The organism is Rhizobium sp. BK456 (assembly GCF_014194045.1).
GTDB lineage: Bacteria > Pseudomonadota > Alphaproteobacteria > Rhizobiales > Rhizobiaceae > Rhizobium > Rhizobium redzepovicii.
The window spans coordinates 340,590-398,260 of the sequence record NZ_JACIAO010000006.1; the positions used below are offsets into that span (position 1 = coordinate 340,590).

A 57,671-nucleotide genomic window follows, 5' to 3' on the forward strand; every position below is an offset into this window, starting at 1 on the left:
GCGCTTCTCGCCGAGCCGGCAGGAAGTCACCTATATGTCCTTTGCCAACCAGCAGCCGCGGGTCTATCTGCTGCAGCTCGAAACCGGGCAACGTGAAGTCGTCGGCAATTTTCCCGGCATGACCTTCTCGCCGCGCTTTTCGCCCGATGGTCAGAAGGTGATCATGAGCCTGCAGCAGGAAGGCAACTCCAACATCTATACGATGGATCTGCGCTCGCGCACGACGACGCGCCTGACCTCGACGGCTGCGATCGACACTTCGCCTTCCTATTCGCCCGACGGTGCCCGCGTCAGCTTCGAGAGCGACCGGGGCGGCAAGCCGCAGATTTACGTGATGAACGCCGACGGTTCGGGCCAGACCCGTATCTCCTTCGGCGACGGCTCCTATTCGACGCCAGTCTGGTCGCCGCGCGGTGATCTCATCGCCTTCACCAAGCAGGCCGGCGGCAAGTTCTCGATCGGCGTGATGAAACCGGATGGTTCTGGCGAACGCATCCTGACGACCGGCTTCCACAACGAGGGCCCGACCTGGGCGCCGAACGGCCGCGTGCTGATGTTCTTCCGCCAGGCGGCAGGCGCTGGCGGGCCGCAGCTCTATTCGATCGATCTGACCGGCTATAATGAACAACTCGTCAAAACGCCGAGCTACGGTTCCGACCCGGCTTGGTCGCCGCTTCTGGAGTAGCAGGCGCGGGAATGCCTTCATGTCGCCTCAGAATCATGGAAACCCGGCGACTACGGGACAAATCAATAAATTGTTAACCATAATCTTTGAAGGGCGGTTAACCGAGTGCGGTTACTGTCCGGAAACCCTGATGAACCCGCAAGGAGACCGGCCATGAGCCGAATTCATACCCCGGCAATGAGCCGCATGCAGAATTTCGCCCGCAACCCCGTCATGATCGCGCTTGTCGCCGGTCTCGCTCTTGCGAGCTGCGCCAAGAAGAACGGCGGCATGCCGAATAACGCTGGCGATATCGGCCTCGGCGCCGGTGCCGCAACGCCGGGCTCTGCCCAGGACTTCACGGTCAATGTCGGCGATCGCATCTTCTTCGACACCGACTCCTCGTCGATCCGCGCCGATGCTTCGCAGACGCTCGACCGCCAGGCCCAGTGGCTCGCCCGCTACCCGAATTATCAGATCACCGTCGAAGGCCATGCCGACGAACGCGGCACGCGTGAATACAACCTCGCGCTCGGCGCCCGCCGTGCGGCTGCCGCCAAGGATTATCTCGCTTCGCGCGGCGTTCCGGCGCAGCGCCTGAAGACGATTTCCTACGGCAAGGAACGTCCGGTTGCCGTCTGCGACGATATTTCCTGCTGGTCGCAGAACCGCCGCGCGGTCACGGTTCTCGGCGGCGCCGGCATGTAATCTGCCGATTTCGGTCACTTTCGGAAGGCGGTCCTCTCGGGGACCGCCTTTCTTTTTGACCACACTTTGGCCAGACTCCGTTGCTTTTTGACAGCAATTGGAAAAATCTCCTGTTCGTGCCATCGAGGTGCGAAGAATCACTGGGACAGGACGATACATATGAAGAAACTTGTCGTGGCAGGCATGCTGTGCCTCGCGGCTGTGACCGGAAGCGAACGGGCGGCCTATTCCGCCTCGTTCTTTGGGCTGCATCTCGGCGGCCGGTCCGCGGAAAACCAAGCGGCGCCGCCTGTTGTCAAGGTGCAGAGCGGCGATGCCGAGATGCGCGTGCAGCAGCTCGAAGAGCAGCTTCGGCAGCTGAATGGCCGGATCGAGGAGATGAGCTTCCAGCTGCTGCAGATGCAGGAAACGATCCGCAAGCAGCAGGAAGACAATGAATTCCGCTTCCAACAGTTGGAAAAGACGGGTGCCAGCGGCGGCGGTGCCAAAGCTCCTGTCAAAAAGAGCGAGACCGATACCGCTCCGGCAGCGTCCGGCAGCGATGACGTTGCCAGGGTGATCCAAGCACCGCAGGGAGCCGAGACGGCTCCCTCCACCAACGTGCCCAGCAATACTGGCCTCGGCCAGCCGCCGAAGGAGCTCGGCTCGATCGATTTCGATCAGAACGGCAATCCGGTCGGCGGAACCGTTGATGCAAATGCGGGCGTGGGCTCCGGCCCGATACCCGATGCCAATCCCGGAGCGCCGCAGCAGACTGCCTCGCTCGGCGGTGAGGCGGACCAGTACAAGGCGGCCTATGGACATGTCTTGTCCGGCGATTACAGCACCGCCGAACAGGAATTCACCCAATACATTACCCGCTACCCGAGCAGCGCGCGGGCGGCGGACGCTAATTTTTGGCTCGGCGAAGCGCTCTATTCGCAGGGCAAGTACAATGAGGCTGCCAAGACATTCCTCAATGCGCACCAGAAATACGGCACATCCGAAAAGGCGCCCGAGATGCTATTGAAACTCGGCATGTCGCTGGCCGCCCTCGACAATACCGAGACGGCCTGCGCGACGTTGCGCGAAGTCTCGAAGCGTTATCCGAAGGCTTCGCGTGCCGTCATAAGCAAGGTTGCGAGCGAACAGAAGCGCCTCGCCTGTTAAGGTCTTCCGGCATGTCTCCGGAAGCCCGATCGCCGCGAGAGGCGATCCTCCAGTTTCTCACGTCGCTTCAAAGCCCCGCACGTATTCTCGTCGCCATATCAGGCGGCAGCGATTCCACCGGCCTGCTTCTCCTTCTCGATGAAGCCGTGAAGGCCGCGCCCCATTTCAAAATTTCCCTATGCGCTGCGACCGTCGACCATGCGTTGCGCGCCGGCTCCGCAGACGAGGCGCGAGAAGTCGCAGCCCTCTGCGCGTCGCTAGGCATTGCCCACACCAGCATGACCTGGCAGGGCGACAAGCCGAAAACCGGCATCATGGCCGCGGCCCGCGAGGCGCGTTACGGCTTGCTCGCCGAAGCGGCGGAAGCGTTTGGCGCCGATCTCATCGTCACCGGACACACATTCGACGACCAGCGCGAAACACTTGCCATGCGCGGCGTGCGAACGGAGCAGGTTTCATCAGGCATTGCCGACGCGGTGCTCTTCGATCGGCGTTTCTGGATCTTGCGGCCGCTTCTCTTTTCCAGCCGGGCGGACATCCGCGCTTTCCTCAACGAGCGGGGCGTGAAGTGGATCGACGATCCGAGCAATGAAGATGTGAAGCACGAGCGTGTGCGGGTGCGCCGGCAGCTTTTGGCCGATGCCGGTGCCGAGGCGAATGTCAGTGCCGTCTGGGACGAGCGACTGGCTGTTTCGGCCAAGGGAGCCGAATGGCTGGATCACCATTTCAAGCTTCACGGCGGCCTGCTCGGGCAGGTGGTGCCTGACGGATTGCGGCAGGATCGCGCCGTTCTCGACTATGTGCTCGGTCGTCTCACGGCCATTTTCGGTGGGCAACCGTTTGCGCCGGGGAGGGCGCAGATTGAGCGCCTTCTCTCATTTGCCGCCGGCGGGGAGCCGGGGCGGATGACGGTCGGCCGGGTGGTCTTCGATCTCAGACGGGACGGGCTTTACCTCACGCGCGAAAGCCGCGGGATCTTGCCGCTGGTCTTGCAGCCCGGGGAGGCGGGCGTGTGGGATGGGAGGTTTGTGGCGCGCAATGGGTCGGCGGCTCCGATTATAATAGAAACCACCGCTACACACTCCCCCTCATTCCTGTGCTTGTCACAGGAAACCAGTGCGAACAAGTCCTTGGGCGCGAAAGACAGTTTGCACTTTATGGGGTCAATCACCGCGCGGACGCGCGGTGGCTGGATTCCTGTGACAAGCACAGGAATAAGGGAGTATCATATCGGGCACCTTCCCAAGGCCGCGTGGAAGCGTGCAATCGCCTCGGCGCCGGCCATATCGGCGCAAGAGGTCCCTCTATCTGCGGAAACCGCCGAAGCGATCCACCTCACGCCCTATTTCGCACCCTTCGACCGCTTTTTGACACGATTTGATTTCATCTTTGCCAACAGGCTTTCGGCGGTTTTCGCGACGGCGCCCTATGCGAGGCCGCCTTTAAGAAGTATTGACGGAAAAACCATCTGACCTGGGGTGTCGCCTTGGCAATCGCACGGCGCAACCCTATGTTAGAAACGAATAAGACGGTCGCCATGAGGCGGCTGTTCCAGTGCTGGGGAGTTCAATGAACCCTAACTTACGTAATTTCGCCTTGTGGGCGATCATAGCGCTTCTGCTGATCGCCCTATTCAGTATGTTCCAGACGGCGCCGGCGCAGACGGGCTCCCGCGAAATCCCTTATTCGCAGTTCCTGCGTGAGGTCGATGCGGGCCGCGTGAAGGACGTCGTGGTCACCGGCAACCGGCTGAGCGGAACATATCTGGAGAATAACAATAATTTCCAGACCTATTCGCCCGTTATCGACGACAGCTTGCTCGATCGCCTGCAGGCCAAAAACGTTGCTGTCACTGCGCGTCCGGAGACCGATGGTTCCTCCGGCTTTCTGAGCTACCTCGGAACGCTGCTGCCGATGCTGCTCATCCTCGGCGTATGGCTGTTCTTCATGCGGCAGATGCAGGGCGGCTCGCGTGGCGCGATGGGCTTCGGCAAGTCGAAGGCCAAGCTGCTGACAGAAGCACATGGCCGTGTCACCTTCGAAGACGTCGCCGGTGTCGACGAGGCCAAGCAGGATCTCGAAGAAATCGTCGAATTCCTGCGGGATCCGCAGAAGTTCCAGCGTCTCGGTGGCAAGATCCCGCGCGGCGTGCTGCTCGTCGGCCCTCCGGGCACCGGTAAGACGCTGCTCGCCCGCTCGGTCGCCGGCGAAGCCAACGTGCCCTTCTTTACCATTTCCGGTTCCGACTTCGTCGAAATGTTTGTCGGCGTCGGCGCTAGCCGTGTGCGCGATATGTTCGAGCAGGCGAAGAAGAATGCGCCCTGCATCATCTTCATCGACGAAATCGATGCCGTCGGCCGCCATCGCGGCGCCGGTCTCGGCGGCGGCAACGACGAACGCGAGCAGACGCTGAACCAGCTGTTGGTCGAGATGGATGGATTCGAGGCGAATGAAGGCGTGATCCTGATTGCCGCCACCAACCGCCCCGACGTGCTCGACCCGGCGCTTCTGCGTCCGGGCCGTTTCGACCGTCAGGTCGTGGTTCCGAACCCGGATATCGTCGGCCGCGAGCGCATCCTTAAGGTGCATGCCCGCAACGTTCCGCTGGCGCCGAATGTCGATCTCAAGGTTCTCGCCCGCGGCACGCCCGGTTTCTCCGGCGCCGATCTGATGAACCTCGTCAACGAAGCCGCCCTGATGGCGGCCCGCCGCAACAAGCGCGTCGTCACCATGCAGGAATTCGAAGACGCCAAGGACAAGATCATGATGGGCGCCGAGCGCCGATCCTCGGCCATGACCGAGGCGGAAAAGAAGCTCACTGCTTACCATGAGGCCGGCCACGCCATCACCGCGCTCAATGTCGCCGTCGCCGATCCTTTGCACAAGGCGACGATCATTCCGCGCGGCCGTGCGCTCGGCATGGTCATGCAGCTTCCCGAGGGCGACCGCTACTCGATGAGCTACAAGTGGATGGTGTCGCGCCTCTGCATCATGATGGGCGGCCGTGTCGCCGAAGAACTTACCTTCGGTAAGGAGAACATCACCTCGGGTGCCTCTTCCGACATCGAGCAGGCCACCAAGCTTGCCCGCGCCATGGTCACGCAATGGGGCTTCTCCGACCAGCTCGGTCAAGTCGCCTATGGCGAGAACCAGCAGGAGGTCTTCCTCGGCCACTCGGTTTCGCAGTCGAAGAATGTTTCGGAAGCAACCGCGCAGAAGATCGACAATGAAGTGCGCCGCCTGATCGACGAAGCCTATACGCAGGCCCGCACGATCCTGACGGACAAGCACGACGAATTCGTCGCTCTTGCCGAAGGTCTGCTCGAATACGAGACGCTGACCGGTGAAGAGATCAAGGCGCTGATTCGCGGCGAGAAGCCGTCGCGCGATCTCGGCGATGATTCACCGCCAAGCCGCGGCTCGGCGGTTCCAAAAGCCGGCGCACGGCCTGCCGCCAAGGGTGATGAGCCCGAAGCCGGCCTTGAACCGCAGCCGCATTGAGCGGCTTGCACGATTGTGAACAAGGCCGGATTTCCCCAGCGGGGAGATCCGGCCTTTTCTATTGGTAACGGGATATAATCATTTTTCTTGCTAATTTACGTGCCGATCGCCGCATTTTGTGGCATTCCGCTGAATTGAGGCAAGCGTGAATCACGCTCCTGGATTGACGACATTCCATGGAAGCCGGATTCGCTTGGAACGGTGCGCTGCCTTGAATGGCGCGCGGAAAGCGCAGGAGTGCAGATGAAGAGACGCTATTTCGGTACGGACGGTATTCGCGGCCAATCCAACGTCTTCCCGATGACGCCGGATCTCGCCATGCGGGTCGGCATTGCCGCAGGCACGATCTTCCGCCGCGGCAACCACCGCCACCGCGTCGTCATCGGCAAGGATACGCGCCTTTCCGGTTATATGCTTGAGAACGCCATGGTCGCTGGCTTTACGGCCGCCGGCCTCGACGCCTTCATTCTCGGGCCGATTCCGACGCCTGCCGTCGCCATGCTGACGCGCTCGCTGCGCTGCGATATCGGCGTGATGATCTCGGCGTCGCACAATCCTTACGAGGATAACGGCATCAAGCTCTTCGGCCCTGATGGTTACAAGCTTTCCGACGACCTCGAAGCCGTGATCGAGGATCTGCTCGAAAAGGACCTGAACGCCCAGCTTGCCAAATCCGACGATATCGGCCGCGCCAAACGCGTCGATGGCGTGCATGACCGCTATATCGAACATGCCAAGCGCACGCTGCCGCGCGACGTGACGCTGCAGGGTCTGAGGATCGCGATCGACTGCGCCAATGGTGCCGCCTACAAAGTGGCGCCTGCCGTGCTCTGGGAGCTCGGTGCCGAAGTCGTCACCATCGGCAACGAGCCGAACGGCACCAACATCAATTTGAATTGCGGCTCCACGAGCCCGGTTGCGCTGCAGAAGAAGGTCGACGAAGTGCGCGCCGATATCGGCATCGCGCTCGATGGCGATGCCGACCGCGTCATCATCGTCGATGAAAACGGCTCGATCGTCGACGGCGACCAGTTGATGGCCGTCATCGCCGAGAGCTGGGCCGAGAGCCAGCAGCTGCGCGGCAATGGCATCGTCGCCACTGTGATGTCCAATCTCGGCCTCGAGCGCTTCCTCGACGAGCGCGGGATGGCGCTTGCCCGCACGCGGGTCGGCGACCGTTACGTCGTCGAGCATATGCGCCAGCACAATTACAATGTCGGCGGCGAGCAGTCGGGCCACATCGTGCTCTCGGACTACGGCACGACTGGCGACGGTCTGGTCGCAGCGCTGCAGATCCTGGCCGCGGTCAAGCGGACCGGCCGGACCGTCAGCGAGGTCTGCCGCCGCTTCGAGCCGGTGCCGCAGCTCCTGCGCAACGTCCGTATCAGCGGCGGCAAGCCGCTGGAGGATATCCAGGTGCAGAAGGCGATCGCCGATGCCGAAGCCGAGCTCGCCAAAAACGGCCGCCTCGTCATCCGCCCCTCGGGCACCGAGCCGCTGATCCGCGTCATGGCCGAGGGCGACGACCGCGCCCAGATCGAGCGAATCGTCAACGAGCTGATCGGCATGATCTCGAACGTGCGGACTGCCGCCTGATTCTTTGGAGATACATGAGGGCTGGTCGGCGTGCTTGCTCGGGCAGCGTCGTTCGGCGCTACGCTCTACGGCAGAGATCTAGCGCAAGTATAAACCCATCTGCCCTCATTCCTGTGGCCTCAGGCTTCGCCCCAGGGATGTCACAGGAATCCAGCCGCGGCGCGTCGGCGCCGTGAATGACTCCCATACAAATTAAGGAAGTTTTCCGCGCCCAAGGACCTGGGCGCACTGGATTCCTGTGACGAGCACAGGAAAGAGGGTAGGTGGGGGTTAACGTTCTCGCCAACTTATCACCCGCCAGTGATGCTCATAGTCGTGCCACGGCAAGACAAAGATTGTGGGAGGTGTCGGCTCTTTTGTTAATTCCGTTAACCAGCCAAATCTCCTTCACAAGGGCGTCTCTTCAAAGATTTACCGCGGCAATTCATGTTTCCTCTACCGGAAGCTTCAGGATCTACGGTAAATAATCGTGGTTAAGCAGCTTTTAACGTTTCCCGTTCATTATCCATCCGAAGCGTATCAGTTTGGCAGCGACTTGAGCCTGCCGTCTCAACGAATTTTGGAGTGGGATCCATGAAAAGAAGCTTGTCCGGCATCTTCGCCGCATTGTTGATCGCGACAAACGCCTATTCCGCGGACCTCGCCCCTGCCGAACCGATCCCGGAGCAGCCGCCCGAAGTCACGGTCAGCGAAGCGACCGGCTGGTACCTGCGCGGCGATGTCGGTTATGCCTTCACCGATCTGCGCGGCGCCCGCTATTTCCAGGGCAGCAACGCTACCGAGGTCGATTTCGACGATGCTGACCTCGACGACGCATGGACGATCGGCGGCGGCGTTGGTTATCAGATCAATAGCTATCTGCGCACCGATCTGACCTTCGACTATCTGACGCAGGCTGATTTCAAGGGCTCGACTGTGGGGCAGTGCGGCTTCCCGCTGGTGGATTGCACGTCGACCGACCGCTCTTCGCTGACCGCCTACACGCTGCTTGCCAACGCCTATGTCGATCTCGGCACCTATGGCTATGTTACGCCTTATGTCGGCGCCGGTATCGGTGGTTCCTATGTGAAGTGGAAGAACCTGCGCAACGTCGCCTGCGCCGATGACGGCAGCTTCTGCGACGATCAGGTCACCCATGGCGGCAAGGGCAACTGGCGCTTTACTTACGCCCTCATGGCCGGCGCCTCGGTCGACGTGACCTGCAACTTCAAGGCCGATGTCGGCTACCGCTACCTGCATATCGATGGCGGCAACATGTTCGGCTATGCCGAAAATGGCGGTCCGGGCCGAGACAAGGGCCTCAGCGCCCATGAAGTCCGCGTCGGTGGCCGCTACCTCTTCGGCGGATGCGCCCAGGCGAGCTACGAACCGCCGCCGGAAATTCCGCTGCAGCCGGCGGTCTACAAGTAAGCTCAATTCGCGCCCATCAGAAAAGCCGCCCGCCCGGGCGGCTTTTGCTGCGTCAAGCGTGCCTGCGTCAAAATATCCTCTCTCTGCGACACTTCGATCTTGACTAAGACGCCTGCTATCCATACACACGGCGGCGGGACACCCTTCCCCAACGAAGGGCTTTCTATCTGAGAGGATAGCATCATGGCGAAGACCGCAAAGCCGGACATCCGTCCGAATAATACTCATTTTTCTTCTGGCCCCTGCTCGAAGCGTCCCGGTTGGTCGCTAGACGCTCTTTCCGACGCGGCCCTTGGCCGTTCGCACCGCGCGAAAGTCGGCAAGACCAAGCTGAAACAGGCCATCGACCTTACCCGTGAAATTCTCGACGTGCCGGCGGATTACCGCATCGGCATCGTTCCGGCGTCCGATACAGGCGCCGTCGAAATGGCGCTCTGGTCGCTGCTCGGCGAACGCGGCGTCGACATGCTTGCCTGGGAAAGCTTCGGCGCCGGCTGGGTGACCGATGTCGTCAAGCAGCTGAAGCTCAAGGACGTGCGCAAGCTCGAAGCCGGTTACGGCGAGCTTCCCGATCTTTCGACCGTCGATTTCGACCGCGACGTCGTCTTCACCTGGAACGGCACTACCTCGGGTGTACGCGTGCCGAACGCCGATTTCATCCCTGCCGACCGCAAGGGTCTGACGATCTGCGATGCCACCTCGGCCGCTTTCGCGCAGGAACTCGATTTCGCCAAGCTCGATGTCGTCACCTTCTCCTGGCAGAAGGTTCTGGGCGGCGAGGGCGCGCACGGCGTCATCATTCTTTCGCCGCGCGCCGTCGAGCGTCTCACCACCTATACGCCCGACTGGCCGCTGCCGAAGATCTTCCGCATGACCTCGGGCGGCAAGCTGACGGAAGGCATCTTCCAGGGTGAGACGATCAACACGCCGTCGATGCTCTGCGTCGAGGACTATATCGATGCGCTTGTCTGGGCAAAGGGCCTCGGCGGCCTCAAGGCGCTGATTGCGCGCGCCGATGCCAACGCCAAAGTCATCCATGATTTCGTCTTGTCAAACGACTGGATCGCCAATCTCGCCGTCAAGGCGGAAACGGCCTCCAACACCTCCGTCTGCCTGAAGATCGTCGACAAGGACATCGCGGCGCTCGACGAAGACGGCCAGGCGGCTTTCGCCAAGGGCCTGGTCGGCCTGCTGGAAAAGGAAGGCGTTGCCTATGACGTCGGCCATTACCGCGACGCGCCGTCCGGCCTGCGCATCTGGGCCGGCGCCACGATCGAGGCATCCGACATGCAGAAGCTGATGCCCTGGCTTTCCTGGGCCTTCGAAACCCAGAAGGCGCAGCTCGCTCAGGCGGCCGCCTGACGTGATCGCGTCCGACTCCGCCACAGGGCGGAGTGGATCAAAGAATAAGAGCATGATGTCGTCCGAAAACCGCATACACTTTTCGGCATCATGCTCTGGCATCCCTGATTTCATCCATCGCTGAACACTTTTGAAGGAGGCCACAATGGCACCTCGCGTTCTCGTATCCGACGAATTGTCGGAAACCGCCGTCCAGATCTTCCGCGACCGCGGCGTCGAAGTCGATTTCGAACCGCAGCTCGGCAAGGACAAGGACCGTCTGCTCGACGTCATCGGCAAGTATGACGGTCTCGCCATCCGCTCCGCCACCAAGGTGACGGAAAAGATCATCCAGGGAGCGACGAACCTCAAGGTCGTCGGCCGCGCCGGCATCGGCGTCGATAATGTCGATATTCCGGCCGCTTCGCGCCGCGGCATCATCGTCATGAACACGCCGTTCGGCAATTCGATCACCACGGCCGAACACGCGATCGCGCTGATGTTCGCCGTCGCCCGCCAGCTTCCGGCAGCCGATACCTCGACGCAGGCCGGCAAATGGGAGAAGTCGAAATTCATGGGCGTCGAGATCACCGGCAAGACGCTCGGCGTCATCGGCGCCGGCAATATCGGCTCGATCGTCTGCGCCCGCGCCATCGGTCTGAAGATGCATGTCGTTGCCTATGACCCGTTCCTCTCCAAGGAGCGCGCCGAGGAGATGGGCGTCACCAAGGTCGAGCTGGACGAGCTATTCGCTCGGGCCGATTTCATCACGCTGCACGTGCCGATGACCGACAAGACACGCGGCATCCTCAACAAGGAAGCGCTGGCGAAGACCAAGCCGGGTGTGCGCATCATCAACTGCGCCCGCGGCGGCCTGGTCGATGAAGCAGCGCTGGCCGAAGCCATCAAGTCCGGCCACGTCGCGGGTGCCGCCTTCGACGTGTTCGAAGTCGAGCCCGCCAAGGAAAGCCCGCTCTTCGGGCTGCCGAACGTCGTCTGCACGCCGCATCTCGGCGCCTCGACGACCGAGGCGCAGGAAAACGTCGCTCTCCAGGTGGCCGAGCAGATGGCCGATTACCTCGTCAAGGGCGCGGTCTCCAACGCCATCAACATGCCGTCGATCACGGCTGAAGAAGCGCCGATCCTGAAGCCCTTCATCCGCCTTGCTGATGTTCTCGGCGCCTTCGTCGGCCAGGTCACTGAAGAGCCGATCAAGGAAATCGAGATCCTCTATGACGGCATCACTGCCAACATGAACACCCGGGCGCTGACGAGCGCGGTGCTTGCCGGCCTCATCCGCCCGCAGGTCGCCGACGTCAACATGGTTTCGGCGCCGATCATGGTCAAGGAAAAGGGCGTCGTGCTTTCCGAGGTCAAGCGCGACAAGACGGGTGTCTTCGACGGCTATATCAAGCTAACGGTGACGACCGAGAGCATGACGCGTTCGGTCGCCGGCACGGTGTTTTCGGATGGCAAGCCGCGCTTCATCCAGATCAAGGGCATCAACCTCGATGCCGATGTCGGCTCGCATATGATCTACATCACCAACACCGACGTTCCCGGCATGATCGGCTTCATCGGCACGACGCTTGGCGCTGCCGGCGTCAACATCGCCAACTTCCAGCTCGGCCGCGACAAGCAGGGCGGCGACGCCATCGCGCTGCTCTATGTCGACGGCGAGGTGGATGACACCGTGCTTGGGCAGCTGACCGCCCACCAGGCGATCCGCCAGGCGAAGCTGCTCACCTTCAATATCGACTAATGCATCGCCGGGAAGTGCGCAGCGGTTCCCGGATAACGACATACATAAAACGAAGAGCTAAAAGCGCGTCGCATGCATCAAGTTAACTGCGACGCGCTTTAAGTTTCTTCCTCCCAAGGAAAACAGCAAAAACCCGGCGCTGGACGGCGCCGGGTTTTTGCTGCGTTAGGAATGGAATTCAGTGGTGCTTGCGTCGGCGGACGATCCGGCCGAGGCGGGCGGCATCGTCCTGTGCCTTGGTGCGATGTAGAAAAGCGAGCCGGCTGCCGTCAAAACCCTGGAAGAATTCGTCCCAGGAAATTTCTTCCATCGGCGCAGACGAGAAATCGATGCCGACGGTTTCGCTATCCCGGGCGTCCTTGATACGGGCGGGATGGCCGCCGCGTTCCTCAATCCAGTGTCTGATCCTGCTGTAATCCGCTGTCGTTCCGAACCTGGCCATGAAACCCTCCGCAGTAATTCGATTGCGACATTCACCACCTGCAACGCATGATCGAGCGAAACGTTCCACGGCGTGTAAATTATTCTATCGAATGATTTCCTGGCGAGCCGGCTCCCCGCTCAAGCATTCGTCATTTTGAGAATGGCGGCCGAACCGTCATAATTCACCTGGGCTGGAAAGGAGGATGTCTATGAAACGCTATTCATTCTCGATAATCGGACTGGCGCTCTTGACCGCCATCATCGCCAATCCGAGCGTCGCATTCGCCTGCAACAAGCTGATCGGTACCTGAGCCGCACCCCCGCTTCCAAGGCGTGGCCAGGCTGCGCCTTGCTTTGCCGGGAATTCCAAAAATTCTCTATCCGAGGCCGCCCCTTGCGTCCCGGTACAATCCTTTCTATATCGATTGCTCATCGAGAAATGGCGGCCGATCCCGCCTGATATCGGCAAATCCGCCGCAATTGCAGCGCAAGGGCGGATCGTGACCCACGCAGAATTTGGCACCACCGTTGAACACACTGGATTTTGACAAGCAGCCGGAAGAGACCCGTGTCGTCGTCGCCATGTCGGGCGGCGTCGATTCATCCGTCGTCGCCGGCCTTCTCAAACAGCAGGGTTACGACGTGCTCGGCATTACCCTGCAGCTTTACGACCACGGCGCCGCCGTTCACCGCGCCGGCTCGTGCTGCGCCGGCCAGGATATCGACGATGCCCGCCGCGTCTGCGAAACGCTCGGCATCCCGCATTACGTGCTCGATTACGAGAAGCGCTTTCGCGAGACGGTGATCAATCCCTTCGCCGAAAGTTATGTTGCCGGCGAAACGCCGATCCCCTGTGTCTCCTGCAATCAGACCGTCAAGTTCGCCGACCTGCTGGCGACCGCCAAGGAACTCGGCGCCGATGCGCTGGCGACCGGCCACTATATCCGTTCACGGCCGAACCCGTCGCCGGAGCATCCCGGCCGCCGCGCGCTGTACCGCCCGGCCGATGCCGACCGCGACCAGAGCTATTTCCTGTTCGCCACGACGCAGGAACAGATCGACTATCTGCGCTTTCCGCTCGGCGGCCTGCCGAAAGCCGAGACCCGCAGGCTCGCCGAACAGATGGGCCTCGTCGTCGCCAAGAAGGCCGACAGCCAGGACATCTGCTTCGTGCCGCAGGGCAAGTATTCCGACATCATCACCAAGCTGAAGCCGAATGCGGCGCTCGCCGGCGAAATCGTCCATCTCGATGGCCGGATCCTTGGAACCCATGAGGGCATCCTGCACTTCACCATCGGCCAGCGCCGCGGCATCGGCATCGCCACCGGCGAGCCGCTCTACGTCGTCTTTCTCGACGCCCGCTCGCGCCGCGTCATCGTCGGACCGAAGGAGGCGCTGGAAACCCATCGCGTCTACCTGCGCGACGTCAACTGGCTGGGCGACGAGACGCTTGTGCAAGCTGCCTCCGGCAACGGTTTTGCCTGCTACGCCAAGGTCCGCTCGACACGGGCGCCGGCGCCCGCCGTGCTGCATGTCGATGCCACGGGCACCTATGTCGACCTGACGGTCGGAGAGGCGGGCATAGCCCCCGGCCAGGCCTGCGCGCTTTATTCCGCGCCCGGCGACAATGCCCGGGTCTTCGGCGGCGGCTTCATCGACCGCTCCGAGCGCGAACCCTCGGCCGAGGCCTCGCTGAAGGCCCTGCTGGCCAGCCCCGTCGCCGCCTGAAACCAATAGGAGAGGGCGGGCGGAAAAGCCCAGCGTTTTTCTCCATCATGCGCTTGACACAAAGCCGAAGCGCACCTTATAAGCCGCTCATCCCACGAGCCCGCAGCGCTTCGCGAGCAGGTATCGTTTGACCAGTGGCGGAGTAGCTCAGTAGGTCAGAGCAGAGGAATCATAATCCTTGTGTCGGGGGTTCAAATCCCTCCTCCGCTACCAACTCTCATTGCAGAATTGGCGATTTTTGCGGCTTGCTTCGAGCCGGTGCCGGCAGCCGCGGCAGTGCATCGGCAGCAGCGCAAACAGGCCTGCGGCCGGCAAAGCCGGTCAGCTTCCGATCAGCAGGATTTCCGCTAAGGCGCATCGCGTCAAACTTGATTCATGCGACGGCTTTAGCTCTTAGTTTTCACGCATGTCGTTGCCGCAAAACCGCGGCACACTTTTGCGCGACATGCTTTAGCGCCGAAGACAGGACTATTGCGTCAGAAGCAATATTGGCAGCTTCATCGTCCAAAGGTTGGATGCGGCAGCGATAATAATAGCCCATACGGCAAGCGAGAACGTCACCGCCGCTAACTTGATCCCGACTGGCTGCATCATTTCCTCCGTCCCAGCACCCGTGTCCTCCTCGGACATTCTCATGCTAGCAAACACGCAGGTCCGTCCGCTATCGCAAGAAATTGGTACTAGGCAGGCGGCTACAGTGTGAGGATGCTTCCCGCGGGTAACGCTCGTGGTTATTCTTCACCATGGCAAACCGCTTCGGCCCCCTGACCTCTGGAACATCACCTCGTTTGCGATGCGGGTCGGAAGGCCGCACCATTTGTTCATCCGGCACGACACTCAAACGATGAAATGAAAGTTGTCGTATTGTGCGCCATAATAATCCGGGCCGCTCGTTTCGGTAATGACCGGCTCGGTGTCGAGCACGAGAGAGTCGATTTCGCCGTAGGCGCTGAGATCGATCACTTGCGGGTCATGAATGCTGTCGGCGGTCACGTTGACCGTGACCAGGAATACGGTATCGCCATTCAGCTTGCCTTCGATCGTTAAAACGTTGTCGTAGTCCGATGTGCCGTTTGCCACGCTGAATTGCTCGATCTGGAAGGTGCCGCCATCAGCGGCTTGGATGGGTGTCCAGAACACGCCCCCTGCGAGGTAATGGTTGCCGTCGGCTTCCTTATGTACCGTTGCATCATCACCATCGTGCCAAGCGCCCCAATCGAAGCCTTTGTAACCCGTGGGGAAGTCGTGTTTGCCGACATCCTCGAAATTGACGAAGACGTCGCCGCGTTCCGGCAAGTCGACCGCGATATTGAGCAAGCCGAAGTCGGTGGCGCCTTTGCCATCCGATATCTTGAAATTGAATTGGTCCACGAGTTGATCGCCCGGGCCGAGCGCTGCAACCACCGGGTTGGAGTGATCGAGTTCATAGGTGTAGTTGCCGTTGGAATAGACGGTCAGCGTGCCGTATTTTCCCTCGATTGTCGTCGTCGTGGCGGGTCCATCCGGATCGGCCGGCTGCGGAATTCGCTGTCCGTTCACGAAGTTGAGACGCACCCGATCTCCGTCGGCATCTGTGGAACTGGTGCTGTCCAGGATGTTGCCGTCGATCGGGTTGTCGATGTTGAAAATAGACTGGTATACGTCACCTGCGACCGGCTTGTGATTTGCCATTTCTACCTCCCGTGTGATTTTAAATTCGACTATGCAACCCTGTCGGGTGTATGGCAACCCAAATTGCTGGGAGGGTCAGAGCAGTTCCGGTCAATCCCATGAATTTTCGGCCGGCTGTAGCTCAAACACCCAAGTAAAGAAGGTGCAGGAACCAGGGTTTTACGGCTTGTCCTGCGCTGCTGCGGCACGGTCGGCCATCATGTTTCTCGCCTCTTCAGGCGATCCATCAATTCGGTCGGCAGGAAACTTTCGGTCAGGATAATATTGGCAGGTCGATGATGACGTCGTGATGACGATATACTGCATGAATGGCCAAGCTCAATCTGGAAGGCGGAGCGGGGTCACCGACGGCCCCGACTTCGGCCGGCTATCAATCAATGCAGACCGCCAACGCCCAGCAGGCTCTCGACAGCCTCATGATCCTTGGTGAGGTTCGCAGGCGTTCCCGCCCAGGCTAGTCTGCCCCGTTCGAGAACGACGACCTGATCAGCGAAATCAAGCGCGCTCTGGATGCGCTGTTCCACAAGCACGATGGTCATGTCGCCTGTCTTGGCGAGCACGGCGAAGGCGGCCATCAGCTCCTCGCAGATAACCGGCGCCAGGCCCTCCAGCGGCTCGTCGAGCAGCAGCACGGACGGGCGGCCGAGAATGGTGCGGGCGGTGGAGAGCATCTGCTGCTCGCCGCCAGAGAGCTGGCTGCCGAGGTTGCGGTGACGCTCCTTCAGGCGCGGGAACATGGAATAGGCTTCCTCAAGCGCCGTTTTCGGCCGCGCCTTCAGGCCGACGAAGAGGTTTTCCTCGACCGTCAACGTCGGGAAGACGCAGCGCGTCTGCGGAACGTATCCGAGACCCTTATGCGCCCGTGCGGCACTTGGCGCCGTGGTGACATCGGAATCGCCGAGGCGGATGTAGCCTTCATAGCGCTTGGTCTGCCCAGCGAGCGTGGCGAGAAGCGTGGTCTTGCCCATGCCGTTGCGGCCGAGCACGGCAAGCCGGGCGCCGGCCGGTATGGAGAAGGAAATGTCTTCGAGCACGCGCGTCGGCCCATACCCGGCCGACAGATTTTCGACCTCAAGCGACAGGGCTGGCATTGGCATAGCTCCCGAGATAGGCCTCGCGCACGCGCGCATCCTTAGTGACGTCTTCAGGCCGGCCATCGAAGATGATGGCGCCGGCCGCCAGCACGATGACGCGCCTGGCAAAACGGAAGACAAGGTCCATATCGTGTTCGATCATGAGGACGGCGAGATCGGCAGGCAGATCGGCAAGCGCCTGCTCGATGCGGCCGGTATCGCTTTGCGGCACGCCGGCTGCCGGCTCGTCGAGCAGCAGCACCTTCGGCTTCAGCGCCAGCGCCACGGCGATCTCGAGAAGCCGCTGCTGGCCATAGGCGATTTCGCTGACCTTGCGATGCATCAGCGGCGTCAGCCCGAGCTTTCCCAGGAGATCGTCGACCTCCGCCACGACCTCGGGCATATGCAGGAAATTGCCGAACATACGTCCGCTGCGTCCGTCCCGCTGAAGAACAGCGAGCCCGACATGTTCGGCCGGTGTCATATCCTGGAAAAGCCGTGTCACCTGGAAAGATCGCACCAGACCGCGTTTGACCCTGCCGATAGCATCGACCTTCGTCACCCTCTCGCCGCCGAGGCGGACCTCGCCGGAATCGGCGGCGAGGTTGCCGGTGACGAGATTGACGAAAGTGGTCTTGCCAGCGCCGTTCGGGCCAATCAGCGCGATGCGGTCGCCTGGAGACATCGCCAGCGACACATCATGGGTGACGGCAAGGCCGCCAAAGGCTTTCCTGAGATTGACAACTTCGAAGACCGGGCTCATGCGCGTGCCTCCTTGCGACGGCGGACGAAGGCGGCAGCCGTGCCGAACAGGCCTTTCGGCGCGAAAAGCACGACGGCGATCAGCAGCGCGCCGACCATGGTCAGCCAGTGGAAGGGATTGGCGGCCGAGACATAGTCCTCGAAGAGCATGAAGATGACCGTGCCGGAGAGCGCGCCGAAGAGAGAGCCGGTACCGCCGAGCACGAGCATGACCAACGCTTCGGCAGATTGGGTGAAAGACAGGCTGTCGAGGCCGACGACCTGCGTCGAGATCGCATTCAAGGCGCCGCCGACCCCAGCCACGGCGCCCGAAATGACGTACATCCTGATGAGCGCCGCCTTCGGCGAAGCACCCATGGCGCGGATGCGCAGCGGGTCCTGCTTTATGCCGCGGCAGAGCATGCCGAAGGGCGAGCGGACCAGGATTCTGAGCAGCACGAAGACAACAAGCAGCAGCGCCATGCCGAAGAAAAAGGTGGTTTGACCGTAAAGATCGAACTCGAAAATGCCGAAGATCGGATCCGGCGCGATGCCGGAAAGTCCATCGCTGCCTCCCGTCCATGACGACGCTTTGTTGGCGAATTCGTGGAAGAGGTTGATGAGTGCAATCGACAGCACAAGCTGCGGCAGCCCATGCGCCCGCAGAATGATTACGCCGCTGAGTAGCCCGGCAATTGCGCCGCCTGCAATGCCGGCTAGCATCATCAGCAGCGGATCATTGATGCCGTAATGCGCCGACAGGATCCCGGCGGCATAGGCGCCGGAGCCGAAGAGCGCGGCATGGCCGAGCGTTGCGACGCCGCAATAACCGGTCACCAGATCGAGCGACAGGACGAGCAGCGCGATCGTGATCATCCGGGTCAGAAGCGCCAGATTATCAGGGAAGGCGAAATAGCCGATTGCAGCGATGACCGTCATCACCGCTATTCCGATGAGATCGTGGCCGAGAGCCCCGCGCCGATGCCGAAGACGTCCGTTTTCGTTGTTCACCACGAGCACCATCTCACTTCGTCCTTCCGGCAAGGCCGCGCGGGAAAACACAAATGATCGCGATCACCGCGAGATAGAAGAAGAATTCGCCGAATTCAGGCATCAGATAACGTCCCGTCGTATCGATTGCCCCAAGCAGCAGGCAGGCGATCAGCGCGCCCGAAATGGAACCCGCGCCGCCGACGGAGACGACGACCAGGAAGGTGACCATGTAGCGCAACGCGTAGTAGGGCTCGACCGGCAGGAGTTCGGCGCCGACCACGCCGCCAAAAGCGGCAAGCCCGACGGCGACGGCAAAGCTCACTGCGTAGATGATCTCGGTGCGCACGCCGAGTGCCGCAGCCATTGCCGCATCGTCCACGGAGGCGCGCAGCTTGACGCCGAAGCTGGTCCTTTCGATCGCAAACCAGAGCCCCAGTGCAACAGCCAGGCCGCAAAGAATGACGAAAAGCCGGTGAACGGGAATGGTGCGGAAGCCGAGATCGGCTGATCCCTGCAGCGCGGCCGGAAGCGGTATGGTCTTCAGCGTCGGCCCCATCGCGTAATTGGCGATGCCGATGACGCAGAAGGTGATGCCGATCGTCATCAGCACCTGGGTCAGCTCCGGCGCGCCGTAGATCCGGCGGTAGAGAAAACGCTCCAGCGGGATCGCGACGAGGATCGTGACGACGATGGCGGCGATGACCGCTACCGCATAAGCGAGGCCGAGATCGCGGGCGGCATAGGAGGCGATATAGCCTCCGATCATCGCGAAGGCGCCGTGCGCCAGGTTGACGACCCGCATCAGCCCCATGGTCACGGAAAGTCCGATCGATATGACGAAGAGCACCATGCCATAGGCAAAAGCGTCGACGGCTATGCTGAAGACTGTCTGCATGGAAATACCTTGCTACGATGCGACGGGCGCGGGTTGCCCCGCGTCCGCCGCCTATCACGATGCCGGACGTTACTTGGCGGCGGCCAGGCCCGGATCGCCTTGCTTCTCGAAGGTCTGGACCTCCTTGTTGATGTAGGTCCCGTCATCGGCCTTGGCGACTTCGCGAAGATAGATGTTCTGCGTGATGTGACGGCTTTCGGGGTCGATCGAAACCGGGCCGCGCGGGCTTACCCAGGCAAGACCCTTCACCGCATTGACCGCCTTTTCGGCATCCTGCTTGCCGCCCGTCGCCTCGATCATCTTGTAGATGACATACATGCCGTCATAGGCGCTGACCGCGGGGAAGGAGAGTTCGGCCTTGTTGCCGATCGCCTTGGCGGCGGCCTCGACGAAAGCCTTGTTCTCGGGCGAGTCGTGCGATACGGCATAATGGAAGGTCGTCTGGATGCCGAGTGCGGCGTCACCTAGCGCCGGCAGGTCGGATTCCTGCGTCAGATCTCCCGGCGCAAAGAACTTGATACCGGCGGCCTTCAGGCCGTTTTCATTGTAGGCCTTGACGAAGCCAAGCGTCGTCGGGCCGGAGGGCAGGAAGGCGAAGACGCCTTCCGCGCCGGAATCCTTGATGCGCTGCATGATCGGGCTGAAGTCGTTGGTTGCGAGCGGCATGCGGATCGCCTCGACCACTTGGCCGCCGGCCTTTTCGAAGCCGGTCTTGAAGGCATTCTCGGCGTCGATGCCCGGGCCGTAATCGCTGACGACCGAGATCACTTTCTTGACGCCCGCGTCGAACGCGACCTTGGCGATTGGCGTCGAGGTCTGCCAGGTGGTAAACGAGGTGCGCACGACCAGCGGGCTCTTGGTGACGATCGCCGACGTGGCGGCGTTCATGATGACCATCGGCACATTGCCCTGCTTTAGGATCGGCGTCACCGCCATGGCATCGGGGGTGAAATAGAAGCCGGCCAGATACTGGACCTTCTCCTTGACGATCAGTTCCTGCGCCAGAGCCTTGGATTGGGCGGGATCGGCCTGCGGCACGTCGCGATAGACGATCTCGACCGTGTCGTTGCCGACCTTGCTGCCGTTGACCGCCATATAGGCGTCGATGCCGGCCTTGAAGTTCTTGCCCTGAAGGGCGAACGGACCGGAGAACGGGCCGATGACGCCGACCTTGATGGTGTCGGCATGGGCAACGCTGCTGAGCACGATTGCCGCAAGCGCGGCGAGAACGAGCTTCTTCATGGTTTTGATTCCTCCCTTTTCAAAATGCGGACCTCGATGGTTCGCACCAGTCTCAAATCTTCCTGTCAGAATGGCAGTCCCACATAGTTTTCCGCGAGCGCCGTCGAGGCCGCACGGGAATGGGTGAGATAATCCAGCTCCGCCTCCTGGATCTTCTGGTCGAAATCGCCACTATCGGGAAAACGGTGCATCATCGTCGTCATCCACCAGGAAAACCGCACCGCCTTCCACACGCGGGCAAGCGCGGTCTGCGAATAGGTGTCGATGCCGTGGTCCGAGCCTTCGCGGTAATGCTCGATCAGTCCGGAGAAAAGATAATGGACGTCGCTGGCCGCAAGGTTCAGCCCCTTGGCGCCGGTCGGCGGCACGATATGCGCGGCGTCGCCGACGAGGAAGAGCCGGCCGAAACGCATGGGCTCGGCGACGAAGGAGCGCAATGGCGCGATCGATTTCTCGAAGGAGGGCGCCGTCATCAGCGCTTCGGCATGATGCGCCGGCAGACGCCTTCTGATTTCGTCCCAGAAGCGGTCATCACTCCAGTCCTCTGCCTTCTCGTCGAGCCCGCATTGGATGTAATAGCGGCTGCGCGTGGCCGAGCGCATCGAACAGAGCGCAAAGCCCCTCGGATGGTTGGCGTAGATCAGCTCATGGCTGACAGGTGCTACGTCGGCAAGCAGGCCCAACCAGCCGAAGGGATAGATCTTTTCGAAGCGCCTGATCGCCGGTTCGGGAACGGCCTTGCGGCTCGCTCCGTGAAAGCCGTCGCAGCCGGCAATGAAGTCGCAATCGATACGCTGCGCGACGCCGTCCTTGGTGTAGGTGACGAAGGTGGAGCGGCCGTCGAAATCATGCGGCGCGACATCGGCGGCATCGTAGATCGACAGGGCGCCGCTTGCTTCGCGGCGCTCCATCAGGTCGCGCGTCACCTCGGTCTGTCCGTAAACGGTGACGCGCCTGCCGCCCGTCAGGTCGTGCAGGTCGATGTGATGGTCACGGCCGTCGAAAGCCAAGGAGAAGCCGTCATGCGGCAGGCCTTCGGCATGCAGCCTCGCTCCCGCCTTGGCCTGATCCAGCAGCCCGACCGTGCCTTCCTCCAGAACGCCGGCGCGCACCCGGCCGAGGATGTAATCCTTGTGAACGCGATCGAGAACGACATTGTCGATGCCGGCCTCGGTCAGAAGCTGACCGAGCAGCAGGCCGGATGGCCCCGAACCGATGATGGCGACCTGGGTTCGCAAATGCGTCCTCCCATTTTTGCGTTTTGTCAGATTCTGCCGCGCGGTCTCTGCCGCAGCAATGGACATCCCGGCCAAAAAATTGCACTAATCGAACATTGCGCGGGAGGAGCCCGATGAGCAGGCCTGTACCGACCTACGATCTCTATGGCGAAAATACCGCGCGAGGCCCGGATTTTTGGTTGCATTGCGAAACAATTCGCTCCCGCAGCAGCTTGCATCAATGGGAAATCCGCCTGCACCGCCATGAGAGCTTCTTTCAAATATTGTACATCGAAAGCGGCTCGGGCGATGCGATCTTCGGCGAAAAGAGCTATACCATCCGCCCGCCGGCAATCATCACCGTGCCGCCCGGGCTCAACCACGGCTTTCGCTTTTCGCGCGATATCGACGGTCTCGTCATCACCCTGTTGCGGTCCCATCACCCGCTCGGCGACCGAAGCCAGTTCGGCGAATGGCTGGCGACGCCGCATCTGACACCGCTCGATCCTGACAATGCCGAGGCTGCCTATGTCATGCAGACGTTGCGGCGGCTGGGCGACGAGTTCGAAAATCGCCGCAGCGGCCGCAACGAGACGCTCGGCGCTTACGTTGCTCTGGCGCTGCGGCTGACGGCGAGAATTTCCCATGAGGGAAACAGTTATGAGCTTGTGTCGAATGAGAATGAGCGGCGCATGGAGATACTCAACGAGCTTCTTCAACAACATTTTCGATCGCACAAGCCCGCTTCCTTCTACGCCAGCGAGCTTGGAATTTCGCCGACGCATCTCACCCGCATCGTTCGGTCGACGACCGGCAGTACCCCACACGAGTTGATCGCCGGCAAACTCATCGAGGAGGCAAAACGGCAGCTCGTTTTTACGCTCAGCAGCGTTCAGGAGATCTCCTTCCGGCTCGGCTTTGCCGACCCCGCCTATTTCTCGCGCTTCTTTCTCAAATATACGGGAGAAACGCCGCGGGTCTGGCGCGTGAAAGAGAAGGTTCGGCTCGAGCGCGCATAGGTTTCGGGCATTGACCTACGACGCATTCCCGAGCTCGGATCCGTTATGCCGCCGGCCACGTCCAGTTCTGCACCTCTGGCATGTCCTCGCCATACTCCCTGACATAGTCGTGATGCTTGGCAAGCTGGCCACGGAAGGCGGTGAGTGCATCCGACGCCTTCTCCTTGAGACCCGGGACGCGTTCGATCGCTTCGATGGCGAGGTGGAAGCGGTCGAGTTGGTTGAGGACGGTCATGTCGAAGGGTGTCGTCGTCGTGCCCTCCTCGATGAAGCCGCGGACATGAATGTTGCGGTGGTTGGTGCGTTTATAGGTCAGCCGGTGAATAAGATAGGGATAGCCGTGATAGGCGAAAATCACCGGCTTGTCTGATGTGAAGATCGCATCGAAGGCCTCATCGGTCAGGCCGTGCGGATGCTGATCTTTGGATTGCAGTGCCATCAGATCAACGATGTTGACGGTGCGAATCTTCAGTTCCGGAATGGCCTTGCGCAAAAGGTCGACGGCAGCGAGCGTTTCCAGGGTCGGCACGTCGCCGGCGCAGGCCATGACGAGGTCGGGAGAAATCGTGTCTTCCTCGTTGCTCGCCCAGCGCCAGATGCCGATGCCGGCCTCGCAGTGTTTCACCGCCTCGTCCATCGACAGCCATTGCGGTTCCGGCTGTTTGCCGGCGACGATGACGTTGATGCGATCGTAGGTGCGCAGGCAATGGTCGCCGACCCAGAGCAGGGTGTTGGCATCCGGCGGCAGATAAATGCGGACGATGTCGGCCTTCTTGTTGGCGACGAGATCGACGAAACCCGGATCCTGATGGCTGAAGCCGTTATGGTCCTGGCGCCAGACATGCGACGTCAGCAGATAGTTCAGCGATGAGATCGGCTTTCGCCATTCGAGCTCGCGCGTCACCTTCAGCCATTTGGCGTGCTGGTTGAACATGGAATCGATGATGTGGATGAAGGCCTCGTAGCAGGAGAAGAGGCCGTGCCGGCCGGTCAGCAGGTAGCCTTCCAGCCAGCCCTGGCAGAGATGTTCGGAGAGCACCTCCATGACGCGCCCATCCCGGGAGAGGTTGATATCGTAGGGTTCGATACCTTCCATCCAGATGCGGTCGGTGACTTCGAAGACGCTGCCGAGACGGTTCGATTCCGTCTCATCGGGGCCGAAGATACGGAAGTTGGCAGCCTCCGCGTTGCGCTTCATCGTGTCGCGCAGGTAATGGCCGAGGATCTCCGTCGACTGCACCATGGCGCTGCCGCGCTTGCCGATATCGACCGCATAGTCGCTTATATCGGGAACATCGAGTTCTTTGCGAAGCAAGCCGCCATTGGTGTGGGGATTGGCGCCCATGCGACGTTTGCCGGCAGGGGCGAGTGCCCGCAGCTCGGGCTTCAGCCGGCCGTCGGTGCCGAAAAGATCTTCCGGATCGTAGCTGCGCATCCAATCCTCGAGGATATTACGATGGCGATCGTTTCCGCGGCAGTTGGATACCGGCACTTGATGAGCGCGCCAGAAGCCTTCCACCTTCTTGCCGTCGACCTCCTTCGGGCCCGTCCAGCCCTTGGGGCTACGCAGCACGATCATCGGCCAGCGCGGGCAGCCCTTCGCGGCCTGACCGTTGCGGGCCTGCTTCTGGATCTCGCGGATGCCGTCGAAGACCTGGTCCATTGTCGCCGCCATCTGCTGATGCATGTCGTGCGGCTCGTGTCCTTCGACGAAGAAGGGTTCGTAGCCGTAGCCTTCGAAGAGGCGCCGGAGGTCATCGTCACCCGCACGGCCGAGAATCGTCGGGTTGGCGATCTTGTAGCCGTTCAGATGCAGGATCGGCAGCACGGCGCCGTCGCGGGCAGGATTGAGGAATTTGTTGGAATGCCAGCTGGCGGCCAGCGGCCCGGTCTCGGCCTCGCCATCCCCGACGACGCAGGCGACGATCAGATCGGGGTTGTCAAAGGCTGCGCCATAGGCATGGACGAGGGCGTAGCCGAGTTCGCCGCCCTCGTGAATGGAACCGGGGGTTTCTGGCGCTGCATGGCTCGGGATGCCGCCCGGGAAGGAGAATTGCCGGAAAAGCTTGCGCATGCCTTCGGCGTCCTCGGATATGTCAGGGTAAAGCTCGCTGTAGCTGCCTTCGAGATAGGTATTGGCGACCATACCAGGCCCGCCATGGCCGGGGCCGCATATGTATATGACGTCGAGATCGCGGGCGCGGATCAGACGGTTTAGATGCGCATAGACGAAGTTGAGGCCGGGTGTCGTGCCCCAGTGGCCAAGCAGGCGGGGCTTGATGTGCTCCGGTTTCAGCGGCTCGCGCAGCAGGGGATTGGCAAGCAGATAGATCTGCCCGACCGAGAGATAATTGGCGGCTCGCCAATAGCGGTCGGTCAGGGTGAGTTCGGCGTCGGTCAGGGCGGCGGTCGAGACATGCTTCTCCATGGGTTTCTCCCGTTCGAAAACGTCTTTAACGCTTGTTCTACCGGCTGGCGCCGGCATGTTGTTTGATCTCGATCAGCCAGTGCCAAGAATGGACAGCGCCTCGTCGGCGATAACCTGCTCCTCATCGGTGGCGATGACGTGGGCGGTGATACGACTTTCCCCGGTGCTGATCGTGAATTCATTGGCGATATTGGCCTTTTCGTCGACCGCAAGGCCGAGCCAGGAGAGCCGTTTCGCTACGCCGGCGCGGATCTCCGGCTGATGCTCGCCGATACCAGCAGTGAAGACGACTGCATCAAGGCCGCCGAGCGTTACAGCCATGCGGCCGATTTCGCCGGCAATGCGCAGCGTGAAGAGGTCGATTGCCTGGCGCGCCTCCGGCCGTGTGTCGTTCAAAAGGTCGCGGATATCGGCGCTGATGCCGGAGACCCCGAGCAGGCCGGAGCGGTGATAGAGCAGGTCTTCGATCTCTTCGAAGGATTGTTTCCGCTGACCGGCTAGATGCAGAATGACGCCGGGATCGAGTGAGCCCGGGCGCGTCCCCATTGGGATGCCGTCGAGCGTCGAAAAGCCCATGCTGCAGTCGCGGCTGACGCCTTGATCGAGCGCACAGAGGCTGGCGCCGCTGCCGAGATGGGCGACCACTGCCTTTGCCGCTTGTGGCGCCTTGCGGGTTAGCTCGCCGGCGATGAATTTATAGGAAAGGCCATGAAAGCCGTAGCGCTTGATGCCTTCCGCATGCAACGCACGAGGAATGGCGAAGCGGCGAACGAGATCGTCCTGCGTGGCATGGAAGGCGGTGTCGAAGGACGCCGTCTGGGCAAGATGCGGTTTCAGATGCGTGAGCGCTCGGATGAACCGCAGCGCCTGCGGCTGATGCAGGGGTGCCAGCGGCGTCAGCGCATCGACGCCATCGATTGCGGCTGCGTCGAGGGCGATTGCACCGGTGAAACGGTCGCCGCCATGGACGACGCGGTGGCCGGCGGCGCGGGTGGCGGCAATGTCGAAATGATCGGCGAGAAGTCCGAGGACCTCATCGATAACGCCGTGCAGGTCTTCCGTCACCTCGGCCTTCAACGGCATGTCGACCGTCTGCGCTCCCTGGCTCAGACCGAGCGAGAGCGGTTCGGCGCGGAAATCGATCACCCCCTTGCCGATTCGCCGCGCCTCGCCGCCATCCATGGCGAAGATGCCGATCTTGATCGTGGAGGAGCCGGCATTGAAGGTCAGGAGGAAGTCGGTCGATGACATGATCTTCGGGGCTCCGCGCAGTCGTCACGATGACCGAACTTAGGGTCGGGGCAGCGGACGGAAAGGCATCTGTTCGCCCGTCGCATATTTTCTCCCTGCACATCCTATATCATCCTGTCCGGCTGGGAATGTGACGCGGCATCTCACAGGATGCGCCGGGCGGCAAGTCTGCGACGGCCAATATCGCCTGATGTCAGTGCGTTACGGAGCGGACCCGAACACGTCACGAGAGCTTCATGCTGCGGAACTATTAACAAAAGGCAAACTTGCAAAACGGAATAAGGAACTATGCCATGGCCGATATTGCCCCCAGCCAGGTTCATAGCGACACTTCCCACCCGCTCCACAGCTCAAATTCATCAGGCAAATGGTTCTTGCCGCTCTTCGCGCTCGTTCTGGTCTGCGGTCTTGGATATGTCGCCTATGCACTCGGACGCGACCTGACAACCGCAGTTGCCGTTCCCTGGATTCTGCTCGGCCTTGCGCTGCTGATCGCGCTCGGTTTCGAATTCGTCAACGGTTTCCACGATACGGCCAATGCCGTCGCCACCGTCATCTACACCCGTTCCATGCCGGCCGAATTCGCCGTCATCTGGTCGGGCTTCTTCAACTTCCTCGGGGTGCTGACCTCGAGCGGCGCCGTCGCTTTCGGCATTCTGGCGCTGCTGCCGGTGGAACTGATCCTGCAGGTCGGCTCCGGCTCCGGCCTTGCCATGGTCTTTGCGCTGCTGATCGCCGCGATCGTCTGGAACCTCGGCACCTGGTATCTCGGTCTGCCATCGTCGAGCTCGCATACGCTCGTGGGATCAATCATCGGCGTCGGCCTCGCCAATCAGTTCCTGGCGCCGGCAGGCACGGCGACGAGCGGTGTCGACTGGTCGCAGGCGACCAATATCGGCCTGTCGCTGCTGATCTCGCCGCTGATCGGCTTCGGTCTATCCGCTGTTCTGCTGCTGGTGATGAAGCTTCTGGTGCGCAACAATGCGCTCTATGCCGAACCGAAGGGCAACCAGCCGCCGCCGCTTTGGATCCGCGCGATCCTGATCTTCACCTGCACCGGCGTCAGCTTCGCCCACGGCTCCAACGACGGCCAGAAGGGCATGGGTCTGATCATGCTCATCCTGATCGGCCTGGTGCCGACGGCCTTCGCGCTGAACCGCACGCCTGATGTGAACTATCTCGAGGCCTACAAGTCGGCATCGGTCCAGGTCGAATCCGCGCTCGCCAAATATGTGAAGCCGGGTGTTACCGTCACGGACTACAAGGCGGAGGTCAGCAACGCGGTCAAGAACAAGATCTGGACGGACGCGACGACACCGGCCCTGCAGCAATATATCCATCGGACAAGCGCCGAAGTCGCGGCCTTCCCGACGCTCGAAGCGGTGCCGACCAATCTCGTCGGCAACGTCCGCAACGACATCTACCTGATCGGCGAGGCGCTGAAGCTGATCGACAAGCAGAAGCTGCTACCGATGGATGCCGGCGATCTCAGCGCGGTGACGAACTACCACAAGGCGGTCGACAACGCGACGAAGTTCATCCCGCTTTGGGTGAAGGTGGCGGTCGCGATCGCGCTTGGCCTCGGCACGATGGTGGGCTGGAAGCGCATCGTCGTCACCGTCGGCGAAAAGATCGGCAAGACGCACCTGACTTACGGCCAGGGCGCGGCAGCCGAAGTCGTGGCGATGGTCACCATCGCTTCGGCCGATCACCTCGGCCTGCCGGTCTCGACCACGCATGTCCTGTCGTCAGGCGTCGCCGGCACTATGGCGGCGAACGGTTCCGGCCTGCAATGGTCAACCGTGCGCAATATGCTAATGGCCTGGGTGCTGACCCTGCCGGCCTCGATCGCGATCGCCTTCGTGCTCTTCGTGATCCTGCGCCAAGTTTTTTAAGACATAGCGTCAGGCCGTGGAGGCCAGACTGGCATTGCGATCGCTGATGAAGATGCCCGCCTCGGCGGCGGGCATTGCCTTGCCGAAAAGATAGCCTTGGCCGATGTCGCAGCCAAGCTGCAGCAGGAAGGCAAGCTGGCCGTGCTCCTCGACGCCTTCGGCAGTCGTCTTGATGTTGAGGCTCCGGCCGAGGCCAAGCATAGCGCGGACGATCTTTTCCTGGCGTTCGTCGCCGCGATAGGTGGCGATGAAGCTTTTGTCGATCTTGATCTTGTCGAAATGATAACGGGCGAGCTGGGCCAGACTCGAATAGCCCGTGCCGAAATCGTCGAGCGCGATCTGGATGCCGGCCGCGTGCAGCTCGTCGAGGATGACGGCGGCGACGACGGGATCCTGGATCAGCGCGTTCTCGGTGATCTCCACCTCCAGGCGCTGCGGCGGCAGCCGGCTTGCCGCAAGGACTTTGAGAATACGCGACGTCAGCAGCCTGTCTTCCATCTGCACCGGCGAGACGTTGAAGGACAACATCACATGGTCCGGCCAGGTGAGTGCGTCGCTGCAGGCCTGGGCGAGAAGATCCTCGAACAATGCGGTGATCATCCCGTTTTCCTCGGCGATATCGATGAAAACAGGCGGCGGTATGTTGACGCCATCGTCACTGATCCAGCGCGCCAAGGCCTCGAAGCCGCAGAGCTGACCGGTCTTCAGGTCGATCAGCGGCTGATAAAAGGGTTTGATCGCCTTGCTGGAGATTGCGGCGCGCAATCTGGTTTCCAGCGCTGCGCGTTCCGTGACCTTGTCCTGCATGGCCGGTTCGAAAACGAAATAATGGTTGGGGCCGCGTGATTTCGCCTCGTACATGGCGAGGTCGGCCCGATGAGCGGCATCCTCCAGCGGTTCGGTTCCCTCGGCCCAGCGGTCGTAGCCGACGCTGGCGCCGACTTCGACGGCAAAACCATCGATATGGATCGGCCTGGTGACCGCCTGGATCAGCAGCTTGGCAAAGCGCTCCTCCCGCTGCGCTGTCAGGGCAAAGGCTACAATGATGAATTCGTCGCCGCCGAATCGATAGACGCAATCGGCATTGCCGAGCGCGCAGATCCGCCGGGCAACCTCGATCAGCAGAATGTCGCCCCCCTTGTGGCCGACGAGATCGTTGACTTTCTTGAAGCCGTCGAGATCGACGGAGAAAAGCGTGACGTTCTCGTCCCACTCCTCAATCTGGTCCTCGTCGTCCTTGATCGGCCGTGAGAGGATCTTGCGTTCGAAGGCGTAGCGGTTCGGCAGCTTGGTCAGATGGTCGTGGGTCGCAGTCCAATCGGCCTTCGCCTGGGCGGCGGCGCGCAGTTCCGTTTCCTTGCGCAGGTCGGCGATGCGCAGCACCGAATAGATGAAGCTCATGGCGCCGGCGATGCCAAGCGCCAGAACGAGTTTGTCGGCGCCGTATTCGCCGAAACCGGTCATGAAGAAGACAAGGCTGTCGTCAAGCTGCAAAAGCGCGCCGAGGAGCCAGAGAGTTATCCCAAGCCCGACGATCGATACGCATTGCCTTCCGGCCCTGCTCTGGAAAAACACCGGCATGTGGCCTTCTCCATCTCCACCATCTGCCGAACTATCATGAAAGTCTGAAATGTTCGTTGAAACCAGAAGGCGAATTTTTGGAGGCGGCAGCCTGTTGCTGCACCGTTGAGGGACTGAGGATGCTGAGCCGGGACGGGAAAGAACGAAGGCGAGCGTGCTGGTGCATCGCTCGCCTTTTCTCGTGCTTCAGGCGGTGACGATCAGCAGCGGAACGCTGACGATGAGACCGACCAGAACCGTGATTGTGGCGACACGCATCAAACGCAGACGACGCGTGCGCTCCCCACTCCAATCATATGTCATTCTTCCATCTCCTTGGGAAAGGAAGTAGTCCCGGTCAAACCCGGTTCAATAGAGATGACGCGATTTGCTTGTGTAAGGCTGGATAAAATGAGGAGCCGCTAATACGGAAAGCGCAGAGACCAGCGGCTGCCATTGCTGGTCATGCAAACGATGGCGAGCGGCTCGATATCGCTCCGCCAGAAGGAGGAGTGCGGCGCCTGAAGCACATGGGCGACCGCCGCCCGGATCACGGCCGCGTGGCTGATGGCAATCACATGGCCGCCGAGGGCGGATTCACCGTCCATCCAGCCGGCGACGCGTGTTCTGAGATCAAGAAGGCTTTCGCCACCATGCGGGGCCGCTTCCGGATCGCTCATCCAGGCCACGAGGTTCCCCGGCTCTTCGGCCTCGATCGTTGTGATCGACCTGCCGGCCCAGCGGCCATGGTCGCAATCACGCAGCGCCTGATCTATCCGGGCTTCGAGGCGGAGCGCGTCAGCGGTCTGGCGGGCGCGCAAAGCGGGGCTGGTGGCGATACGGTCGGCGCGGGGTGGGGCAGCCATCCGGCCGGCGTCTTCCGCCGCCTTGCCTTCCAGCGGTTCGTCAAGTGGGAACAGCGTCTTGCGGCTCGCCGTCGTCGCGCCGTGGCAGATCCAGGTGAGGCGCGTATTCACAGTCTTCCGATCTCCCGGGGTGCAGTGGGACGGCCCTTTGCCGGCTCGTGAAGTTTCGTTGACAGTCTCTTCGGCGAGCAGATATAACCGTGTTGTTGCGGGTTTGGAAGCCGGTGGAAATCCGGCGCGGTCGCGCCACTGTGACCAGCGTGTTGAAGCTTTTTCACGCTGGAAGTCAGACCTTACCGCACAAACACTCTTTCGACTGAACGCGTCATTCCGGAGGAATACATGTCTGACACCACTTTCGCGCCCGCCGCGGCGCCGGCCCCGATCCCCGTCGGCGAAATCCTGCCCTGGGCGATCTTCGGCGGCCTGCTGATGCTTATCGCCATCTATTTCGTTGGCACCGAGGAAGGCGCGATGGCGCTGTTCAACGGCATGTATGTGCACGAATTCGTGCATGACGCCCGCCATCTCCTTGGCTTTCCCTGCCACTAGGGAGATATTGACATGGTTGGAAACCTTCTCCTTCGCGGCATGCTCGCGGGGCTGCTCGGTGGCATCCTCGTTTTCGTTTTCGCCCATGTCTTCGGCGAGCCGCTGGTCGATGCGGCGATCGCTTTCGAGGAGGCGAGCGCCCAGGCGGCCGGCGAAGCTGCCGAACCTGAAATCGTCAGCCGGGCCACCCAGGCCGGTCTCGGCCTTTTCACCGGCGTCATGGCTTACAGCATCGCCGTCGGCGGGCTTTTCGCGCTCGCTTTTGCTTTCGTGCACGGCCGCGTCAGCAATCTTTCGGCGCGCGGCACCTCGGCGGTCATCGCCATTTTCGCCTACGTGGCGATCGTGCTCGTTCCCGCTATCAAATATCCGGCCAACCCGCCGGCGGTCGGCAATGCCGATACGATCGGCGTCAGGACCGAGCTGTTCTTCCTGATGATTGTCGTCTCGCTCGCCGCGCTGATTGCCGCGGTGGCGCTGTCGCGCCGTCTTTCCGAGCGTTTCGGCCTCTGGAACGGCGCGATCATTGCCGGCATCGCCTATCTCGTCTTCATCGTGCTCGTGCTCTATCTGCTGCCGCCGATCAACGAGGTGCCGGAGAACTTCTCGGCCATGGTGCTCTGGCGTTTCCGGACGACAACGCTCGCCATGCATGCGATCCTCTGGGCAACACTTGGCCTTGGCTTCGGGGCGCTGGCGGAAAAGCGGCTTGCTGCGAAGGGCGGCCAGCGGAGCCGGCCGGCAACGGCACTCCACTGAACGCAATGAAGGGCGCCGTTTTGCCGGCGCCCTTGGGTTTTCAAGCGACCATGAAAAGCAGCAGAGCCATATCAATCCTGTCGGCGGCCTTTGCCGCCGCCTTCTTTTGCATGCCTGCTGAAAACGCCCTTGCTCATAGTCGCAGCGCCGGCGGCAGCCAAGCGGGTCTCGATATCCCAGAAATTTCGCATGGCGAGATGGCGGTGATTTCGCACTATCGCGGCCGAATTATCGGCCTGGCGTCCCGCGCAGTCGATACAAACGAGCCCTTCCGCCGCGTTCTGAACTATGCCGAAATCCAATATTCCTATCGTCTTTGGGGGCGGATGCCGGGCAGCGTGGCCGACGAGGAAAGTCCCTTCAACGAATGCGCCCACGCCTACCTCGCGGCGACGAAAGCTGTGTTGATGGCGATGCGCGAGATGCCAGGGGAGCGGGCTGTGGCGAGTGAAATCATTTCCGCGGTCGACGCCGACATGGTGCGGCGCGGGCTTGCGCTCATCACCTGCCGGTTCAGCGGCGAGGCCTTCAACACCGCCGGTCTCGTCAATCCACGCTGGAGCAAGGTGCCGCTTCATCCCGCCAGCATGGCGTCGCTGACGGCGCTCGCCTTGATGCTCGGGCTTGGTGTCCTTGCGCTGGGCCGCTTTCTGCGGCCGAAGACTCAATCGTCGGAATAGCGCTGCTCGCGCCACGGATCGCCATACATATGATAGCCGTTCTTTTCCCAGAAGCCGGCTTCGTCCTCCGGCATCAGTTCGATGCGGCGCAGCCATTTGGCGCTTTTCCAGAAGTAAAGATGCGGCACGACGAGGCGCATCGGGCCGCCGTGGTCCGGCGTCAGCGGCAGGCCTTCCCAGGATGTCACTAGGATCGCGTCCTCGGCGGCGAAGTCGGCAAGCGGCAGGTTGGTGGTATAGCCATCATAACTCGTCAGCATGACGTAAGCGGCTTCCGGCTTCGGCATGGCGAGATCGAGCAGATCGCGCGTGGAAACACCCTTCCATTTGTTGTCGTAGCGCGACCAGGTGGTGACGCAGTGGATATCGCTGACCTTGGTGCTCTGCTCAATCGCGTGGAAGTTGGCCCAGGTGAGGGTGAGCGGGGTTTCGACAAGGCCGCGCACTTCGAGACGCCAGGTTTCGGTGGATATGACGGGCTGCTGGCCGAGATCGAGCACCGGCCAGTTCTTGACGAGGTGCTGGCCGGGCGGCAGGCGCTCGGTTTCAGGGCGGGCTATGCGACCAGTCAGGAACTTGCCCTCAGCCGCCCAGCGCCGCTTGGAGCTGGTGAGCTTGCTATCGGCGGGCGTGTTGTCGTCGCTCATGATAGGGTTCCCTTGCGATGCAGCAATAGGATATCGGCCTTTGCCGGGTGTCAAGTTCGACGGCCCTTGGAAATCGCTGCCGGTATTATTAGACTTGGGTATGCCTCACTGGGGAGTGGAGGCGGAAAGGGGAGGAGCCGGATCTGTCTTCGAGATATCGTGCGATAGCGGCGTTGCTGGTGGTGCCGGTGATCATCTTCGCCTTCTTCACCTATGGAAGCGCGATCGCGACGCGCGCCTATATGGGGGAAGCCTCGGCGCAGGCGGGAACGGCGTTGCGCCTTGCCGTCTCGGCCCTCAGCGGTCACCTCAACCGCTACGAGGCGCTGCCGGCACTGATCGCCGATCACGACGACATCAAGGAACTGGTGAGTGCACCCGAGGATGCGGTCTTGCGCGATGCGGCCAATCTCTATCTCAAGGAGATCAACGGCCTGCTGAAATCCTCCGACATTTATGTGGTCAAGCCTGATGGAGAGACCATCGCGGCCAGCAATTACGATGGACCGGGAAGCTTCGTCGGGCAGAATTTCAGCTACCGGCCTTATTTCCAGGACGCGATCGAAGGCCGGCAGGCGCGGTTCTATGCACTCGGCACTACCTCGCTAAAGCGCGGCTATTATTTCTCGGCGCCTATCAGGGTGGAGGCGGATATTCGTGGCGTCATCGTCTTCAAGGTCGATATCGACATGATCGAAGCCTCCTGGGGCGGCGGCGAATACAAGATCTTCGTCTCCGATCCGGAGGGTATCATCTTCATGTCGGGCAGCCCGGAATGGCTGTACGGGGCGATCCTGCCGCTGACGGCTGACCGTATCGCACGGACGGAAGCGTCGCGGCGTTATGCCAATGCCAGGCTGACAGAGTTGCCGGTGTCGCGCCAGCGCTTTGAGCCGCATGAGCTGATGACGCTTAACGGCGAGCGCGGGTCTAGCGAATATCTGGTGCTCTCGCACTACATGCCGACCGAAGATTGGACGGTGAACGTGCTGATGGAAACGAGTTCCATTCGCGCCCAGGCGCGCACGGCGCTTGCGGCCGTCTTTCTCATCCTCTGCATCGCCGGGCTTGCGGTCGCAGTTCTGCGCCAACGGCGGGCGCGGCTTGCCGAGCGCATGCAGTTGCAGGCCGAGGCCCGCAACGAGCTGGAACGACGCGTCGAGGAACGCACGGCCGACCTTGCTCGCGTTAACAGCCGCATCGAAGAGGAAATAGCCGAGCGGCGGTTGACCGAGCAGCAGCTGCGCCAGACCCAGGCCGACCTCATCCAGGCCGGAAAACTTGCCGGTCTCGGACAGATGTCGGCTGCCCTTTCCCACGAGTTCAACCAGCCGCTCGCCGCCGCCAAGACCTATACGGACAGCGCCTCGGTGCTCATTGATCGCGGTCGGACGGAGGAGGCGCGGGACAATATCCGGCGCATCGGCGGCCTGATCGACCGGATGGCATCGATCAGCCGTCACCTGCGCAACTTCGCCCGTAAGCCGAACGAGAAGCTCGGTCCTGTTTCGCTCGACGAGGCTATGCGCGATACGCTCGAGATCATCGCCTGGCGGCTGAAGGCGGCGGATGCAGAGCTGTTGCTCGATCTCGGGCCGCGTCCGCCGGTGGTGCGTGCCGGCTCGGTGCGTTTGCAGCAGGTGCTGGTGAATGTGATTTCCAATGCGGCCGATGCCGTGGAAGGCCTGGACGACAGGCGCATCGAGATTTCGGCCTTCGAGGAAGCCGGCAAGGTGGTGTTGACGGTACGCGACCATGGGCCGGGCGTGCCACCGGCAATCGGCGAGCGCATCTTTGACCCGTTCTTCACGACCAAAGGCGTTGGCAAGGGTCTCGGCCTCGGGCTTTCGATCTCCTACAATATCGTCAAGGATTTCGGCGGCAGCCTTGCCGCCGGCAATCATCCTGACGGCGGTGCGGTGTTCCGCATCGAGCTGCAATCGGCGGCGGGGCTGATGCCGGAGGCGGCGGAATGAACGATGCGAAGATCCTTCTGGTCGATGACGAGGAGGAGTTGCGCCGTTCGACGGCGCAGGCGCTGGAACTATCAGGCTTCAGCGTCGAGACCTTTTCCAACGGCGACCATGTGCTGGAACTGATCGGCTACAGCTTTCCCGGCGTCGTCGTCAGCGATATCCGCATGCCCGGCATTGATGGCATGACGCTGATGCAGAAGATCCGCGAGATCGATCCGGAGGTGCCGGTCATTCTCGTCACCGGCCACGGCGACGTGCAGCTTGCGGTGAAGGCGATGCGCGAAGGCGCCTATGATTTCATCGAGAAGCCGTTCACGCCCGAAATGCTCGCCGGCGTCATCCGCCGGGCGATGGAGCGGCGCGGCCTCGTGCTTGAAAACCGGCTGCTGAAGGCGGTCGCCGGCAAACGCGACGATATCGAGGCGCGGCTGCCGGGGCGCACGCAGGTGATGGTGGACCTGCGCTATCGCATCCGTGCGATCGGGGCGAGCGATGCCGATACGCTCATTGTCGGCGAGACGGGAGCCGGCAAGGAGGTGGTGGCGCGGGCGCTCCACGATATCAGCGGCCGGGCAAGCCGGCCGTTCATCGCGATCAATTGCGCCGCCCTGCCGGCGAACCTGATCGAGAGCGAGCTTTTCGGCCATGAGGTCGGCGCCTTTCCGGGCGCGGTAAGGCCGCGTTACGGAAAATTCGAACACGGGCGCGGCGGCACCATTCTGCTTGATGAAATCGGCTCCATGCCCTTCGACCTGCAGGCAAAGTTCCTACGGGTGCTGCAGGAGCGGATGATTTCCCGGTTGGGATCGAATGAGACGGTGGCACTTGACGTGCGCTTTATCGCGACTAGCAAGGTGGATCTCGAGGCGGAGGTGGCGGCGGGGCGTTTCCGCGCCGACCTGTTCTACCGGCTGAACGTTGCGACGCTGCATGTGCCGTCGCTGTCGCAGCGGCGGGCGGACGTTCCACTGCTCTTTCTGCAGTTGGTGCGGGAAGCCGCCGCCCGCTACGGCCGCGACGAGGTGGCCGTGCCGCCCGAGGTGATCTCCGACATCGCCCAGCGCGACTGGCCGGGCAATGTGCGTGAACTGAGGAATGCGGCCGACCGTTTGGTTCTCGGTCTCGACGATGGCGGCCCACAGACCGGCGAGGCGACCGGGCTTGCGGAGCGCGTCGCCGAATTCGAGCGGGGTGTCATTGCCAGCGCGCTGGTGGCGCATGGCGGCAGCCTCAAGCCGGTCTATGAGACACTCGGCATTTCCCGGAAGACCCTCTACGAAAAGATGCAGAAATATGGCCTCGACAAGCGGATGCTGACCACCGAGGACTAATCTCGGCGGTTGCCTGTGTTCGTTATGGGTGGAAATCCACCCATCGCACAAGCCGTTTGTTTCCAAATCGACCCATGCTGCATCGCACTGACGCAAAATCGTCTGTCGAAAGTGGCCGCACTGATTGCGGGTCGGTTTTTCCCGGCGGCAAATAGGTCATGCCCGGCGCGGAGGATGTGTCGGCGGGCTTGCTTGTTTCATCAGGGAGGAAACGATGAAAATTCTGAAGGCCATGCTTGGCCTGACCGCGGCTGCCGCAGTCTCTCTTCTCGCCGGCGCCGCTTCGGCGCAGACCTATCCCGAACGCACCATCACCATGGTAGTGCCCTTTGCGGCCGGCGGCCCGACCGACACCGTCGCGCGCCTCGTCGCCGAATCCATGTCGAAGGATCTCGGTCAGCAGATCGTCGTCGAAAATGTCGGCGGCGCCGGCGGGACGCTCGGCGCCGGCCGCGTGGCGAGCGCCGATCCCGACGGCTACACGATCCTGCTTCACCATATCGGCATGGCGACCAGCGCCACGCTCTACCGCAAGCTCGCCTATGACACGCTCGGTGCCTTCGACTATGTCGGCCTCGTCACCGAGGTGCCGATGACGATCGTCGCGCGCAAGGATTTCGAGCCGACCGACCTCAAGGCCCTGATCGAATACGTCAAGGCCAACAAGGACAAGGTGACGGTCGCGAATGCCGGTATCGGTGCGGCCTCGCATCTGTGCGGCATGATGTTCATGAGCGCCATCCAGACACAGCTCACGACCGTTCCCTACAAGGGCACCGGCCCTGCCATGACCGACCTTCTCGGCGGCCAGGTCGACGTCATGTGCGACCAGACGACCAACACGACCAAGCAGATCCAGGGCGGCACGATCAAGGCCTATGCCGTGACCTCGCCGAAGCGCCTCGACGTGATGAAGGACATTCCGACCGCAGTTGAAGCCGGCCTGCCAGGCTTCGAAGTCGGCATCTGGCACGGCATCTACACGCCGAAGGGCACGCCGGCCGCCATCAACGAACGCCTGTCGAAGTCGCTGCAGGTTGCTCTGAAGGACCCGAATGTCGGTGCCCGTTTCGCCGAGCTCGGCACGACGCCATCCTCCGACGCCGATGCGACGCCGGCTGCGCTGAAGGCCAAGCTTGAAAGCGAGATAGCCCGCTGGAAGCCCGTGATCGAGGCTGCGGGGGAATATGCGGACTAGTGAGGGATGTGCCAGGAATAGCCCCTCACCCTAACCCGACCGGGGTCGAGCCACTGGTCTCGACCCGTCCTTTCGACCCTGAACGGGGAGAGGACCTGCCCGAAGAATAGTGGCAGAGGCCGGCGGCGGATCCTCTTCTCCCCGCTTGCGGGGAGAAGGTGCCGGCAGGCGGATGAGGGGAAATCGCTGCAGCAACGACGCTTCATCTCCAACTCCAGGAGACACCATGAAATCCATCAGTTTCGATACGACCAATGCGATCTGCGGCGGGCTTTTCGTCGCGACCGGCGCTTTCTTCGCCATCCAGTCGCTGGGGCTCGACCTCGGCACGGCGGTGCGCATGGGACCCGGTTATTTTCCGCTGGTGCTGGCCTGCGTGCTCGTGCTTCTCGGCGCGATCATCTTCATTCAGGCGTTGCGCGTCGAGGGAGAGCCGATCGGTCTCTTCGCCTGGCGCGGCATGTTCTTCATCCTGCCAGCGCCCGTCTTTTTCGGGCTGACGGTGCGCGGGCTCGGATTTGCGCCGGCGCTGTTTTTTACCGCGTTCATCGCCTGCTTCGCATCGCAAAAGATGAACGTGTTCTTCGCGATCATCCTTTCGCTGCTGCTGACGGTCTTTTCGGTTGCGGTTTTCAGCTATGGCCTCGGCCTGCCGTTCGAGCGCTTCGGCCCCTGGGTCCGGTTCTAGGAGGCGATGATGGACCTTTTCAGCAATCTCGCGCTCGGTTTTGCGACAGCCGGCACTCTTGACAATCTGCTTTTCTGCCTGATCGGCGTGCTGCTCGGCACGCTGATCGGGGTGCTGCCCGGTATCGGCGCCACGGCGACGATCGCCATGCTTTTGCCGATCACCTTCCAGCTCGAACCGGTCTCCTCGCTGATCATGCTGGCCGGTATCTATTACGGCGCCCAGTACGGCGGTTCGACGACGGCGATCCTCATCAACATGCCGGGCGAATCCTCCTCCGCCGTCACCGCGATCGACGGTTACCAGATGGCGCGCAAGGGCAGGGCGGGGGCAGCGCTTGCGATCGCAGCACTCGGTTCGTTCTTTGCCGGCACGGTCTCGACCTTCCTCGTTGCGATCTTCGCGCCGCCGCTCACCGCGATTGCGCTGCAATTCGGCTCGGCGGAATATTTCTCGCTGATGATCGTCGGCCTCGTTTCGTCGATCGCGCTTGCGCACGGCTCCGTCGTCAAGGCCTTAGCGATGGTGGCGCTCGGGTTGCTGCTCGGTCTGGTCGGCACCGACATCTATACCGGCACGCCGCGCTTCACGCTCGGCATCCGCGAATATGCCGACGGGCTGAATTTTGTGGCGCTCGCCGTCGGTGTCTTCGGCGTGGCGGAAATCCTCCGCAACCTCGAAGGCGAGTCGACACGTACCGTACTGATGGCCAAGGTGTCCGGCCTTTTACCGTCTCGTCAGGAATTCAAGGAAATGATTGCGCCGATCATTCGCGGCACGGCGATCGGTTCGGCGCTCGGCATTCTACCGGGTGGCGGCGCGATCCTTGCCTCCTTTGCCTCCTATACGGTGGAGAAACGCCTGTCGAAGACGCCGGAGGAATTCGGCAAGGGCGCCGTTGCCGGCGTGGCGGGGCCGGAATCGGCCAACAATGCAGGGGCGCAGACCTCGTTCATTCCGCTTTTGACGCTTGGCATTCCGGCCAATCCCGTCATGGCGCTGATGGTCGGCGCGATGATCATTCAGGGGATCGTCCCGGGACCGAATGTCGCCACCGAGCAGCCGGCGCTGTTCTGGGGCATCATCGCCTCGATGTGGATCGGCAACCTGATGCTGGTTATCCTCAACCTGCCGCTGATCGGGCTCTGGGTGAAACTCTTAACCGTGCCCTATTACGTGCTTTTCCCCGTCATCATGGCCTTCTGCTCGATCGGGGTCTACAGCGTCAACGCCAATGTCTACGACCTCTATGCCGTCGCCTTCTTCGGGCTGATCGGCTACGTGCTGGCAAAGCTTCGCTGCGAGCCGGCGCCGCTCCTGCTCGGCTTTGTGCTCGGGCCACTGCTTGAGGAGAACCTGCGGCGGGCGATGATCCTGTCGCGCGGCGATCCGATGACCTTCGTCACACGGCCGATCAGCGCCACGCTGCTGGCGATCGCGGTCGCCGTGCTGATCGTGGTCTTCCTGCCGAGCGTCAAGAAGAAGCGCGAAGAGGTGTTCGTCGAAGAGACTTGATGGTTGAACTTGCGGCCTGTTTGATGAACAAAGGATGATCTGACGCGGGCGCCGATGGGCGCCCGTTACGCTTGACAGGACATTCAGGCTCATGAGCATCCCCGCCCGGATCAAGGACGATCTGCCGTTCCTGATCTCTTTGCGCCGCGATCTGCATGCCTATCCCGAACTCGGCTTCGAGGAGGAGCGCACTGCCGGCATCGTCGCGAGGCTTCTCGAGGAGGCTAATATCACGGTGCATCGCGGGCTGGCCGGCACCGGCGTGGTCGGCACGCTCACAGTCGGCAACGGCACACGCAGGATCGGGCTCAGGGCCGATATGGATGCGCTCGCCATGCCTGAAACGGCGGAGCGGGCTTATAAATCGACCGTACCCGGAAAGATGCATGCCTGCGGCCATGATGGCCACACCACGATGCTGCTGGGTGCCGCGCGTCATCTGGCGGCGACGCGGGGTTTTTCGGGCACGGTGCATTTCATCTTCCAGCCGGCCGAAGAGGGCCGTGGCGGCGCGAAGCGCATGGTGGAGGAGGGGCTGTTCAAGCTTTTCCCCTGCGACGCTGTCTACGGGCTGCACAATATGCCGGGACTGTCGGTCGACGAGATTGCCGTGGTCGAGGGGCCGCAGCTCGCCTCCTCCGACAGCTGGCGCATCACCTTTCGCGGCATCGGCACGCACGGCGCCAAGCCGCATCTCGGCCGCGATCCGATCACGGCCGCCGCCACCTTCCTGTCATCGCTGCAGACGATCGTCGGGCGGGTGGTCGATCCGCTGCAGCCGGCGGTTGTTAGCGCCTGTTTCCTGCAGGCGGGCGACCCGAAGGCTTTGAATGTCATTCCCGATATCGTAGAGATCGGCGGGACGGCGCGAGCTTATTCGCCCGATGTGCGCGATCAGTTGGAGAGCGAGATTGGTCGGCTGGCCAGCGGAACGGCCGCCATGTACGGCATATCGGCCGATTATCGTTTCGAGCGGCGCATTCCGCCCGTCGTCAATGATGGGGATGCGACCTCCCGAGCGCTTGCCGCCGCCGGCGCGGTGTTCGGCGGGAAGGTGCGGACAAGCTTTCCGCCGTCGACAGCAGGCGACGACTTTGCCTTCTTCGCGCAGAATTCGCCAGGCTGCTACGTCTGGCTCGGCAACGGCCCGGCAGTGGACGGGGCGCTGCATCACAACACCGCTTACGATTTCAATGATGAGGCGCTTGGGTATGGGGCGGCTTATTGGGTGGCGTTGGTGGAGCGGGAGTTGAAAAGGGAAACTTAAGCGTTTGCCGCACCCTCTCATCCGACCCTTCGGGCCACCTTCTCCCCGCTGGGGAGAAGAGGGTTGCTGCGACGTTTCGACTCCTCTTCTCCCCTCGGGGAGAAGGTGGCCCGTAGGGCGGATGAGGGGGCTGCACCGCAATCCCTTGGTTGCGGTCTGTGCGCCCCGACCCTACAAAACCTCCAGCACCGGGCTTTCCAGCACCTTGCCCGTCACCACATCGGCAATCCCCCGGTCCGTCTGGTGCGGGCCGGCATTGCAGGCAAGCGTGGCGCCGAAGCAGGCCTTGAAGACCCGGTAGGGCGGTTTCCAGTCGACGATTTTTTCCATGGCCTTGCGGATGCCGGCGAAGGCCGAAGCTGTGTCCTTCAGCGACGCGTCGGTCACCAGGCCGGAGAGCGGCAGCGGCAAGATTGCCTCGATCGCGCCGTCTTTGGCGACCGCCATGCCGCCGCCGGCTGATATGACGGCGTTGGCGGCGAGCGCCATGTCGCGCGCATTGCCGCCGAAGACGGTGAGGTTGTGGCTGTCATGCGAAACGGTGGTGCAGAAGGCGCCGCGCCAGTCGCCCCAGCCGGTGAGGAAGCCGAGGCGCGGGATGCGGTCGGCCTTGCCGTGGCGATGGGCGACGGCGATCATGGCGCTGCCGGCCGGCGGTACCACGAAGCCATTCGTGACCTCCGTCTCCGCCTCACCCCATTGCGTGAAACGCGGGCGGTCGATGGTGGCGACCCGGACGCGTTCGCCTCTCGACGGGATGCGGAAATCATCCTCGGTGAATTGCGGCAGCTTCACCGAATTTTCAAGCGGCGCCGTGTCGAGCTGCTGGATGTCGACCTGCATGCTGCCGTTGCGGGCGACGATGCGGCCGCTTGAGATGACCAGCCGCGCCCGGAATTCATCAAGATCTTCGAAGAGCACGATGTCGGCGCGGCGGCCAGCGGCGACAAGGCCGAGATCGGAGCGCTTCAGGCGCTGAGCGGCGTTGAAGGTCGCAGCGCAGAGCGCCCATTCCGGCTTCATGCCGTAGCGCACGAGGCGGCGGATGACGTCGTCGAGGCCGCCGCTTTGATCGAGTTCATCGGGAAAGACGTCGTCGGTGCAGAGCGTCACGGTCGCGGGCAGGTGGCCGAAACCGTTCAGCACCTCGACGAATTCCTGCAGCAGATGGTCGTGGGAGCCGCGCAGCTCGATCGTCAGGCCGGCTGAAAGCTTGGCGGCGAGGTCGGCGCCGGAAGTAAGTTCGTGGTCGGAGGTGACGCCCGCTGCCATGAAGGCGTTGAGGTCGGCACCCTCAAGGCCGCGGGCATGGCCACAAACGAGCTTGCCAGTGGCAAGACCGGCATTGACGATGGCGTTCATGCGCGGATCGCCGTCGATGACGCCGCGCATGTTCATGACCTCGGCAACGCCGCCTACGGCCGGCGAGCGCAGCATCTCGGCGATGACGGCGGCATCGAAATCGGCGCCGGCCAATTCCAGGCCCGGTGCCGACGGCACGCAGGAGGGGGCGAGCAGGATCATGCGCAGCGGCAGTGAGCGTGCCGCCTCGATCGCCCAGCGCACCCCATCAAGGCCATGGACATTGCCGAATTCGTGCGGATCCCAGACGATGGTGGTGACGCCGCGCGGCAGCACGGCGCGCGCATATTCGGCCGGCGTCACCATCGAACTTTCGATATGCATATGGGTGTCGATCAGGCCGGGTGTTGCGATGCTGCCCGCCGCATCGATGATCTGGGCCGCATCCGTGCGGCTTGCCGGGGCATGGACGCTTGCGATCAGCGCGCCGACGAGTCCGATATCGGCCTCCCGGATCAGGCCTGTCACCGCGTCTAGCAGCCGGCCGCCGGTAATCAGCACATCGAAGGGGGCGTCGCCGCGCGCAGCCGCGACGGCGCGGGCGCGCAAGGCGGGATCGTTAAGATCGGCGGGTTCTTGGCGAGGGGTGGCGTTCATTTGCGGGCCTCGTTGACCAAGGCGGCGAGAATGATCCCGCGCGCCCTATCGGCATCGATTTCGGCGGCGAATTGCGCATTGAAAGCCGCGTGCGTGGCGCGGGTCTCGACGACGGTGCGGCCACGGGTCAAGCTGCCCTGAAGCTCGACGTCGATGCGCGCGGGGCGGAAGCCGACGATATCGGGAGCCACGAAGGCGACCGCGGCAGAAGGATCGTAGATCGCCATACCGGGACGGCCGCGGCTGGTGCCGATGCGAATGTAACCTGCAAATAGATCGGCGATCAGCTCGGCATTGGTGCCGCCGGCATTGCGCACCGGCTCGGTATCCTCCGGCTTTGCCAGCACCTTGCGGCAGAGGTCGAGGTCGACCATGCGCAGCGGCAGGCCATGGGCGATGACGATCGACAGAGCTTCGGGATCGGCGAGTGCGTTGAACTCAGCGGACGCCGTGTGGTTGCCCAATGTGACGCCGCCGCCCATCCAGACGAGGTCGTCGATGCGGGCGGCGAGGTCGGGGCGGGCGAGCGCCACGGCGGCGATATTGGTGAGCGGTCCGAGCGCCAGGATGCGGTGCTGGCCGTCACGTTCCAGCCAGCGGCAAAGCGCTGAGAAGGCATCGCTTTCGGCAAGGGCTGATGCCTCCGGCAGGCTCCTGCCGCTCGTCGGGATGCCGGTTGCGCCGAGGATCGCCTGGGCGGTTTCGAGCTTGCCGAGAACCGGCATGGCGCGGCCGGTGTGGATGGGGAACTTCCAGCCGAATGCAGTGGCTGCGCCGGCGGCGTTCCTTCTCACCTGGGGCAGCGGCGCATTGCCGAAGACCAGCGATATGCCGTCGATTTCGAATTCCGACTGTGCCACCACCAGAATGGCGGCGATGTCGTCGAAGCCCATGTCTGTATCGATCCAGACGCCCATGACTTCACCCGAACCGTTTGAGGTTGGCCGCACCGGCAACCGGCAGGTCGAAGGCGAGCGCGCTGCCGATCTCGTGCGGCGGCAGGCGTGCATCGATCTCGGCCTTGATGGGCCCAAGCGGCGTATCAAGGAGATATTCGCGGGTATTGCCGGCGAAAGAGGTGCCGCGCACGGTGCCCTGGAATGGACCGGAGCCAAGGTTCACCATGCGCGGACGCCAGGCGAGGCCCGCCCCGGCGTCTGCGACCGGAGCGGAAAGCGCGACTGGGCCGTTCGGCGTCGCAAGCTTTCCATCCTTCAGCGCAAAGACATTCTCGAAGCCGACGAAATCGGCGACGAAGGCGGAGGCGGGATGATTGTAGATCTCCTCAGGCGTACCGATCTGCTCAATGCCGCCGTTCAGCATGACGACGATGCGGTCGGCGAGCGCCAAAGCCTCCACCTGATCGTGAGTCACGAAGATCATGGTGACCCCGGTTTCCTTCTGGACGCGCTGCAATTCGGCGCGCATTTCGAGGCGTAGCCGGGCATCGAGATTGGAGAGCGGCTCGTCAAGCAGCAGCACTTTCGGCTCCATCACCATTGAGCGGGCGAGGGCCACACGCTGCTGCTGGCCGCCGGAGAGTTCGGCCGGCTTGCGGCTCGCGAAGGCGGCGAGGCCGACGGATTTGAGGCCAGCGCCGACGCGGGCGTCGAGATCGGCGCCCGAGATGCCTTTGAGACGCAGGCCGAAAGCGACATTCTCATAGACCGTCAGATGCGGGAAAAGCGCGTAGGACTGGAAGACGAGGCCGACGGCGCGTTTGTTGGCTGAGACGCGGGTGATATCGGCGCCGTCGAGGCGGATGCGGCCGGAGGCAGGCGTCAGCAGGCCGGCGATGGCGCGCATCGTTGTCGTCTTGCCGCAGCCCGAGGGGCCGAGCAGCGCCACCAGTTCGCCCTTGCCGATCGCGAGGTCGAGATTTCCGACCGCAACCGTATCGCCATAGGCAAGCGTCAGCTTGTCGAGTTGAAGATAGGCATCAGACATAACGCGAGAATCCCAGGAAACGTTCGGCGAGGAAGACGATGCCGATGGAGAGAAAGGCGAGAAGGGCGGAGAGCGCCGCAATGGACGGGTCGTAGGTGGTTTCCATGTAGCCGAGCATGTCGACCGGCAGCGTCCTGACGCCGGGACCGGAAAGGAAGAGGGAGACAGGCACCTGGTTGAAGCTGGTAACAAAGCCGAGGATGAAGGCTGCAAGAATGCCGCCGCGGATATTCGGTATCACCACGCGGAAGAAGGCGCCGAGCCTGGAGGAGCCGAGCAGGACGGCGGCCTCCTCGATATCCGAGCGCAGATTGTCGAGGCTCGCCGAGACGACGCGCACGGCATAGGGCAGTACAAGGGCGGTATGGGCAAAGAAGAGCGCGAGCGTGATGTTGAAGCCGAAGGGCACGACGAGATAACGCAGCAGCGCCAGGCCGACGATGATGCCGGGCACGATGATCGGCAGCGAGACGACGGTGCGGACGGTTTCGGCCGCCGGCAGCCGGTAGCGCGACAGGGCATAGGCGGCCGGGATGCCGAGGACGAGGGCTGCGAGCGTCCCGAAGACGGCAAGGAACATCGACATGGCGAAGCTGTCGCGGAAACTCTCGACGGTGAACACCTTCATCACCCAGCGCAGCGACAGTCCTTGCGGCGGGAAGGCCAGCGTATCGCCTGCCGACAGCGACGCGGCGATGATGATCAGGAAGGGACCGATCAGAAAGACCAACAGCAGGAAAAGCACAATGAGCGAAAACAGGCGCAGGGTCATCGGCGGCTCCTTGCCGTCGCAAGCCGTTTCAGCAGGATGTTGGCCGCAAAGCTCATGATGATCAGGATGAAGGCGATGACGCTGGCCGAGACGAAATCATTGGCGACGGAAACCTGCTGATACAGCAGCGTTTCCAACATCAGCACCTTGGAGCCGCCGAGCACGGCAGGGGTGATATAGGCGGTCAGCGATCCGGTGAAGACAAGCGTGCCGCCGACGACGAGGCCTTCCCTGGTCAGCGGCAGGATGACTTTCCAAAAGACCTGGAACCAGTTGGCGCCGAGCACGCGGGCAGCGGGAATCGCATCCTTCGGCATGTTCTCGAGCGCACTGATCAAGGAGAGGATCATCAGCGGCAGAAAGAGCTGCAGGAGGCCGATGAACACGGCGGTCTCGGTGAACAGCAGCCGTAGCGGCTCGCCGCTGAGGCCGAGGCCCGTTATCGCCTGGTTGACGATGCCGGTGCGGCCGAGAATGACGATCCAGGCATAGGTGCGCGCCACCGGCGAGATCATCAGCGGCAGGGTGATGAGGCCGATCATGCGACCCTTGCCAGTCGGCGGCAGGTTCACAATAGCAAAGGCTGCGGCATAACCGATGACCGCCGAGACGGCGGTGACTTCGAGGCCGAGCCGGAAGCTGCGCAGGAAAACGGTGCGGTTCAGCGTCTCGGAGAAGAAACCGGCATAGGCCGACAGTGTCCAGGCGCCGCCGGCACGGAAGCCCTCCGACAGCAAGACTGCGACGGGCAGCAGGAAGACCACGGTCGCGAAGACGGCTGCCGGCAAGGCCAGCGCCATGGCTTCTGCGCGGTTCTGGAACATGAGGCGCCTTTCGAGCGGACAGAGGATGGTCCCGGCAGGGCGCCGGGACCGGTTCTCACGCAGGCCTTACTGGCCGACCTTGTCGTTCCATGACTTCAGCCAGCCGGCGCGGTTGTCGAGTGCGACGGCCGAAGGGATCAGCTTGAGGCTCTTGGCCGTTTCTTCGCCATAGGTGAGGTTGTTGGCGGCGGCTTCGGAAAGCTTGACCTCGCTGTTTGCTGGACTGTCGACCAGCTTTTCGGCGAGTTTGGTCTGGATGTCGGTCGAAAGCCAGAAATCCATGAACTGCAAGGCGAGATCCTGGTTCTTCGAACCTTTCGTCAGCACCAGCACATTCATGCCGCCGGTCTGACCCTCTTTCGGCGTTGCCCAGGCGACTGGAACGTCGAGCTTGGTAAAGCCTGCCCAGGAGAAACGGCCGATCGGCGCTGCCCAAATCTCCTCCTGCTGCATCAGCTGTACGAGCTGCGAGGATTTTTCGTAGAAGGTGACGATGTCGTCCTTCTTCTCGCCCAGCGCCTCGATCGGACCCTTCAGATCGGGCGTGTCCTTTCCGAGCGCCTGGCCCAGCATGTAGAGCGCCGGCGGCCCCTGGTTGGTCGTCACGTTCGGAAAGGCGACGTGGCCGACATATTCCGGCTTCAGGAGATCGGCCCAGGAGTCGATCTTCATCTTGTCGGAACGATAGGCGATCGAGGTGGCATAGAAAGTGTAACCGACGCTCATGCCGTCGCCGTTCGGATCCTTGGCGACGTCGTAGAGCTTGGCGAAATTGGCGAGCTTAGCGGTGTCGACCTTGTCGATCAGGCTTGCACGGGAGGCAGCCAGTGCATCGGCCATGGAAACGGCGGCGAGGTCGACGACGGGATTGGCCTTGTTCGCTTCCATCTTGGCCAGACGCTCGACGCTATTGCCTGTCTCGACCACGAGCTTGCAGCCGCATTTGGCTTCGAAGGGATCATAGACCAGAGTTTTGAAATCGTCTTGTGCAAAAGCATAGACCGAGATGGTCAATGTGCGGTCCGCTGCTGTTGCTCCGAACGGAGATAGGGCGGCGAGTGCTGCCGAGGCAATGAGCGCTTTTTTCATCTTACATGTTCTCCATCTCTGAGGTTTTTTGTGCCGGGTCCGCAAGGCCCGGATGATTGGCGGACGATCAGCTGCATGGGGACACGGTCGACCTCGGCGGTCACGAGCATGCCCTGCCGGATGCTGCTCGCCCTTATGGTATCCACCAGTGCCGACACGGCAATCCCGGCAATAGCGTCCATGTCCATACGAACCGTCGTCAACGACGGCGTAACGACCGGCGACCAGATGAGATCGTCGAAGCCGGTGACGCTGACATCGGCGGGAATGTTGACGCCGGCCTGCTGCAACTCTGTCAGCGCCCGTAGCGCCTGCAGGTCGGAGAGGGCTGCGAAGGCGGTGAAACCCTGCCTGACTTTTTCGGCGAGACCGAGCGGGCAGCCGCTGCCGCTATCCCGCTCGAGCCTGTCGATCCACAGTGTTTCCGCATGCATGTCCGGGCGCATGCTGGAGCGGATGCCATCGGCGCGGTCGTTCTGGACGCTGGATTCCTGATTGTTGCCGATGATGAGGATGCGGCGATGGCCAAGGCCGGCGAGATGGCTGGCGATTTCGCTGCCCCCCTGCCAATGGTCGGCAGCAACTGTGTTGCCTGACGTCGATGGGGTATCGATGACGGCGACAGGACAGACGGCCGAAGAGATGCGGGTGGCGCGGCGGGGAATGACGACCATGCCGTCGACGCCGCGCTCGACCAGCCGATTGATCGCCTCGGTCTGGGTGGCGACCTCGCCGCGGGAATCGGCGATCAGCACGCCGTAACCGGCGGCAGAGGCGGCGAATTCGATCGCCTGGGCGATCTTTGGGAACAGCGGATTGGCGATATCGGGCAGCACCAGGCCGAGAACGCCGCTGCGGCCGGTCCGGAGCGCCCGCCCGGCCTGGCTCGGGACATAACCGAGCTCGGCGGCATGCTCGCGAATCCTTTCGACCAGTTGGCCGGAGACGCGGCCCTTGCCTGATAGCGCATTGGAGACGGTGGCGACGGAGACGCCGAGAGACGTCGCTATCCTGCTGAGGTTCGGTCCCGAACGCGATGAAGCCATGATCGACGGCGCTCTGATTAATCGTTTAATCAGAGCTTTACCTCAGCTCTTTTCGCTTGTCGATTCCCAATTCATCTTATTGCGCATTATCCGCGATACAAACTCGGCCGATATGAAAAAAGCCCCGCGAGACGATCGCGGGGCTGTGTATGTCCAGACGGCACAAGGCAGCCGATCAGGTCTTGGCCGGCTTTACCACGACAGTGGTGTTGGCTACGGTCGTCTTGCCGCCGGGGGCATAGCCGCCGCCGACCGCGATGTTGAGGGAGACATAGTCCTTGGCCATCTGCTGAACTGCCTGGGCAAGGCTTGCCTGGGCGAGCGAAACCTGGCGCTGCGCGTCGAGAACGTCGAGCAACGAAGAGGCGCCGTCCTTGTAAGATGCAGTCGACAGTTCGAGGGTTTCCTGCGTGGTCTTCACCTGGGCCTGGAGTGCCGAGACCGTGCGGGCGTCACGCCGGACAGCGGCTAGCGCGTTCTCAACCTGCTCGACGGAGGTCAGCACCGTCGATTTCCAGTTGAGGTAGGCGGTCGCGGCGTCGGACTGTGCAGACTTGACGTTGGCGCGCAGGCGGCCGCCATCGAAGATCGGCAGGTTGAGGGTCGGACCGAAGGACCAAGGCGTCAGGCCGCCATGGATGCCGCGCTGGTTGATGTAGGACGGCGAGATCGAACCGCTGAGCGAGATGCTCGGATAAAGCTGTGCCTGGGCAACACCGATATTGGCCGTTGCCGCGGCGAGATCGCGCTCCGCGACGCGAACGTCGGGACGGTTGCGGATCAGGTCTGCCGGGATGCCGGAGTTGATGCCGCCCCGGAATACGGGCTGTCCATGACCCTTCAGCAATTCGTCGACGAGGGCCGAGGCCGGCAGGCCGAGCAACGTGGCAATGTGATGGGCTGATATGCGGATGTTGGTTTCGAGGCCGGGAATTTCGGCGAGCGTCGATTGTACCAGGCCTTCGGCCTGGACGACGTCAAGACGCGAGGCGGCGCCGGCTTCAAGCTGGAATTTGGTGAGCTCGTAGGTTTCCTGACGCGACTTCAGGTTGGCTCTCGAGAGCGCCAGGCGCTGTTGATAGTAGCGAACGTCGATATAGCTCGAGACGAGATCCTGCACCAGGGTCAGCTTGGCGACATCGGCGGATGCGTAGGCGGAATCGAGCGAAGCAAGCGCGCTCTCGGTGCTGCGCTTGTAGAGGCCGAAGAGATCGAGCAACCAGCTCAGCTGGACGTCGCCGGCACTGGTGTTGCGCGTGTCGAACTGCGTGCGCAGCTCGCCCTTCTGGCCGCTGATCGTGTGCGAGCCGCCGACCGTCAGGTTCGGCAGGGCGCCGGCACCGGCGGTGGTGACGTTGGCGGAGGCCGCATTGATGCGCTCGATCGCCTGCTGGACAGTTAGGTTCTGATCGAGGCCGGCCTTGACATAGCCATTCAGTTTGGGGTCGTTGAAGGCGGTCCACCAGGCGGCAGTAGCAACATCGCCTACACTCTTCGTTCCGCCCTCTCCGAATTTAGCGGGCAGCGGCATCTCAGGAGGAACATGATCCGGGCCAACAACGCAGCCCGACAACAATAACAATAATGCCGGTGTAGCGGCAAAACGAAGAGATACCATTCATTTCATCCTGTACTCGAGCAAGTCAATTCTTGTCCGAAGCTTCATGCTTCACTATCGGCCGCCGCGCCTCGTTTTACCAAAAACACCATTCCGAAGCAGTCGGGCGCAATGTAGCAACGCCGACAGCATTATCACAGTGCATTTATATCACACTCCTGCCGCATTTTTGCCGCCTGTGGCAAAGATGCGTCGGATGACGACGAAAAACGACGGCACGAAGAAAATTCCGAGCATCGTCGCCGCCAGCATGCCGCCGAGAACGCCGATACCGATGGCGTTCTGTGCCGCCGAACCCGCGCCTGTCGCGATCGCCAGCGGCACAACGCCGAGAATGAAAGCAAGCGAGGTCATGATGATCGGCCGCAGGCGCAATCTCGCCGCTTCCAATGTCGCCTCGTAGAGCCCCATGCCGCTTTCCATGCGGTCCTTGGCGAACTCGACGATCAGGATCGCGTTCTTCGCCGCCAGCCCGATGGTCGTCAGCAGGCCGACTTTGAAATAGACATCGTTCGCCTGACCGAAGAGCGTTGCTGCCGTCAGCGCTCCGAGAATGCCGACGGGCACCGCCATGATCACCGAGAAGGGAATCGACCAGCTTTCGTAAAGTGCTGCCAGGCAAAGGAAGACGACCAAAACGGAGATCGCATAGAGCATCGGCGCCTGTGACCCGGAAAGGCGCTCCTGATAGGAAATGCCCTGCCATGCGACCGTATACCCGCCGCCGAGCTGTTCGGTCAGCGCTTCCATCTGGTTCATCGCATCGCCGGACGACACTCCGGGAGCCGAAGCCCCGTCGAGCGGGATGGCGCTGACGGCGTTGAAGCGGGCAAGCGAGGGCGCACCCTTCACCCATTCCGTCTTGGTAAAGGCGGAGAAGGGCACCATTTCGCCGTCGTTGTTGCGCGCATACCAGTGGTTGAGGTCATCGGGCTGCATGCGGAAGGGGGCATCGCCCTCGACGTAGACCGGTTTGATTTCGCCGTTCAGGGTGAAGTCGTTGACGTCGCGGCCGGTGAAGATGATCGACAGCATCGAATTGACCGAGGCGATGTCGACGCCCATGGCGCCGATCTTCTCCTGATCGAGCACGATTCGCATCTGCGGCTCGACTTCCTTGTTGCTGGTGCGCAGCGCCACGATCTTGCCCGAGGTGTTGCCCATCTGAATCAGCCGCTTGGAGGCGGCTGTCAAGGCGTCATTGCCGTGGCCACCGGTATCGACGAGATACATGGAGAAGCCGCTCGATACGCCAAGACCCTGGATCGCCGGCGGCAGGAGGGCGAAAACCTGCGCCTCGCGGATCGCAAAGAAATTGCCGAGCGCACGGTTGACGACCGATTGGGCGCTGAGCTTGGGATCGGTGCGTTTTGCGAAATCCTTGAGCTTGGTGAAGACGATGGCGCTGTTCTGGCCGGATCCGTTGAAGCCGAAGCCGAGCGCGCCGAACACGGATTCGACCGCGTCCTTCTCGTTTTCACGGTAATATTTCTCGACCTTCTCGACCACTGCCTGGGTCTGCTGGGTGGTCGAGCCCGGCGGCGTGGTGACGATCGTCAGCAGCACGCCCTGGTCTTCCTGCGGCAGGAAGGAGCTCGGCAGGCGGGTGAAGAGATAGGCGCAGCCGGCGCCGACGAGCAGGAAGACCACCATGACGCGGATCGGCCGTTTCAACAGATAGCCGATGGCGCCGATATAACCGTTGGTCGAGCGCGTGAAGTTGCGGTTGAACCAGTCGCCGACACGGTGCTTCCTGTGTTCGCCGACCGGTTTCAGCATCGTGGCGCAAAGGGCCGGCGTCAGCACGAGCGCGACGAGCGCCGACAGCAGCATGGCCGAGACGATGGTGATCGAGAACTGGCGATAGATAATGCCGGTCGAACCGCCGAAGAAGGCCATCGGAATGAATACGGCGGTCAATACGAGCGCGATGCCGACAATGGCGCCGGTGATCTCGCCCATCGATTTTTCCGTCGCCTCGATCGGCGAGAGCTTCTCTTCGGACATGATGCGTTCGACGTTTTCGACGACGACGATAGCGTCGTCGACGAGAAGGCCGATCGCCAGCACCATGGCGAACATTGTCAAGGTATTGATCGAGTAGCCGGTGACCGCCAGCACCCCGAAGGTGCCGAGCAGCACCACAGGAACGGCAATCGTCGGGATCAGCGTCGCCCGCAGGTTCTGCAGGAAGATGAGAAGGACGACGAAAACGAGCACTATCGCTTCGATCAGCGTGTGCACGACCTTTTCGATCGACAGCTCGACGAAGGGCGTCGTGTCGTAGGGATAGGTGATCTCCACACCTGGCGGCAGGCCGCGGCCGATAACATCGAGCGCCGAGCGCACGCGGGCGGCGGTATCGATGGCGTTGGCGCCAATCGCGAGATTGACGGCAAAACCGGTCGAGGGCTGGCCGTTGTAACGCGAATTGCCGCCATAGCTTTCCTGGCCGATCTCGATGCGCGAGACGTCGCTCAAGCGGACCGTCGCGCCATCCTTCTCGACCTTCAGGATGATGTGCTCAAAATCGGCGACGGTGGTCAGCTGGCTTTGCGCGGTGATGGTGACGTTTATCTGCTGGCCGGGAATGGCCGGCTGGGCGCCGAGCGAACCGACGGAAACCTGGGTGTTCTGCGCCTGGATGGCCGCGGTGACGTCGCTGGGCGTCAACTGATATTTCAGCAGCTTGAAGGGATCGAGCCAGACGCGCATGGCATATCCCGAACCGAAAACGTTGATGCTGCCGACGCCTTCCAGGCGCTGGATCTGATCCTCGATCGAGGTCGACAGAATGTTGCCGAGGTCGACCGAGTTGCGCTTGCCGTCGGTGGAAACCAGCGAGCCGACCAGAAGGATGCTCGAGGTCGAGCGGGTGACGCTGATGCCGGCATCGATGACGTCGCTCGGAAGCTGCGACTGAACCAGCTGCAGCTTGTTCTGCACCTGCACCTGGGCGATATCCGGGTCGGCGCTCGTTCCGAAGGTCAGCTGGATGCTGGCCGAACCTGTCGACGAGGTCGAGGTCATGTAGGTCAGGTCGTCGAGGCCGGTCATGCCATCCTCGATGATCGTCGTCACCGATTTCTCGACGGTCTCGGCACTCGCACCCCGATAGGTGGCGTTGATGCGGACCGTCGTCGGAGCGATGTCGGGATATTGCGAGATCGACAGCGTGAAGATCGCCAGCAGGCCGGCGAGCATGATGGTGATCGCAATGACCCAGGCGAAAATCGGACGTCGGATGAAAAACTTGGCCATCGGTTGTTCCTGTGCGGCTGAACGGTGACGTCGGGGGCTCGAAGCGATTAATTCGCTGCGGGCTTCTGCGCGTCACCGGCCGCGGGCTGATCGGCAGCCACGACCACGCCGTTGTCGGTGATCTTCATCGGGACCGGTTTCACCGGCATGCCTGACGTGATCGATTGCAGACCGCTGACGATCAGCTGATCACCGTCCTTGATGCCTTGGGTCACGAGCCAGGAATTGTTGGAGGGCGAGCTGTTTTCGAAAGCACGGGTCTCGACCTTGCCCTCGGCCGAAACGAACTGCGCCGTCAGCCGGCCGTTGGCGTCGCGGCTCGTTGCCAACTGCGGCAGCGCATAACCGTTCTCCGCGCCGAGTTCGACGGTCGCCCGGACATACATGCCGGGCAGCACGACCCGGTCGGGATTGGGAAAGAGCACGCGGATGATGAAGGTGCCCGTGGTCTCACTGACCACCTGCTTCGACATGTCGAGCTTGCCCTGCTGGTTGTATTCCTTGCCGTCTTCGAGGATCAGGTGGAAGACGACATTGGCTGCACCCTTGATGTCGCCGGCGGCCATCGCATCGCGCAGCTTCAAGAGGTTGGTGCTCGATTCCGTCAGCGAAATATAGATCGGATCGAGCTGGCGGATCGTCGTCAGCGCCGTCGTCTGATTGGCCGAGACGACGTTGCCGACATTATAGGCGGTCTGGTCGATGATGCCGTCGAAGGGCGCGATGATCCTGGTGTGGTCGAGATCAATCTGCGCGGCGGACAGTGCGGCCTTCGCCGACTCGACTTCGGCCTTGGCCTGAAGCAGCGTCGTCTTGGCGGTTTCGAATTCGATCTGAGTGGCGCCGCTGCCGACGAGGCGCTGGTAGCGGTCGAGATTGCTTTCAGCGCTCGGCACACTCGCCTCGGCCTTGGAGATCGCCGCCTTGGCCTGCTCAACGGCAGCAATATAGGGCGCATCCTCGATCTGGTAGAGAAGGTCGCCCTTCTTGATCTCGCCACCTTCCTTGAAGGCGATCTCGCGGATGAGGCCGCTCACCTGCGGCCGGATATCGGCCGTCTGGAAGGTCTCGGCGCGGCCGGGAAGGATAGTGGTGACCGGAAAACTACCCTTATTCAGCGTGATCACGCCGACCGGCGAGGCCGGCTGGGCCGCGCCTGCGTTGCCGGCAGGCTTGCTGGCGTTGTCGCTGCAGGCTGCGAGCAACACGCCGAGCGCCAGCGCCGAGGAGATGAGAAGGGCACGCCGTATCATTCTGAATTTCCTGTGCGGTGGCAATTGCGGTTCGATCCACGGGCTCGGCACGGGCCGAGCGCAGGCTTGTAAAAGCGTCAGGATTGATCTGGCTGCAAATGCCTTTATCCGAATTTAACAAAAGCTTTACGAAGTGACGTAAGTCAGCAATCATCACTTAGCAAGCGTTATTTTGCAGTGCGGCATCGACAAAGCCGACGATGTCCTCGGCGCGATGCACCAGAGTTTCCTTGTCGTCGCGGGCAATAAGGATCGGGTGCAGGACGCAGGCCAGGAGGTCTGCGACCGTGCGTGCCGCGCGCTCGGGATCGCGGCACTGATAGCGTCCCTCCGCGATACCCTCTCGGATGATTTCGTCCAGCTTCAACTCGATTCGGGCGCGATAACGGTTGCCGGCCTCGAGTTTTGCCTCGATCGTCGAAAGCACCATTTCGAAGATGTAGGGATTTTTCTGGATGTCCTGCAGATGGCCTTCCAGCAGGCGCAGGACGAAGCGGAGCAATTGCTCCTTCGGGGGCAGGTTCTGGTCGAAGGCTGCGAAACGCTCGGTAGCATTGTCGAGATGGCGTCCGGCGATCGCATCGACCAGGGCGACTTTGGTATGGAAATGCTTGAAGACATTGGCGGGCGACATGTGCAGCGCGCCGGCGATATCGGCGATCGACACCGCGAGATAGCCGCGCTGACGAAACAGCATCTCCGCCATCGAGAGAATGTCCTCCCGCGTTTCCTCGGCCTTGCGTCTCGGCCTTCTTGCCATCCGTCCCCCGCCGGGCCAGGCCCGATCCTTCTGGCTGATGTTAGCGCGATTGCACGAAATGCCGCAAGCCGATGATCGGCCGGAGGCTTTCGCGCGCTGCCATCTCAGGGGAAGTGGGGGGCGAGGTTCTGCCGGATGCGGGCAAGCGGTGTCTCGCCGCTATCGTCGGGAACAAAGTGCTCGCCGGTGATCGCCTCATAGGCCCTGATATAAACAGCCGAGGTCTGTTCGATCAGTCCGGTGGGAATCTCGGGGATCTCATCCTTATATGGGTCGCAGCGCTCCGCCACCCAGGCGCGGACGAAATCCTTGTCGAAACTTTCCGGACGTTTTCCGGCGGCAAAACTGGCCGGATAGCTTTCGGCAAGCCAGTAGCGGCTGCTGTCAGGCGTGTGGATCTCGTCGGCGAGGATGATGTTGTCGTCGCCGTCGGTGCCGAATTCATACTTGGTGTCGACGAGGATCAGGCCGCGTTTGGCCGCCATCTCCTGGCCGCGGGCGAAGAGCGCGAGCGCGTATCGCGACAGTGTCTCCCACTGCTCCTTGGTCAGAAGGCCGCGGCTGACGATTTCGGCAGGCGTCAGCGGCTCGTCATGGCCGCCGTCGAATTCCTTGCTGGTCGGGGTGATGACCGGTTCGGGCAGGATCTGGTTGTCGCGCATGCCGTCCGGCAGGCGCATGCCGTACATCTCGCGCTCACCCTTCTTATAGAGCGTCAGGATCGACGTGCCGGTGGTGCCGGCGAGATAACCGCGCACGACAATTTCGACCGGCAGAATGTCTAGCCGCTTGCCGATGACGACATTGGCATCGGGATAGTCGAGGACATGGTTCGGGCAGATGTCCTTCGTCGCCTCGAACCAGTAGCGTGCCGTCTGCGTCAGTACCTGGCCCTTATAAGGAATACAGGTGAGGATGCGGTCGAAAGCGCTCAGCCGGTCGGTGCTGATGATGATGCGGCGTCCGTCCGGCAGATCGTAATTCTCGCGCACCTTGCCGCGATAGTAGTTCGGCAGTTCCGGGAAATGGGCTTCGGAGAGAATTCGCACGGCGCTCGACTGTCCTTGTGATTGGGGGGAAGGCTTCCTGCTCTACTGCAAAATTCCTCAAATCGGAATCGATTTAAGAAATTATGCAGCACTCAAAGTGCTACAGCGTTCTTTGCTTGTCTGAAAGACACTCGGCGCTGTAGTCATTGCCGGGAAGTCAAGGTGGCCCAACTATCGCATCAGAGCCAGAACAGGGCCAGGAGAAACAAAGCGAGGCCGTAGCTTGTGACGGCAAGCGGCCAGCCGGCGCGCAGGAAGTCACTGAAGCGGTAGCCGCCGATGCCCATTGCCAGTGTGTTGTTGTGATGGCCGAAGGGTGTCAGAAAATCCAGTGAGGCGCCGACGGC

At 62.0% G+C, this 57,671-nt stretch carries 46 protein-coding genes, 1 tRNA gene, 1 pseudogene and 1 riboswitch (2 of these 49 cut by a window edge); of the genes and pseudogenes, 22 read left to right on the forward strand and 26 right to left on the reverse strand.

Features of this window, described 5'->3' with window-relative positions; genetic code table 11:
• From tolB to serA, 9 genes are all read left to right on the forward strand, one after another.
• Positions 1-685, forward strand: partial view of a Tol-Pal system beta propeller repeat protein TolB gene (gene tolB, locus FHX03_RS19420; RefSeq protein ID WP_097629247.1) — the 3' portion only. Its footprint begins 623 nt before the window's first position; 685 of the gene's 1,308 nt are visible here — the last part of the coding sequence; its start codon lies off the left edge, out of view; the stop codon is at positions 683-685.
• Between the two features lie 153 nt (positions 686-838).
• Positions 839-1,372, forward strand: a complete 534-nt coding sequence (gene pal / locus FHX03_RS19425; RefSeq protein ID WP_097629248.1) for a peptidoglycan-associated lipoprotein Pal — start codon at positions 839-841, stop codon at positions 1,370-1,372.
• A 159-nt stretch (positions 1,373-1,531) separates the two neighbouring features.
• Positions 1,532-2,521 (forward strand): tol-pal system protein YbgF, encoded by a 990-nt coding sequence (gene ybgF / locus FHX03_RS19430; RefSeq protein WP_097629249.1) that lies wholly within the window; start codon positions 1,532-1,534, stop codon positions 2,519-2,521.
• A gap of 11 nt (positions 2,522-2,532) precedes the next feature.
• Complete coding sequence (tilS, locus tag FHX03_RS19435; RefSeq protein ID WP_183855018.1) at positions 2,533-3,993, forward strand: tRNA lysidine(34) synthetase TilS; 1,461 nt, start codon at positions 2,533-2,535, stop codon at positions 3,991-3,993.
• 97 nt (positions 3,994-4,090) lie between these two features.
• A complete protein-coding gene (gene ftsH, locus FHX03_RS19440) occupies positions 4,091-6,022 on the forward strand; it encodes an ATP-dependent zinc metalloprotease FtsH (protein ID WP_003590353.1) in 1,932 nt (643 codons plus the stop codon).
• A 243-nt stretch (positions 6,023-6,265) separates the two neighbouring features.
• Positions 6,266-7,618, forward strand: coding sequence for a phosphoglucosamine mutase (glmM, locus tag FHX03_RS19445; protein ID WP_183855019.1), 1,353 nt, complete (start codon positions 6,266-6,268; stop codon positions 7,616-7,618).
• Between the two features lie 573 nt (positions 7,619-8,191).
• The gene (locus FHX03_RS19450) at positions 8,192-9,028 is read left to right on the forward strand and encodes an outer membrane protein (protein WP_097629252.1); all 837 of its coding nucleotides are present in this window, start codon (positions 8,192-8,194) and stop codon (positions 9,026-9,028) included.
• Between the two features lie 183 nt (positions 9,029-9,211).
• The gene (locus FHX03_RS19455; RefSeq protein ID WP_097629254.1) at positions 9,212-10,390 is read left to right on the forward strand and encodes a phosphoserine transaminase; all 1,179 of its coding nucleotides are present in this window, start codon (positions 9,212-9,214) and stop codon (positions 10,388-10,390) included.
• A gap of 145 nt (positions 10,391-10,535) precedes the next feature.
• Positions 10,536-12,131: a phosphoglycerate dehydrogenase gene (gene serA, locus FHX03_RS19460; RefSeq protein WP_183855021.1), complete on the forward strand. Its 1,596-nt coding sequence runs from the start codon at positions 10,536-10,538 to the stop codon at positions 12,129-12,131.
• A 178-nt stretch (positions 12,132-12,309) separates the two neighbouring features.
• Here serA and FHX03_RS19465 read toward each other — a convergent pair whose 3' ends face one another.
• Positions 12,310-12,573 (reverse strand): hypothetical protein, encoded by a 264-nt coding sequence (locus FHX03_RS19465; RefSeq protein WP_183855023.1) that lies wholly within the window; start codon positions 12,571-12,573, stop codon positions 12,310-12,312.
• A gap of 509 nt (positions 12,574-13,082) precedes the next feature.
• On the opposite strand from FHX03_RS19465, the gene mnmA reads away from it, so the two are divergent.
• Entirely contained in the window at positions 13,083-14,282 is a 1,200-nt protein-coding gene (gene mnmA, locus FHX03_RS19470) for a tRNA 2-thiouridine(34) synthase MnmA (RefSeq protein WP_097629257.1), read from the forward strand.
• Positions 14,283-14,418: 136 nt separating this feature from the next.
• Positions 14,419-14,495 (forward strand) — tRNA-Met (locus FHX03_RS19475).
• 624 nt (positions 14,496-15,119) lie between these two features.
• On the opposite strand, the gene FHX03_RS19480 is transcribed toward FHX03_RS19475, so the two are convergent.
• The 7 genes from FHX03_RS19480 to pobA form a co-directional block, all read right to left on the reverse strand.
• Positions 15,120-15,953: a VCBS domain-containing protein gene (locus FHX03_RS19480; RefSeq protein ID WP_097629258.1), complete on the reverse strand. Its 834-nt coding sequence runs from the start codon at positions 15,951-15,953 to the stop codon at positions 15,120-15,122.
• A gap of 374 nt (positions 15,954-16,327) precedes the next feature.
• A complete protein-coding gene (locus tag FHX03_RS19485; protein ID WP_183855025.1) occupies positions 16,328-17,044 on the reverse strand; it encodes an ABC transporter ATP-binding protein in 717 nt (238 codons plus the stop codon).
• Positions 17,025-17,789 (reverse strand): ABC transporter ATP-binding protein, encoded by a 765-nt coding sequence (locus FHX03_RS19490; RefSeq protein ID WP_183855026.1) that lies wholly within the window; start codon positions 17,787-17,789, stop codon positions 17,025-17,027. Before FHX03_RS19490 ends, FHX03_RS19485 begins: the two co-directional genes overlap by 20 nt.
• A complete protein-coding gene (locus tag FHX03_RS19495; RefSeq protein WP_097629261.1) occupies positions 17,786-18,790 on the reverse strand; it encodes a branched-chain amino acid ABC transporter permease in 1,005 nt (334 codons plus the stop codon). Before FHX03_RS19495 ends, FHX03_RS19490 begins: the two co-directional genes overlap by 4 nt.
• A 1-nt stretch (position 18,791) precedes the next feature.
• On the reverse strand, positions 18,792-19,655 hold the full coding sequence (locus tag FHX03_RS19500; RefSeq protein ID WP_097629262.1) for a branched-chain amino acid ABC transporter permease: 864 nt from the start codon (positions 19,653-19,655) through the stop codon (positions 18,792-18,794).
• Positions 19,656-19,724: 69 nt separating this feature from the next.
• A complete protein-coding gene (locus tag FHX03_RS19505) occupies positions 19,725-20,897 on the reverse strand; it encodes an ABC transporter substrate-binding protein (RefSeq protein ID WP_183855027.1) in 1,173 nt (390 codons plus the stop codon).
• Positions 20,898-20,962: 65 nt separating this feature from the next.
• Complete coding sequence (gene pobA / locus FHX03_RS19510; protein ID WP_183855028.1) at positions 20,963-22,135, reverse strand: 4-hydroxybenzoate 3-monooxygenase; 1,173 nt, start codon at positions 22,133-22,135, stop codon at positions 20,963-20,965.
• 113 nt (positions 22,136-22,248) lie between these two features.
• Here pobA and FHX03_RS19515 point away from each other — a divergent pair, with 113 nt between their 5' ends.
• On the forward strand, positions 22,249-23,133 hold the full coding sequence (locus FHX03_RS19515) for a helix-turn-helix domain-containing protein (protein ID WP_183855029.1): 885 nt from the start codon (positions 22,249-22,251) through the stop codon (positions 23,131-23,133).
• A gap of 43 nt (positions 23,134-23,176) precedes the next feature.
• On the opposite strand, the gene FHX03_RS19520 is transcribed toward FHX03_RS19515, so the two are convergent.
• Both FHX03_RS19520 and FHX03_RS19525 read right to left on the reverse strand, forming a co-directional pair.
• Positions 23,177-25,561 carry a phosphoketolase gene (locus tag FHX03_RS19520; RefSeq protein WP_183855030.1) on the reverse strand — a complete coding sequence of 795 codons (2,385 nt, stop codon included), beginning with the start codon at positions 25,559-25,561 and terminating at the stop codon, positions 23,177-23,179.
• A 72-nt stretch (positions 25,562-25,633) separates the two neighbouring features.
• A complete protein-coding gene (locus tag FHX03_RS19525) occupies positions 25,634-26,812 on the reverse strand; it encodes an acetate/propionate family kinase (protein ID WP_183855031.1) in 1,179 nt (392 codons plus the stop codon).
• A gap of 293 nt (positions 26,813-27,105) precedes the next feature.
• Between FHX03_RS19525 and FHX03_RS19530 the strand changes: the two genes are divergently transcribed.
• Positions 27,106-28,707, forward strand: a complete 1,602-nt coding sequence (locus FHX03_RS19530; protein ID WP_183855033.1) for an inorganic phosphate transporter — start codon at positions 27,106-27,108, stop codon at positions 28,705-28,707.
• A gap of 9 nt (positions 28,708-28,716) precedes the next feature.
• Here FHX03_RS19530 and FHX03_RS19535 read toward each other — a convergent pair whose 3' ends face one another.
• On the reverse strand, positions 28,717-30,288 hold the full coding sequence (locus FHX03_RS19535) for a putative bifunctional diguanylate cyclase/phosphodiesterase (RefSeq protein ID WP_097629269.1): 1,572 nt from the start codon (positions 30,286-30,288) through the stop codon (positions 28,717-28,719).
• A 401-nt stretch (positions 30,289-30,689) separates the two neighbouring features.
• Entirely contained in the window at positions 30,690-31,244 is a 555-nt protein-coding gene (locus tag FHX03_RS19540; protein WP_183855035.1) for a histidine phosphatase family protein, read from the reverse strand.
• 76 nt (positions 31,245-31,320) lie between these two features.
• Positions 31,321-31,463: riboswitch (adenosylcobalamin (AdoCbl) riboswitch) on the forward strand.
• A 12-nt stretch (positions 31,464-31,475) separates the two neighbouring features.
• Here FHX03_RS19540 and FHX03_RS19545 point away from each other — a divergent pair.
• Genes FHX03_RS19545 through FHX03_RS19555 form a run of 3 tightly spaced genes read left to right on the forward strand, consistent with a single transcriptional unit; the run spans position 31,476 to position 33,124 of the window.
• Entirely contained in the window at positions 31,476-31,685 is a 210-nt protein-coding gene (locus FHX03_RS19545; RefSeq protein ID WP_097629271.1) for a CbtB domain-containing protein, read from the forward strand.
• Positions 31,686-31,697: 12 nt separating this feature from the next.
• Entirely contained in the window at positions 31,698-32,444 is a 747-nt protein-coding gene (locus FHX03_RS19550; protein ID WP_183855037.1) for a CbtA family protein, read from the forward strand.
• A gap of 50 nt (positions 32,445-32,494) precedes the next feature.
• Positions 32,495-33,124: a hypothetical protein gene (locus FHX03_RS19555; protein ID WP_183855039.1), complete on the forward strand. Its 630-nt coding sequence runs from the start codon at positions 32,495-32,497 to the stop codon at positions 33,122-33,124.
• Here FHX03_RS19555 and FHX03_RS19560 read toward each other — a convergent pair.
• Positions 33,109-33,771: a sulfite oxidase-like oxidoreductase gene (locus tag FHX03_RS19560; protein ID WP_131711041.1), complete on the reverse strand. Its 663-nt coding sequence runs from the start codon at positions 33,769-33,771 to the stop codon at positions 33,109-33,111. The genes FHX03_RS19555 and FHX03_RS19560 overlap by 16 nt on opposite strands.
• Before the next feature lie 179 nt (positions 33,772-33,950).
• On the opposite strand from FHX03_RS19560, the gene FHX03_RS19565 reads away from it, so the two are divergent.
• The 6 genes from FHX03_RS19565 (at position 33,951) to FHX03_RS19590 (ending at position 41,746) form a co-directional block, all read left to right on the forward strand.
• A complete protein-coding gene (locus FHX03_RS19565) occupies positions 33,951-35,747 on the forward strand; it encodes an ATP-binding protein (RefSeq protein ID WP_375166073.1) in 1,797 nt (598 codons plus the stop codon).
• Entirely contained in the window at positions 35,744-37,078 is a 1,335-nt protein-coding gene (locus tag FHX03_RS19570; protein WP_097629275.1) for a sigma-54-dependent transcriptional regulator, read from the forward strand. The genes FHX03_RS19565 and FHX03_RS19570 overlap by 4 nt, the downstream gene beginning before the upstream one ends.
• Positions 37,079-37,292: 214 nt before the next feature.
• Positions 37,293-38,276 (forward strand): tripartite tricarboxylate transporter substrate-binding protein, encoded by a 984-nt coding sequence (locus tag FHX03_RS19575; protein ID WP_097629276.1) that lies wholly within the window; start codon positions 37,293-37,295, stop codon positions 38,274-38,276.
• Positions 38,277-38,502: 226 nt separating this feature from the next.
• On the forward strand, positions 38,503-38,964 hold the full coding sequence (locus FHX03_RS19580; RefSeq protein WP_088937727.1) for a tripartite tricarboxylate transporter TctB family protein: 462 nt from the start codon (positions 38,503-38,505) through the stop codon (positions 38,962-38,964).
• A 9-nt stretch (positions 38,965-38,973) separates the two neighbouring features.
• Positions 38,974-40,479, forward strand: coding sequence for a tripartite tricarboxylate transporter permease (locus FHX03_RS19585; protein ID WP_097629277.1), 1,506 nt, complete (start codon positions 38,974-38,976; stop codon positions 40,477-40,479).
• 91 nt (positions 40,480-40,570) lie between these two features.
• Positions 40,571-41,746, forward strand: coding sequence for a M20 aminoacylase family protein (locus tag FHX03_RS19590; RefSeq protein WP_097629278.1), 1,176 nt, complete (start codon positions 40,571-40,573; stop codon positions 41,744-41,746).
• Between the two features lie 171 nt (positions 41,747-41,917).
• Here FHX03_RS19590 and FHX03_RS19595 read toward each other — a convergent pair whose 3' ends face one another.
• The 13 genes and pseudogenes from FHX03_RS19595 to FHX03_RS19655 all read right to left on the reverse strand — a co-directional run.
• Entirely contained in the window at positions 41,918-43,705 is a 1,788-nt protein-coding gene (locus tag FHX03_RS19595; RefSeq protein WP_183855042.1) for an adenine deaminase, read from the reverse strand.
• Positions 43,702-44,622, reverse strand: coding sequence for a nucleoside hydrolase (locus FHX03_RS19600; protein WP_097629280.1), 921 nt, complete (start codon positions 44,620-44,622; stop codon positions 43,702-43,704). The genes FHX03_RS19595 and FHX03_RS19600 overlap by 4 nt, the downstream gene beginning before the upstream one ends.
• 4 nt (positions 44,623-44,626) lie before the next feature.
• Positions 44,627-45,652: an ABC transporter ATP-binding protein gene (locus FHX03_RS19605; RefSeq protein WP_183855044.1), complete on the reverse strand. Its 1,026-nt coding sequence runs from the start codon at positions 45,650-45,652 to the stop codon at positions 44,627-44,629.
• Positions 45,645-46,424 (reverse strand): ABC transporter permease, encoded by a 780-nt coding sequence (locus FHX03_RS19610; RefSeq protein ID WP_183855046.1) that lies wholly within the window; start codon positions 46,422-46,424, stop codon positions 45,645-45,647. Before FHX03_RS19610 ends, FHX03_RS19605 begins: the two co-directional genes overlap by 8 nt.
• A complete protein-coding gene (locus FHX03_RS19615; protein ID WP_097629283.1) occupies positions 46,421-47,248 on the reverse strand; it encodes an ABC transporter permease in 828 nt (275 codons plus the stop codon). Before FHX03_RS19615 ends, FHX03_RS19610 begins: the two co-directional genes overlap by 4 nt.
• Positions 47,249-47,314: 66 nt before the next feature.
• Positions 47,315-48,337 (reverse strand): ABC transporter substrate-binding protein, encoded by a 1,023-nt coding sequence (locus FHX03_RS19620; protein WP_097629284.1) that lies wholly within the window; start codon positions 48,335-48,337, stop codon positions 47,315-47,317.
• A gap of 1 nt (position 48,338) precedes the next feature.
• Positions 48,339-49,383, reverse strand: a pseudogene (locus FHX03_RS19625) (LacI family DNA-binding transcriptional regulator).
• 175 nt (positions 49,384-49,558) lie between these two features.
• Positions 49,559-51,001, reverse strand: a complete 1,443-nt coding sequence (locus FHX03_RS19630) for an efflux transporter outer membrane subunit (RefSeq protein WP_097629285.1) — start codon at positions 50,999-51,001, stop codon at positions 49,559-49,561.
• Positions 51,002-51,151: 150 nt separating this feature from the next.
• Positions 51,152-54,262 carry an efflux RND transporter permease subunit gene (locus FHX03_RS19635; protein ID WP_097629286.1) on the reverse strand — a complete coding sequence of 1,037 codons (3,111 nt, stop codon included), beginning with the start codon at positions 54,260-54,262 and terminating at the stop codon, positions 51,152-51,154.
• A gap of 47 nt (positions 54,263-54,309) precedes the next feature.
• Complete coding sequence (locus tag FHX03_RS19640; protein ID WP_183855048.1) at positions 54,310-55,515, reverse strand: efflux RND transporter periplasmic adaptor subunit; 1,206 nt, start codon at positions 55,513-55,515, stop codon at positions 54,310-54,312.
• Positions 55,516-55,672: 157 nt separating this feature from the next.
• Complete coding sequence (locus FHX03_RS19645) at positions 55,673-56,275, reverse strand: TetR family transcriptional regulator (RefSeq protein WP_183855050.1); 603 nt, start codon at positions 56,273-56,275, stop codon at positions 55,673-55,675.
• A 104-nt stretch (positions 56,276-56,379) separates the two neighbouring features.
• Positions 56,380-57,324, reverse strand: coding sequence for a phosphoribosylaminoimidazolesuccinocarboxamide synthase (locus FHX03_RS19650; RefSeq protein WP_097629289.1), 945 nt, complete (start codon positions 57,322-57,324; stop codon positions 56,380-56,382).
• A 179-nt stretch (positions 57,325-57,503) separates the two neighbouring features.
• Positions 57,504-57,671: the end of an SLC13 family permease gene (locus FHX03_RS19655; RefSeq protein WP_183855052.1), read on the reverse strand. It continues 1,575 nt past the right edge of the window; the window shows 168 of its 1,743 coding nt (coding positions 1,576-1,743); its start codon lies beyond the right edge, outside the window; it ends in the stop codon at positions 57,504-57,506.

Coding starts and splice junctions, on each gene's coding strand:
- serA (WP_183855021.1), top strand. CDS start 10,536: ATGGCACCTCGCGTTCTCGTATCCGACGAATTGTCGGAAACCGCCGTC.
- FHX03_RS19465 (WP_183855023.1), bottom strand. CDS start 12,573: ATGGCCAGGTTCGGAACGACAGCGGATTACAGCAGGATCAGACACTGG.
- FHX03_RS19455 (WP_097629254.1), top strand. CDS start 9,212: ATGGCGAAGACCGCAAAGCCGGACATCCGTCCGAATAATACTCATTTT.
- FHX03_RS19580 (WP_088937727.1), top strand. CDS start 38,503: ATGAAATCCATCAGTTTCGATACGACCAATGCGATCTGCGGCGGGCTT.
- FHX03_RS19585 (WP_097629277.1), top strand. CDS start 38,974: ATGGACCTTTTCAGCAATCTCGCGCTCGGTTTTGCGACAGCCGGCACT.
- FHX03_RS19575 (WP_097629276.1), top strand. CDS start 37,293: ATGAAAATTCTGAAGGCCATGCTTGGCCTGACCGCGGCTGCCGCAGTC.
- FHX03_RS19595 (WP_183855042.1), bottom strand. CDS start 43,705: ATGAACGCCACCCCTCGCCAAGAACCCGCCGATCTTAACGATCCCGCC.
- FHX03_RS19495 (WP_097629261.1), bottom strand. CDS start 18,790: ATGGTGCTCGTGGTGAACAACGAAAACGGACGTCTTCGGCATCGGCGC.
- FHX03_RS19515 (WP_183855029.1), top strand. CDS start 22,249: ATGAGCAGGCCTGTACCGACCTACGATCTCTATGGCGAAAATACCGCG.
- FHX03_RS19535 (WP_097629269.1), bottom strand. CDS start 30,288: ATGCCGGTGTTTTTCCAGAGCAGGGCCGGAAGGCAATGCGTATCGATC.
- FHX03_RS19530 (WP_183855033.1), top strand. CDS start 27,106: ATGGCCGATATTGCCCCCAGCCAGGTTCATAGCGACACTTCCCACCCG.
- FHX03_RS19635 (WP_097629286.1), bottom strand. CDS start 54,262: ATGGCCAAGTTTTTCATCCGACGTCCGATTTTCGCCTGGGTCATTGCG.
- FHX03_RS19480 (WP_097629258.1), bottom strand. CDS start 15,953: ATGGCAAATCACAAGCCGGTCGCAGGTGACGTATACCAGTCTATTTTC.
- FHX03_RS19525 (WP_183855031.1), bottom strand. CDS start 26,812: ATGTCATCGACCGACTTCCTCCTGACCTTCAATGCCGGCTCCTCCACG.
- tilS (WP_183855018.1), top strand. CDS start 2,533: ATGTCTCCGGAAGCCCGATCGCCGCGAGAGGCGATCCTCCAGTTTCTC.
- FHX03_RS19505 (WP_183855027.1), bottom strand. CDS start 20,897: ATGAAGAAGCTCGTTCTCGCCGCGCTTGCGGCAATCGTGCTCAGCAGC.
- FHX03_RS19450 (WP_097629252.1), top strand. CDS start 8,192: ATGAAAAGAAGCTTGTCCGGCATCTTCGCCGCATTGTTGATCGCGACA.
- FHX03_RS19500 (WP_097629262.1), bottom strand. CDS start 19,655: ATGCAGACAGTCTTCAGCATAGCCGTCGACGCTTTTGCCTATGGCATG.
- FHX03_RS19560 (WP_131711041.1), bottom strand. CDS start 33,771: ATGAGCGACGACAACACGCCCGCCGATAGCAAGCTCACCAGCTCCAAG.
- FHX03_RS19600 (WP_097629280.1), bottom strand. CDS start 44,622: ATGGGCGTCTGGATCGATACAGACATGGGCTTCGACGACATCGCCGCC.
- FHX03_RS19485 (WP_183855025.1), bottom strand. CDS start 17,044: ATGCCAGCCCTGTCGCTTGAGGTCGAAAATCTGTCGGCCGGGTATGGG.
- FHX03_RS19490 (WP_183855026.1), bottom strand. CDS start 17,789: ATGAGCCCGGTCTTCGAAGTTGTCAATCTCAGGAAAGCCTTTGGCGGC.
- FHX03_RS19545 (WP_097629271.1), top strand. CDS start 31,476: ATGTCTGACACCACTTTCGCGCCCGCCGCGGCGCCGGCCCCGATCCCC.
- glmM (WP_183855019.1), top strand. CDS start 6,266: ATGAAGAGACGCTATTTCGGTACGGACGGTATTCGCGGCCAATCCAAC.
- pal (WP_097629248.1), top strand. CDS start 839: ATGAGCCGAATTCATACCCCGGCAATGAGCCGCATGCAGAATTTCGCC.
- FHX03_RS19620 (WP_097629284.1), bottom strand. CDS start 48,337: ATGAAAAAAGCGCTCATTGCCTCGGCAGCACTCGCCGCCCTATCTCCG.
- FHX03_RS19550 (WP_183855037.1), top strand. CDS start 31,698: ATGGTTGGAAACCTTCTCCTTCGCGGCATGCTCGCGGGGCTGCTCGGT.
- FHX03_RS19630 (WP_097629285.1), bottom strand. CDS start 51,001: ATGGTATCTCTTCGTTTTGCCGCTACACCGGCATTATTGTTATTGTTG.
- FHX03_RS19610 (WP_183855046.1), bottom strand. CDS start 46,424: ATGACCCTGCGCCTGTTTTCGCTCATTGTGCTTTTCCTGCTGTTGGTC.
- ybgF (WP_097629249.1), top strand. CDS start 1,532: ATGAAGAAACTTGTCGTGGCAGGCATGCTGTGCCTCGCGGCTGTGACC.
- FHX03_RS19520 (WP_183855030.1), bottom strand. CDS start 25,561: ATGGAGAAGCATGTCTCGACCGCCGCCCTGACCGACGCCGAACTCACC.
- FHX03_RS19570 (WP_097629275.1), top strand. CDS start 35,744: ATGAACGATGCGAAGATCCTTCTGGTCGATGACGAGGAGGAGTTGCGC.
- FHX03_RS19555 (WP_183855039.1), top strand. CDS start 32,495: ATGAAAAGCAGCAGAGCCATATCAATCCTGTCGGCGGCCTTTGCCGCC.
- FHX03_RS19645 (WP_183855050.1), bottom strand. CDS start 56,275: ATGGCAAGAAGGCCGAGACGCAAGGCCGAGGAAACGCGGGAGGACATT.
- FHX03_RS19605 (WP_183855044.1), bottom strand. CDS start 45,652: ATGTCTGATGCCTATCTTCAACTCGACAAGCTGACGCTTGCCTATGGC.
- FHX03_RS19590 (WP_097629278.1), top strand. CDS start 40,571: ATGAGCATCCCCGCCCGGATCAAGGACGATCTGCCGTTCCTGATCTCT.
- ftsH (WP_003590353.1), top strand. CDS start 4,091: ATGAACCCTAACTTACGTAATTTCGCCTTGTGGGCGATCATAGCGCTT.
- FHX03_RS19640 (WP_183855048.1), bottom strand. CDS start 55,515: ATGATACGGCGTGCCCTTCTCATCTCCTCGGCGCTGGCGCTCGGCGTG.
- FHX03_RS19615 (WP_097629283.1), bottom strand. CDS start 47,248: ATGTTCCAGAACCGCGCAGAAGCCATGGCGCTGGCCTTGCCGGCAGCC.